The following is a 55,947-nucleotide window of genomic DNA, read 5'->3' on the forward strand; positions in this document are numbered from 1 at the left end:
ATTTCTGCTTCTGCGTCGGATCGTAGACCGCTTCGGCGGGCGCAGCGGCAGGTTCGTTCGAGGGAACAGACGACTCGGCAAGCGTAGACATGAGACACCTTCACGACCGGCGCGCGCGGCGTCCCGGTCTGAGACAAAAAAGGCATTTTACCCTCCGCCACCAGGATCCGCCCCGAATGGCCATACGGAGGGCGGGCGCAGCGGTCTGGGTTATCGTCACGCCTGACGAATTTCCCCCCTGCCCGCCATGTCTTCCCTGCCTGTCCCCCGCCCCGTCGCCCTGATCGCCCCCCGGCTGGATGCGGCCCCCGCCGCCCGCGCCATCCAGGCCTGCGCCGACCGGCTGGCGCCCGCCGGCTACTACCTGGCCGCCGGTCCCTGGCACGACCCCTCCCTGCTGCCCCGGCTGGCGCTGCTGCGCCCGGCTGCCGCCCTGGTGGTGGGTCCGCTGGACGATCCGCAGTTGCGGGTCGCCCTGGCCGCGCTGGAGGTACCCGTGGTGGAAACCTGGAGCCTGTCGGACACGCCGCTGGACAGCGCCGTGACCGTCGACAATGCCGAGGCCGGCCGCCAGGCCGCCCGCCATTTCGCCGACAAGCGCTTTGCGCAGGTGGCCTGCATCAGCACCGACAACCCCTGGGAACGCGCCCGGCGCGAGGGCTTCATCGGCACCGCCGCCGCATTGGGGCTGAGCCAGGTCGCCGATATCGTGCAACCCGAAGCCCAGCACATGAACGACGGCCGCATGGCCTTCCTGCGCCTGCTGGCGACCAATACGATCTTCGACGCCGTGTTCTGCACGTCCGACCTGCTGGCTGCGGCCGCGGTCTCGGAAGCCCACAACCGCGACCTGCACGTGCCGCAGGATCTGGCGGTGCTGGGCTTTACCGACGACGGCAGCGCGCCGCAATGGGTGCAGGGGCTGACGACGCTGGGCATGGATGCGGCAGAACTGGGCCGCCGCGCGGGCCAGCTGTTGCTGGACCGCCTGGACGGCGAGCAGCCCGCCGGCACGCGGATAACGATGGAGGTGGGGTTCGAGACGCGCTTGAGCACCTAGGACGCGTCTCCGGCACCAGGCGCCACGCGGCCATCCGCAGCGGCCGCAAGCGTATCGCCCGGTCAGGCGCCGGTTTCGTACAGGGGCGGAAAGCCGCTGTCGCGCAGCATGGCGTCGGCCTCGCGCAAAAAGGCCGGCGTGGCGGTTTCGGGCACGCGCACCAGCCACTGCACCGCGTCGTCCTTGCGGCCGCGCAGCAGCAGCATGCGGCCCAGATGGAACATGCCGCGGAAGTCGCCGCCTTCGGCGCAGCGCTGGTAGCAGTCAAACGCGCGCTCCAGGTCTTGCGGCACGACGTCGCCGGCTTCATAGAAGCGGCCCACGACGCCGATGGATTTCACATGGCCGCCCTGCGCCGCTTGCTGGTACAGGGCCAGCGCCGCGGCGCGGTTCTGCACCACGCCGCCGCGGCCGCTCTTGAGCATGTGGGCATAGTTGTACATGCCCCAGTCCAGGCCGCGATCGGCGGCCAGCCGGAACCAGTACGCCGCCACGGTATCGTCCGGCGCCACGCCCCAGCCATTCTCGTAGCAGCGGCCCACCATGTTGATGGCCATCAGGCTGTCGCCATTGGCGGCGCGCTTGAACCAGGCCAGCGCTTCGGCCTGATCCTGCGGCATGCCGATGCCGTCCAGCAGCATCTGGCCAAAAATGGTCTGCGCCTCGGCCAGGCCCATGCCGGCCGCGGTTTGTATCCAGGCCGCGTACGCCTCGACCGGTCCGGCGCGCAGTTGCGCCAATTGCTCGGGCGAGGTCGCGGCCACGTCGGCCGGGGTGAAGCTGAATGTCATGCAGGGGTCCTTGCCTGGCGCCAGGCGCGGGCCAGATTGCGCGCCAGCGTGTCGCCGACGTCGGTGGGGTCTTGCCGCACGCCGCAGGCCGCCATGTCGACGGTGCGCAGCCCCGCGTAACCACAGGGGTTGATGCCCAGGAACGGCGCCAGGTCCATGGCGACATTGAGCGACACGCCATGATAGGCGCGGCCGTTGCGGATCTTGATGCCCAGCGCCGCGATCTTGGCCAGGTCGCCCCCGCCCGGCGCGGGCACGTAGACGCCCGGCGCCCCCGGCTTGCGGCACGCGCCGGCCACGCCCATTTCTTCGAGCGTGTCGATGACGGCAGCCTCGAGCAAGGCGACGTATTCCTTGACGTACATGTCGACGCGGCGCAGGTCGAACAGCGCGTAGGCCATGACCTGGCCGGGTCCGTGGTAGGTCACCTGGCCGCCGCGATCGCAGTGGACGATGGGGATGGCGCCAGGGTTCAGGACGTGCTCGGGCAGGCCCGCCTGCCCCAGCGTGTACACCGGCGCATGCTCGCACAGCCAGATTTCATCGGGCGTCTCGGCCGACCGCTGGTCGGTGTACGCCTGCATGTCCCGCCAGACGGACAGGTAGTCCGCCGGCCGCGCGAGCCACTTGATCACGGCAGCCTTCTTGCCTTACAGGACAATCGACACCATGGGATGGCCGTGCAGCGCCTGGTACAGGCCGTCGAGCTGCTCGCGCGAGGTGGCGCGCACCGTGAAGGTCAGGCCCATGTAGTTACCGCCCTTGCTAGGCCGCATTTCGACCGTGGCGGCATCAAAGCCCGGGTCAAAGCGCAGCACGACTTCGGTCAGCGTCTGCGCAAAATCGGGGTGCTGCTTGCCCATGACCTTGATGGGAAAGTCGCTGGGGTACTCGATGAGGGAGTCTTCGGGCGGAATATGCATGATGGATGGCCTGGAGCGTCAATTCATCTATATGGGGGCAGGCATCGCCCAGGCAAGGCCCGCCCGTCAGGGCGGGCGACGCGGGGGGCTGGCAACAGCGCCCCCCGCAGGGCCGGCTTAGAGCGCGGCGATGCGGGCATCATAACCCGCGCGCAATTGCTCAAAAACGGGGCCGGGCTTGCCCGAACCCACCGGCCGGCCGTCCAGCGAGACGATCGCCAGGACTTCCTTGGTCGCCGAGGACAGCATCAGTTCGTCCGCCTGAGCGACTTCGTCCTGGGTGATGCGGCGCGCTTCGAAGGCGATGCCGGCTTCGGTCGCCAGCTCGCCCATCAGGCCGTAGCGGATGCCTTCCAGGATGAGGTTGTTCTTGGGCGGCGCCAGCAGCTTGCCGCCGGACACGACCCAGATGTTGGTGGACGAACCTTCGGTGAGAAAGCCGTCGCGGAACTGCAGCACTTCGTCGACATGGGCGTCCACAGCCTGCTGCTTGGCCAGCACGTTGCCCAGCAACGACACGGACTTGATCTCGCAGTGCAGCCAGCGTTCGTCGGGAATGCTGATGGCGGACAGGCCTTGCGTGCGGGCCGCGGCCGACGGCGGCGCCCACGCCGACACCATGCCGAAGACGGTCGGCGTGACCGGCTGGGCCGGGAACTGGTGGTCGCGCTTGGCAACGCCGCGCGTAACCTGCAGGTAAACGATGCAGGTTTCCAGGTTGGAGCGCGCCAGCAGCTGTTCGATCAGGTCGATCCAGCCGGCGCGGTCGAACGGCTGGGCGATGCGCAAGGCCGCCAGGCTGCGGTCAAGACGGTCCAGGTGCTCGGCCATGCGGAACGCATTGCCGCGATAGACCGGCACGACTTCGTAGATGCCGTCGCCGAAAATGAAGCCGCGGTCCAGGACAGAGATCTTGGCCTCGTCCACGCGCAGAAACTCGCCATTGAGAAACACCTGGCTTTCGCCCGGTACGCCCGGAATCATGAGCCGCTCCTGAGAATCAAATGGATAGGGACGGGCCACCCGGCCCGCCCCTTGGGATAAAGCTTACACCCGCGGCCGCGCCCGTGGCGCGCCCGCTTACTGGAACCAGCGCTTGACGGTATCGGCCATGCGGCCGAAGAAGCCCGCGCGTTCGACGGCGTCCTGCACCACCAGCGGTTCGGTGCGCAGCACCTTGCCATCCAGCGTGAATTGCAGCGTGCCGACCTGTTGGCCCTTGGCCAGCGGGGCGATCAGCGGGTCCGTGCGCTGCGCCACCGGCTTCAGGTCGCCGGCCTTGCCGCGCGGCACCGCCACCGACACCGGGTTGGGCGGGCCCAGCTTGACGTTGTCGGCCGTGCCTTCCCAGACGCGGGCGTCGATGCCAGGCTGGCTCTTGTCGAAGAGCTTGACCGTGTCGAAGTTCTGGAAGCTCCAGTTCAGGAGCTTCAGGCTTTCTTCGGCGCGCGTGGCTTCACTGTCGGTACCCACCACCACGACCAGGATGCGGCGGTCGCCGCGCACTGCGGTCGACACCAGGCAGTAGCCGGCGGAATCGGTATGGCCGGTCTTCATGCCGTCGACCGACGGGTCGGCCCACAGCAGGCGGTTGCGGTTGGGCTGGGTGATCTTGTTGTAGGTGAAGCTCTTCTGCTTGTAGTAGTGGAAGAACTCGGCGTGGTCGGTGATCAGGTGCGCCGACAGCGTGGCCAGGTCGCGCGTGGACGTCATGTGCTGCGGGTCAGGCAGGCCCGTGGCGTTCATGAAGTGGGTATTGCGCATGCCCAGGCGTTCGGCTTCCTGGTTCATGAGAGAGGCAAAGGCGGACTCGCTGCCGCCAACCGCTTCGGCCAGCGCGACGGACGCGTCGTTGCCCGACTGCACGATCATGCCCTGGTTCAGTTCGTCGACCGTGACCGGCTTGCGCGGCTCGATGAACATGCGCGAGCCGCCGGTACGCCAGGCATGCTCGGACACGGGCACGGTCTGCTCCAGCGTCAGGCGTTTTTCTTCCAGCGCGTTGAACACGACGTAGGCCGTCATGATCTTGGTCAGTGAGGCCGGCTCGACCTTCATGTCCGGGTTGGAGGCCGCCAGAGTCTGGCCGCTGTTCACGTCGACCACGATCCAGGCCTTGGCCGCGATGGTGGGCGCCGGCACCGCCGACACATCGCCCACCGGCACTACCCCCGAGGCCGTCGGCGCGGGTGCCGTGGCGCCGGCGGCCGCGGGTGCCGCGGCGGGCGCCTGCTGAGCCCAGGCCGGCAGCGACGCCGCAAGCATCGCCGACAACACCGCGCCGGCCAACGCGCGACGGGCAAAGACAACGGGGGATTGAGCGGAGTAAGGCAAATTCTTCATCGGCAACGTGGGTCCAGGAAAGACGCCCGCTGGCGCGGGGCAAGTGGCTGACAATTATAGGCAGTCGATAGGACCCATCCGCCCCGGGATGGGTTCCTTGGTCATTTAAAACATGCAACCTGATGCAACTCGCCGCGCGTCGCGGCGCGCGGCTCAGTCCAGCGCAACCTTCAGGCGCGCCTGCACCAATTGGCGCAGCACCAGCAGCTTGCCATGGAAGAAGTGCGACGCGCCGGGGATCACCACCACGGGAATCGAGCGCGGCCGGGCCCAGTCCATGGCTTCGGACAAGGGCACGACTTCGTCCTCTTCGCCATGCACCATCAGCGTATCGTCAGGAACCTGGACCTCATGCGACTGGAAGCGGTTCACCGCCGGCCCCATCAGCATCAGGGCGCTGGGCAGTACGGCTTCGCCCTGCTCCGCCAGCGCGGCATAGGTCTGCGCGGCCACGGCGGTGCCGAAGGAAAAGCCGGCCAGCACCCAGGGCGCGGCAGCCAGTTCCGGATGGCGTTCGCGCATCTGCGCCACCACCGCCAGCATGTCCTGGGTTTCGCCCACGGACTTGTCGAACACGCCTTCCGACAAGCCGACGCCGCGGAAGTTGGGGCGCACCGCCACCAGCCCGTGCTGCACGCAAGCGCGCGACAGCGTGGTCACGACTTTGTTTTCGCGGGCGCCGCCTTGCAGCGGGTGCGGATGCAGCACCAGGGCCCAGCCCCGCGGCGTGCCGTCGGGCCAATCCACCGCGCAATCGATGCGGCCGGCGGCTCCGGTGAAGGCGTGGGTTTCAGTGCTTGCGGGCATAGGGGGTACTCGTGCTGCGTGAAAAAGGGAATGTTAACCGGCGGGGCATCAGCGGGCTGGCCGCGCCGCGGCCTTCGGATTGCTGGCCAGCCACTGCGCCAACTGGTCTGCGGCGTCATCGGTCGCCTGGCGCAAGGCGGCCACGCCGCCGGCGGCGTCCTGTGTCGGTGCCGGGGCCTGGGTTGCGATACGGACCTGACCGGCCACGTCGCGGCCATTGAGCAGCACCGCCTGCAGCAGCACGCGGCCCTCGCTGGCCGAACCGTCGGGCGTGAACACCTGCTCGAACTGCGACAGATAGACCTGCAACTGCGGCGTCTGCCCGCTGGCCCGCTCGGCCAGCACCGGCCCCTGGCGCGACAGGCGTTCGATCAGGCGCTGCCGCACCAGATCGGACGGCGATGACGACCAACGGTAAGTGGCGTAGGCCTTGGGCGCGGCGCTGTCGCCCACCCGCCAGACGATGCCGGTATCGGACAGCGCCGGCACGGCCGAGAACACCAGCGCGATGGGTTCACGCGCCGGCAACTGCGGCGTGGGGCGGGCATCCAGCCCCAGGTCGAAGACGGCGGGCGGCGCGCCGACGCGGCCTACCCCGCAGCCAGCGAGCGCCAAAGTCAGGATCAGAACTGCGCTGCGCATCTTCATTTCGGCTGTCTCCCAAATCCGGCGAACCCGGCCTCGCCGGGCCCGGGCGCAACCGGCGCCGGCCCGAACAACAACGATTGCGGCGAGTTGTCGACGCGCCGCAGGGTAAAGGTGGCGCCGCGCGCGGCTGCGCTGACGTTGGCGGCCATGCTGGCGACGGCAGGCAACGTCTCGCTGTCCAGGCGCGAGGCGGCAAAAGCGATGTCATTCAGGCTGCGCGTGGCCGTGGCCAGCGGGCCGTCGGGCGCGTTCAGGCGCGCCAGCGACTGCCGCGCCTGCTGGGCCAGGTCGGCCACCTCGCGCGCCGCACGGTCGGCCTGGCGCGACGTGCTGCCCAGCGAATCCATCAGCGGACCCAGCTTGGCCAGGGTCGGGCTCAGGTCGCGGGTGGCGTCCTTGAGCGACTGGGTGATGTCGGCGGCGTTCTGCAAACTGGCGGTCAGCGCCTGCACGTTCTGCTGGCTCAGCAACCGACGCAACTGCTCGGTCGCATCTTCCACATTGGAAATCAGGCGGCCGCCGCGTTGCTCGATGCGGTCCAGGAAGCCGGGGCGCAGCGGAATCGCGGCGGGATTGGCGTCGCTGGAGGCCAGCCGCTTGAACGAACTGCCGTCATCGCGCAGCTCCACATTGGCCATGCCGGTCACGCCCTGCACGCCCAGCTCTGCCCAGGTCGATTCGGTGATGGGCGTGTTGGGCGCCACGCCGATGCGGATCCGCACCTGCCCGGGCTTGTCGGGGTTCAGCGCCAGCGACTGCACCTTGCCCACCGGCACGCCCTGGTAACGGACGGTCGATTGGGGGTTCAGGCCGCTGACGGCAGTGGCCGACACGATTTCATAGGTTTGCAGTTTGGTCCGGTCGCGGCCGATCCAGACGGCCACCAGCGCAGCGGCGGCCAGGAGGACCAGCGTGAAGATGCCCGCCATGAGCGCGTGACTACGGTTTTCCATGATGCGTTCCCTTCGGCGCCATGTCCCCAAGCGCGCGCAGACCGCGTTCGCCCAGGAAGAATGTGTGAATGAACGGGTGATCGACCTTCAGTACTTCCGGCACCGTGTCGCATACGATCACCCGCTTGTCCGCCAGCACGGCCACACGGGTGGCCAACGCGAGCAGCGTGTCCAGATCGTGCGTCACCATGACAACGGTAAATCCCAACTGCCGGTGCAGACTGCGCACCAGGTCCACGAATTCGTCCGAACGCAGCGGGTCCAGGCCCGCCGTGGGCTCGTCCAGGAACACCAGTTCCGGGTCGAGCGACAACGCGCGCGCCAACGCCACGCGCTTGACCATGCCGCCGGACAGGTCCGATGGCCGCTTGCCGGCGTCCTGCGCCGTCAGGCCCACCATCGCCAGCCGGCACATCACAACGTCGTGCACCAGGTCTTCGGGCACCGTGCGCAGTTCGCGCAGCGGCAGCGCCACGTTGTCGAACACTGACAGCGCCGAAAACAGCGCACCGGCCTGGAACAGCATGCCCCAGCGGTACGACAGGCGGCGCCGCTCGGCGGTCGTCAGCTCGGACAAGGTATTGCCCAGCACCTGGATCGTGCCTGCGGCCGGCTGGTCCAGTCCGATGATCTGGCGCAGCAGCACCGTCTTGCCCGTGCCCGAGCCGCCCACCAGCACCAGGATCTCGCCGGGAAACACCGTCAGGTCCAGGTTGTCGTGCACGACGTGGTCGCCGAAGGCCGTGCGCAGGCCCCGCACGGTAATGACCGGCGCAACCGTGACATGCTCTTCGGTGAACAGGCGATGTTGTTCGGCGCCGGCCATCAGATACCCACCGAACTGAAAATCACCGCGTACAACGCGTCCAGCAGGATCACGCCGGTGATGGACGTAACGACCGAGGTCGTGGTGCCGCGCCCCAGGCTTTCCGTGTTGGGCTGGATGCGCAAGCCGAAATGGCAGGCGATCAGCGCGATCAGCATGCCGAAGGTCACGCCCTTCAGGATGCCGATCCAGTAATTGGTCAGGGAAATCGCGTCGGGCAAGGATTGCAGGAACCACTGCGCCGACACGCCCAGCTGCACCTGCGCGGCCAGCATGCCGCCCAGAATGGCCATGGCGTCGGTCCAGAGCACCAGCAACGGCATGGTGACCGCCAGCGCCACCACCCGCGGCAGGATCAGCCGCTGGCCGTGCGAAATGCCCATCACCAGCATCGCGTCCAGTTCCTGCGTGACCCGCATGACGCCGATCTGCGCGGTGATGGCCGACCCCGACCGCCCCGCCACCAGAATGGCAGCCAGCACCGGCCCGAGCTCGCGCACGATGGACACGCCCAACAACCTGACAATGAAGCGGTCCGCGCCGATCATCTGCAACTGCTGCGCCGACAGATACGACAGCACCACGCCGATCAGGAACCCCACCAGCGCCGTGATGCCCAGCGCCTGCGCCCCCGTGCGGTAGATCTGAGCCGAGATCTCGCGCCAAGGGCCCCGAGAAGGCCGACGCAGCATGCCGAAGAAATCCAGCACCAGCTGCCCCAGCATCACCAACAGGGCGCGGCCATTCTCGGCCGCCTGCAACACCGCGTCGCCCACGGACCGGACCCAGCCCCACGAGGCCTCGGGGCGCGGCGGCGCCTGGCGCTCGCCCTTGTTCAGCGCCAGGGCATTGAACACGTCCTGCTGCCCGGCCGACCAGCGCACCCGTTCGGGCAGCTTTTCGCCCCAGGCCTGCCAGATCAGCAGGGCGCCGATGGTGTCCAGCCGGCTGATGCAGTGCAGGTCCCAGCGCGCGTCCTCGCTGACGGCCTTGGCCATCGCAGCGCGGCGCCGTTCGACCTCGCCGGGCTCGGCCAGCGCCAGAACGCTCCAGTCGCCCCCCACATGGCACACGCCCGCTTCCTGGCGGAAGGGCGCAGCGGCGGACGCGGATGGGGAAGAATGCGGCATGAAGACAGGATACCGATGCAAAATGTATCGACAATCATATACGCTGAGGCCGAAACGCCGCGAACCCGGCCCGCGCGTGCCCTACAATCGCCGCCATGTCCGCTCAAGTCTGCCCCATCGACCTGCCCGCGCCAGACGACCTGGCCCGGATGCTGGGTTCGCGCCTGCCCGCCTTCCAAGACATTGCCTGGACCGCCAGCACCGGCTCGACCAACGCCGACCTGCTGGCGCGCGCCCGCAGCGGCGCGGCCGCCGGCAAACCCTGGCTGCTGGGCACCCACCTGCAGGCAACGGGCCGTGGCCGTGCCGGCCGCCCCTGGCAGAACCGGGTGGGTGCGGCGCTGATGTTCTCGTGCGCCTTCGACGTGCACCTGCCGGCCGCCCAACTGCCCGCCCTGTCGCCGCTGGCCGGCCTGGCCGCCTGCGAGGCGCTGCGCGCCGTGGCCGGCCCCGACGCCGACGGCCTCTGCATGAAATGGCCCAACGACGTGCAATGGCGCGACGCCAAGCTGGCCGGCGTGCTGGTCGAGACCACCCGCAACCCGGGCGGCCGCGAAACCGGCTATACCGTCGTCATCGGCATGGGCGTGAACCTGGTCGACGCTGACGCCCTGTCGCAGGCGCTGGGCCGCCAGGTGGCCGACTGGACCCAGGTCACCCAACACGCGCCCGGCCACCCCGCCACCGCCGCAGACCTGGTCTGCGCCGCGGCCACCGCCTGGCACGAGGCCGTGCAGATGCTGGAACGCGAGGGCTTTGGCGCCTTCGCGCAACGTTTCGGCCAGGTCGATGCGCTGGCCGGCCGCGCGGTCAATGTGCTCGACAAGGGCGACGTCATCCTCAGCGGCACGGCCTGTGGCGTCGACAGCCAGGGCCGCCTGCTGGTGCAGACGCCCCAGGGCGCCACGCCGATATCGGTCGGCGAAATCTCGATCAGGCAGCAGGCATGATCATCCTCATCGACTCCGGCAACAGCCGCCTGAAAGTGGGTTGGCTGGACCCTTCCAGCCCCGACATGCCGCGCGAGCCCGCCGCCGTCGCCTTCGACGGCCTTGACCTGGACGCGCTGGACCGCTGGCTGACCGCCCTGCCCCAGCAGCCGACGCGCGCGCTGGGCGTGAACGTCGCGGGCGCCGAACGCGGCGCCGCCATTGCGGCCATCCTGCAGCGCCGCGGCTGTGCGGTCACCTGGGCCACCTCACAGGCCACCACCCTGGGGCTGGTCAATCGCTACAAGACACCGCAACAACTGGGCGCGGACCGCTGGGCGTCGTTGCTGGGCGTGCTGTCGCGCCTGCCGGGGGCCCATCCGCCGTTCCTGCTGGCCAGTTTCGGCACCGCCACCACCATCGACACAGTGGGGCCCGATAACGTCTTTGCCGGCGGCCTGATCCTGCCCGGACCCGCCATGATGCGCAATGCGCTGGCCCACGGCACGGCCAACCTGCCGATCGCCGAGGGCCAGGTCGTGGCCTATCCCACCGATACGCACGAAGCCATCGCCTCGGGCATCGCCGCCGCCCAGGCCGGCGCCGTGGTGCGCCAATGGCTGGCCGGCCGCCAGCGTTACGGCCAGACGCCGCAGATCTTCGCGGCCGGCGGCGGCTGGCCGGAAGTGCACCAGGAAATCGAACGCCTGCTGGCGGATGCCGGCGGCGCGTTCGGCGCCGCGCCCGTGCCTGTCTACCTCAACCACCCCGTCCTGGACGGGCTGGCCGCCATGGCGCGCGCCACCCCGGCACCGGACGCCTGACACGAGGCCGCCGCATGCGAGTGCTCTTCATCCTGATCCTGTTGGCGAATCTGTGGGTGCTGGCGCTGGGCCAGGGTTGGCTGGGCACGCGACCGGCGGACGAAGGCCGTGATCCGCGCCGTTTCAGCCAGGAATTGAATCCTGGCGCCGTCACGCTGGTGTCCAGAACCGCCCGTTAAGGCTTCGCGGCGGCTTGCACGCCAAGCTACCGGCCAGGACGCCACGCAGGCGCCTGCGCCGTGCCTTCATCAATCCAGCCAGGGCGCCAATGCGGCCATCGTCCGGACCGTGGCGCCCGAATGGCTGGCAAACCAAGCCTGCGCCGCCTGGCCAGCCGCCTGCCGCCTGGACGGATCGGCCACCAACGCCAAGGCGGCCGCCACTGCCTGTGCCGGATCGGGCTGGCGCTGTGCAGCACCCGCCTCGATGGCATCGCTGGCAGCCTGCTGAAAATTGAACGTATGCGGCCCCACGATGACCGGCACACCTGCCGCGCACGCTTCGATCAGGTTCTGTCCGCCCAGCGGCGCAAAACTGCCGGCCACCACGGCCACGTCCGAGGCCGCATAATAAAAGGCCATCTCGCCCAGCGTATCGCCCAGCAGCACGGTCGTGTCCGCGCCAGGATCCTGTCCGGACGAGCGCCTGACATAAGGCACGCCCGCCTGCTCCAACATCGCTGCAGCCTCGTCGAACCGCTGGGGATGACGGGGAATCAGCAAGAACAAGGGCCCGCCAGCCGTCGCCGACTGGCGCTTGATCGCGTCGATGAACGGCGCGTCCTCGCCTTCGCGAGTACTGGCCAAGGCGACCACGGGCCGGCCCAAGCGGGCGCGCCACGCCCGGCCCTCCTGAACCTGCTGGTCAGGCAAGGCCAGATCGAATTTCAAATTGCCTGACACGCTCGGATTGCGCACGCCAGCCTGGGCCAACCGGTCGGCGTCCTGCGTGGTCTGGGCCAGCACCAGATCCAGCCCCTGCAGCGCTTCGCGCATGACGCTGCCCAGACGACGGGCCTGGCGCAGCGAAGATTCCGAGTAGCGCGCGCTTACCAGCGCCATGGGCAAGCGGGCACGCCGGGCAGCCGCCAACAGATTGGGCCAGATTTCGCGTTCTATCAGCAGACCGCAGCGGGGGGTGTTGGCCGCCAGAAAGCGCCGTGTGGCGCCGGGAAAATCGTAGGGCAGCCAGACCTGGCGAAGCTGTCCGCGTGCGATCGCGTCAGTAAACAGCCGCGCGCCTTCGGCGCGGCCCGTGGCAGTGATGTGGGTCAGCAACACGGGCAGGCCGCGGTCCAGCAGCGCTTGCAGCAGCGGCTGGGCGGCACGCGTCTCGCCCAGGCTCACGGCATGCACCCAGACGGGAGCGGGCGCCGTCGCGTCCGCCACGGCAGCGGAATGATGCGCGGCGTTCCGGCCAAAGCGTTCGGGTGAAAAAATCTGCCATTCGCCGCCTGCCCGCTTGGCCCGGCGGGCCATCCACAGCCAGACCAGGGGCGCCAGCGCCCGCAACGCCAGGGTGTAGACGCCGCGGTTCATGTCAGTGCGCCGCCAGGGCCTGCTCCACCGACGCCATGACAGCCTCGCGCGAAGGCGAAGCGCCGCGATCGCCCAGGCTGGCCGTGTAATTGGAACCGACCAAGGGCGTGCGCACCGGCGTGGACGCGCGATAGATGCCGATCGTGGGGCGGCCCAGGGCCGCCGACAGGTGCGTCAGGCCACTGTCCAACCCCACCATCAGGCGGGATCCCGCCAACAGTCGGGCCACCGAACTCAGGTCCATGCGTGGCATGACTTCGACATCTTCCATGCCGGCCACCAACAACCGGGCACGTTCGGCTTCCTGTTCGTTGCCGGCCAGCAATTTGAGCGAGCACCCCGCGTCCAGAAGGCGGCGGAACACGGCCCGCCAGTCGTCTTCGGGCCAGAGTTTGTCGTCACGGCTGGCCGACGGCATGATCACGGCATAGCCGCGGTCCGCGTCTACATGATGCAGCCGGGGCAGTTCCATGGCATTGAGCCCTTCACTTGGCACGTCGTGCACCGGATCCGCCGCTTGCCCGGCTTGCCGAACAAAGGACTGCAAGCCGAAATCCGGCAAGCCGGCGTGCTGATACCCGAAAGTCAGCCCGGCCAACTTGCGCTGGCGGATGACGGCGGGCTGCCAGAATTCCACGCGGTGACGCACGTCGTAGAACAACGATGCCAAGGGTTCGCGCGCCGACCGCCAATCCAGCCCGTGACGCTTGCCACGCGCCTGGCGCACCAGCCAAGCCGACTTCAGCAACGCCTGCATATCCAGCACGATGTCGTACTGCGCCGAGCGCAGCCTCTCGCGCAGCGCGCGCCGCTCAGCCCGTACCTGAGCGGACCACCAGGCCTTGCGCCAACGACGGTGAGCCACCGTAATGACCTCATTCACCGCCGGATGCCAAGACGGAATCTCGGCGAACGCCTCTTCGACCACCCAGTCGATCTGCGCGTCAGGCACATGCCGGGCAATATCGGTGATTGCCGGCAGCATGTGGACGAGGTCGCCCAGCGAGGAAGTGCGTACGATAAGAATGCGGGTCGGCATCAAAAAGACGGAAATAGACGAAGCAGGAACGGGTAGTTCGCGAATTTACACCACATCGGGCGCGGCGGGACCGGCGGCCGCAGCTGCCGAGGAAGCGCTATTGGAGACCCGACGGATCAGCGCCATGAAAACAGGGGGCAGGACCCAGATCGGAAACGCGTAGCGTGCCTGGACTTCGAAAAATACGCCGTGCAGGACAATCAGGGCAACTGCAGGCAGTAGGGAAACCCCAAGCGCATATAAACCGAACGCTATAGATCGCTCCCGCGCCAATGCCACCGTCGACGCAAGCAAGTAGAGCAGGACTAGGCCCTGCAATATGCCGCCAATCCAGGCAGAAACCCGCGAAACCAGACGCGCCCGCTCCGTATAGGCCTGTTGCGCCGCATCGGATCTGAAGACATGGCTTTGCCGCGCTGCCTCATCGACCAGGGAAACATCCACGCCCATGCTGTCGGCCAGAATGCGATCCTGGCTATAGTTCCGGGAGCCCTGCAGCCATGAGCCAAACCAATCCCGAAAACTAATCAGACGGGAAACCTTGCAAGCATACAGCGCGGGCAGATGCAGCCACCCCACTTCGCGCTGGCGCTCCAGAATATAGGGGATCAACGGCTCGGATCGCCGCTCCAGCCCGAAACGCGCCCGACTTTCCGACCACTGCCCGCAGGTATCCTTGCCGTCGCCGATGTCATGACCGATGGACACCACGGCGCGCACCACACCAGGAGCATATTCGTTCGTGCGCGAATGGCTCAACAAGCCGCGCTCCAGCAGATTTGACGCAAGCAATGCGCAGCACACAAGCAAGGCTCCGAATCCCGCAGCCCGCAGACGGCCTGTCCAGCGATCAGCCGGCAGATCCGGCACGCGGATATCGCATTGGATTGCCATCAGCGCCGCGCCGCAGACAATCATCACCGGCGCATAGATCGGACGTAACGATGCACTCAGTCCCAGTGCCATCACAGCAGCCAAAACCGCCAGCCGCCGTGGGGGCAGCCCACCGGCCCTCAGCAAAAGGCGCATGCCGACGATAAAAGTACCGCACGCCATCAAATCCGTTGCCACCAAGGCCGACGCTGGCGCCGCCACCAAGATTGCCAGCACGGTCACTGCCGCGCCGATCCAGGAAACAAGGCCGATAGACGAGTTGCGCTTGCCACCCGCCGGCAACACAGCGAAGATCGCCAGGATGGCCACGAAGGTATTGAGCGCCGCCGCGCCCCAATAGGGCGCGATGTCCGCCGCTTTGACCGGCGCGAACAGCCAACCCACCACCCCGCCCTTGTGATACAGGTCAGGAGCGCCCGCAACCATCCAGTAGTACAGGAAATCGGACACGGGTTCGGGCCGAAATACCGCGGCGGTCAAGAAAAAGACGGCAACCGTCAATGCAGCCGCTGCTGTTCGACCGACACCCACCTGCGTAAAGCGCATATTCACCCTTTCACAACCAACCCGATAGGCGGCAACGCGGCATCAAGACATGATGCCGACGCAGGCCTGCGGCATAACGGCAATACCGTGAAGCGGCGCAATTTTACGGTATTTCTTGCTATCGTTATGAGCTCGTCACCGTCCGGCGCAGCGCCCTCCCAGCCCTCGCGGCTGCGTCCCGTATAACGCTACTTACCCTGCTGAACCATGAAAATCCTCACCGTATTCGGTACTCGCCCCGAAGCTATCAAAATGGCGCCGCTGGTCCACGCCCTTGCTCGCAATCCGGCGATCGAATCCAAGGTGTGTGTAACCGCCCAGCATCGTGAAATGCTGGACCAAGTGCTGGCGCTGTTCGAGATCAAGCCGGATTTCGACCTGAATATCATGAAACCCGGTCAGGACATGACCGCCGTCACTACCGGCATCCTCTCCGGCATGCAAGACGTGCTGCAGGAGTTTCGGCCTGATTACGTGCTGGTGCATGGCGACACGGCGACGACGTTTGCAGCGACGCTTGCCGCCTATTATCAGAAGATTCCCGTCGGCCACGTGGAAGCAGGCCTGCGCACCGGAGATATTTACTCCCCCTGGCCGGAAGAAGCCAACCGCAAGCTGACCGGCGCATTGGCGCAGCTACATTTCGCACCTACCGACACGTCAAAAGCTAATCTCTTGCGGGAAGGCGTGCCAGAAAACAGCATCATCGTGACCGGCAACACGGTCATTGACGCGTTGCTGGCCGTTACGCACAAGATCGACATCGACGACGCATTGCGCCAGCAACTGCAAGCCGGCTTCCCTTATTTGCAGGCGAATCGGCGCGTGATCCTGATAACAGGGCATCGCCGCGAGAGCTTCGGCGCGGGCTTTGAACGCATCTGCGAAAGCATCGCCGCGGCAGCGACAGAATTCCCGAATGAAGATTTCGTCTATCCCGTACACCTCAATCCCAACGTGCGGGAACCGGTGAAACGGCTGCTCAGCCATCTCAAGAACGTCTATCTCGTGGAGCCGCTCGATTATCTGCCGTTCGTCTATTTGATGACCCGGTCCCACATCATTCTGACGGACTCCGGTGGCATCCAGGAGGAAGCGCCGTCATTGGGCAAGCCAGTGCTGGTGATGCGCGACACGACTGAACGCCCCGAAGCGGTCTCCGCCGGCACGGTGCGCCTCGTGGGCACCGATGTGGCACAGATCACGGGCCAGCTCAGGCTGCTGCTCTCGGACGTCAGCCAATATCAGAAGATGAGCTTCTCGCACAATCCCTACGGCGATGGGAAATCCAGCGAACGCATCGTCGATACGCTGCTCCAGCGCCGCTGACCGTACCCAACTGCAACGGCGAGATCGCTTCAACCGTCCAAATCGATCTCGCCGTCCGCCGAGCTATTTCTCGTAGCCGCTCGGATTCTTTTGTTGCCAGTTCCAGCCGTCCCGGCACATGTCTTCAATAGTGTGCTGGGCTCGCCAGTTGAGCACCAGGTTCGCGGCAGAAACGTCCGCCCAGGCCTCGGCGCTATCGCCGCTGCGGCGAGCGCGTACCTCATAGGGAACCGCGACTCCGTTCGCAGTTTCAAAGGCGTCTATCAACTCCAGCACGGATGTGCCGCGCCCCGTCCCCAGGTTGAACGGATGAAAACCCTGGATATCGTTGTCGCACAACCAGTCGATCGCCTTGACGTGACCTGTGGCCAGATCCGAGACGTGGATGTAATCTCTTACGCCGCTGCCGTCGACGGTCGAGTAGTCCGTACCAAACACCGGCAGCACCGGCAGGCTGCCAATGGCCGTACGCGTGATGTATGGAAAGAGGTTGTTGGGAATGCCTGCCGGGTGGTCCCCGATCCGGCCACTGTGGTGGGCTCCGATCGGATTGAAATAGCGCAACGCGATCGCCGAGAAGTCGCGATCCGCATGGCAGAAATCCTGTAGGATCTGCTCAACCATCGCCTTGGTCTGGCCATAGGGGTTGGACGGCCCGATGGCATGCTGCTCCGTATAGGGCAACGTCGTCTCCGGTCGATAGACCGTGGCCGACGAGCTGAATACGATGCGCTTGACGCCTGCCGTTCTCATGGCTTCGAGCAAGCTGAGCGTACCGGTCACATTGACGTCGTAGTATTTGAGCGGCAGGCTTACCGACTCGCCGACCGCCTTCAATGCGGCCAAGTGCAACACGCAGGAAACCGGTACCTCGTGCGCAGCGCAGTCCGCGAAAAGACGCTTGAGCATCTCCGTGTCGCGGACGTCGCCTTGCACGAAGGGAACCTTGATCCCGGTTATTTCCTCAACGCGGGCCAGTGCCTGCGGGGAACTGTTCGAGAAATCATCGAGCACAAGAATCCTGTGCCCGGCCTCGAGCAGGCACACCAAGGTGTGCACCCCGATATAGCCCGCCCCGCCCGTTACGAATATTGTTGTCTGCATTTCCAGATCCCGCGCCGCAACTCCTGCACCGTGCCGTTCAGGCACTGGCCAGCTTGCGCAAACGGCGCTTCGAAAACTGATAAGCCCTCAAGGGCAAGCCCAGCAGCTTCTCGATTCCACGGTCCACACTGTGCACGCGCGGAACCAGCTCCCAGAACCAGACGATAGGGTAATAGCGGAACATGCGCGCGATCGAGATCTTGGTCTGCACGCGGCGGTTGAACGATTCCTTGATGATGCCGGACTTGATCCAATCACCGTTGAAATGCTTGTCGACCACGCCGAGGATCTCCTGCAGCGCCTTGATACGGCTATAGCCTTGCAAGGTCTGCACCTTGCCGATCCAGGCAGCGCAATGACGGGCTACGTACCACATCAACTGAGTACGATTGTTTTCGAACTCGCCCTTCTTCTTATAGAAGGCCAGCATGTCTTCGAGGACCGGAACGATGTTCAAGATTCGCTTGTCGGTCTGCTTCATCGACTGGGTGGGCCGCGTGATGTCGTAGTTGTAGAGTTCTTTGTCTACGTAATAAATCTTCTTGGCAACCAGGTAGCTCTTGGGCACGAAATTCGCATCCGCGAAAATCACCCCAGCCAGCAGGCGAACATCCGGATCCGCGAAAATCGAACGGTGGTACAAGCGGCCGCAAGGCGTCGCCCAATTCTTGTATAGCTGGTCGCGATCATCACGGTTCAGTTCCCGCTCGCCTTCGAATGGCAACGGTTTGAACGGTGCCGTGCTGCCGGTATAGCAGTACAGCAAATTCCCGATCAACAGGTCGGCGCCCGTTTCACGGGCCTTGTTGTACATGAACTCTAGGGAATCGGAATCCAGAAAGTCATCGCCATCGACAATGGCAATGTATTCACCGGTGGCCCGTTCGATGCCGTAGTTGCAGGCAGCGCCATGCCCTCCATTGGGCTTGATGAAGGACTTGAAGATGTCCGGCCGGCGCGCGACATAGTCGTCGATGATCAGCTGGCTGTCATCGGTGCCGCCATCATTGACGACCAGGACTTCGACGTTGTCCAGAGTCTGCTTCTCGAGCGAGCTCAGGCATCGCTCGATATAGAACTCCAGGTTATAGACTGGAACGACGACGCTGACTTTCGGGTTCATTTCGCTTCATCGCCCTTGAATTCTTGGTCGAACACGTCCAGTGCCCGCTCGATGATGTTGTTCATATCGTAGTAGCGATATTCCGCGAGACGTCCGACCAGCATCAACTGCGCATACTGGCCCGCCAGTTCGGAGTATTTGCCGTAAAGCGCGGCGTTGCTGTCCTTGGGAATGGGATAGTACGGAATGCTCTGCGCGGGGACCAGGCGGTCATAGGCCTGCGGATACTCTTTCATGATGGTGGTCTTCTTGGGCGACCGTGCCATCAGATGCTTGTACTCCGTAATACGCGTGTAGAGCTGCGTATTCGGATAGTTCACCGTTGCACAAGGCTGGTAGAAGTCCACATCGTGCGTTTCCAGATCGAAGCGCAACGAACGATAAGGCAGTTCGCCGAACTTGTAGCCAAAGAGTTCGTCAATGGGGCCGGTGTAGATCACGCCGCCTGCAAAGGGCTGGCCCATGAACAGGATCTTGCCCGTATCCGGCTCGAACGACAGGATGTCTTTCGCCTTGGTGTCGAGTCGCACGTCGATGAGAGGATTGGCCAGCATCCGTTCGAACATCTTGGTGTAGCCTTCCTTCGGCAAGGCCTGATGTTGCTCCTGGAAATAGCGGTCGTCGTACGAAATATGCACCGGCACACGGGCAGTGATGGTCTCGAAATCGAGATTCTCGGGCTTGTCGCCCCACTGCTTGGTGGTGTAGTTCAGATAGACATTCTCGAAGACGAATTCGCCGAACTCACGAATCCGGGCGTCCGAATGCTTGCGCAGCACGGAAACCGGCACTTTCACGTCCATACCGAACTCGGCCACAAGCAATGCCTTCAATTCATCAGCTTTCTCGGGCAGCAGACGCTCGAGCGACGTCAGGTTGAACGGCACAGGCACCAGTTGGTCCTGCACGTCCGCCAGCACCCGGTGCTGATAGGGATGCCAATCCGTGAATTGAGAGATGTACTGCAACACGCGCGGGCTGTTGGTACGGAACAGGTGCGGGCCGTACTTATGGACCAGCACACCGTGCTCATCCTCATAATCGTACATATTGCCCGCAATATGATCCCGCTGCTCGATCAGCAGAATCCTCTTTTTATTCTGCGATGCCAGGCGCTCTGCCAATATCGAACCAGCAAAACCCGCCCCAACAATAATGAAATCGTATGCGTTCATAATATTCTAACCTTTCACGATCGACCTGATTGCGTCTTCCATCTTCGGCGCAATGGTATTAATAGAATAATCAGCGTAGACGCTGAAGTCGGGATTCACCTTCCCGTCGAGATATCGCTTCATGACGTACGCGATGCGATCGACCCGGAGATCGGCGATCAGATTTCGGCTGCGAGACAAGATCTCCGCAGTCGGACCCGCCGCCATCGTTACCGCCGCAATGGGCTTGCCGGCTCCCATATAGTCGGCAAGTTTGCCCGGAAAGAACGGATTGCATTTTATGCCATCCTGTTCTTCATTGAACATCCCGTCAATAAGTAACAAAACGTCAGACTGTTGCATCAACGTTAAGCTGTCCACATAAGAAACTGCGGATTCGAAACGCACATGTTCGCGATAACGCATATTCATGTGGACATGCAGGTCATGCGGGTATGGCGAGGCGCCATAAAACCGCACTTCGAATTTGTTTTTATATTCCGGATATATTTCCAGCAGACGATCAACCGCTTGCAGCACGGGCTCGGCCGTACGTTTTACGTGGTAGAGCGTACCCAGGTGCGAGAACACAAAGCGTCCGCCTTCGTCCCTCGGCTTTCCCTGGTACATCTGCGGATCGAAACAATGAGGGATTACGACCGCCTTGCTGGCATATTGCGCCAGCTCACCCGTGAACATCAGATCCCGCTGGTATTCGTTATTCAGCAGAATCAAGTCTGCATTACGCAAAGTATCCTGTTCGATCTGGGTATCTTCTTTTACCAGAGGATAGCCATGCATGTGCGCAATATACGGATTGCGTGCAAACAGGTCACCGAAGTACGCAATCCAGGGAATGTCCGGGTGATTTTTCCGGATACGCGCCGCCGCTTCGTGACTGATCAGTTCATTCGAATGGGAAATAATGAAATCGAATTTTCGGTCAGATTTTTCAAAAATCTTGACCACTTCGTTGCAGAACTTCTCCCGAGCCGATACCGTACGCGGATTCCTGTGATCCGCGTTGATCTCTACCCGTTCGATATGCGCTGCTCCGGCGTAACGCATGAGCCGATCATCCCTGTTATCGCGCGCGACCTGAGCCACTAAATAATCAATATTAGTGTTCCTGATGCGCTTATAGAAATCGATATCCGCAGACCCGATATAGGGCGCGAAAAACCAGGATACGGCAAAGCCGTTGAGCTTGTTCATAATATCTTCCAGAGCGTGCGTCCGGTTATAAAATCTTCGACAGCCAAAATCAAATATCTACCGCCGAGCGGATCGCCGACGGTTGTTGGGCCTCAATTTCCGGACAATTTCTTGAGGCTCCTCGACACGCGCCTCAAGGGGCCGGTCAAGCGCCAGGAATTGCTATTTTTGATCTTCGCCAATTCGCTTGCCAGCTCGTTGACCTGACGTTGCATTTCGATCGTTTGCTCGATTTTCGCTTGCTGCTGCAACTGTTGCTCCATCAGCGCCTTGATCGTTTCTATCCGATCCGTCAACCGTTCCGCCAATCGTTCGTTCTCGGCAAGCAACGCCTTCAACCTCTGGGGCACCGAGGTTGCGCCAATCGTCTGCGTGTCCGAGCCCAGAAATCCATCGGCCAGCGCCAGCTTGCGGGATTGGGCCCAGCCTTTGTGTGCGTATACGAGAATGACCTGGTCGCCATGCCAGTAGGTCGGCTCCATGGGACGGCAATCAACGGCCGCCGAATGCACCAGCACCCAATCGGGATGCGGAACCAAGGGTATGTTCTCGGCCGTGAACGTGAAGAAGTGTTCGGATATGCGATCCAGCTCGCGGTACGGCAGCGTCAGCACCACACAGTGCTCGGCATGCTGGAACAGATTCACCAATACCTTGAACGGCTCGGTAAAGTGCTCCAGCGTATTCGACGAAAACACCATGTCGAACTTCTCCTGGCGCCCCTGACCCTCAATCCAGTCTTGTGCTTCGAAACGCAGGGCCGGATAGGCTACCCGCGCCTTTGCCACTGCCGATTCGGCAAAATCGATACCTGTCACCCGTTCGCGGATAAAAGCGTTGGCGATGACATCCGTGCCATCACCCTGCGCACACCCCCAGTCGCACACCGACCAGTTTTCGTGATTGGCCGTCGAGCGCAGCCAGGCCGGCATTTGCTCCAACGCCACCCTGGCAAAAAAACGCGACTGCTCTTTGCCCAGGTTGGACTCCCAGTCTTTGTCGAACCGGCCATTCCAGTATTCCTGGCTATTGATATCCGTAGCACTCACGCGGCATCTCCACCAAACGTAATCGCGACATCAGGACGAAAAAGACCCATGAGTTTCTTTGAAGAAATGACTGAAAAGTAGTGCGTTCCCTCGAAATATTCGAAGTAGGACGCGCCCGCGGAATTAGCATCCTCAAGGGCAGCAACGAGGAGGAACTTTCCCGGGGTCAGGTAGTTCACGAAGCTGAACTCGACATGCACAAGGGAATTGTCATGTGACACGCGCAACGGACCATTTTCCTGCGTACTCGCAACCAGCAGGTCCACGCCCTTCTCGTTCTTGATGGAGAAAGCCACGCCGACGCTGCCAAGGTCTACGCCAGCCGGCCGCCGGAACACGATTTTCACGCAAAGGCTCTCGCCCCAATCAAAGATGTCCTTGCGTTGACCAGCAGCAGCATGCACGGCGGCGTGAGTGATCAACCCGGTCTGCGTGCCCCAATGAGATGCCGGCTTTTCATCCAAATGCATGGCTAGCGGCATGCCGGCCATCTCGTCTTCGGACGCGGCCTGCCGCACCTCAGACGCGAGCGCCTGCGCGGGAGGCTCCGAACCGTTTTCATCTTGATAGATGAACTCCGCGTACTTGCTGGTGACGTGAGACACCTCTCCCGCCATGCGCAGGCTGCCCTTGTCGAGCCACACTGCCCGTTGACAAAGCGTTCGTACGGAACCCACGTCATGGCTGACAAACAGCACTGCCGCGCCGGCATTCTGGATGTCCTTGATGCGCCGCATGCACTTGTACTGAAAACGCGCATCGCCCACCGCAAGGGCCTCGTCGACGATCAACAGGTCCGGCGTGGCGTTGATGGCCACTGCGAACGCCAACCGCACATACATGCCGCTGGAATAGACCTTCACAGGCTGGTCGATGAAGCTGCCGATGTCTGCAAACGCGGCGATATCGTCGAAACGTTCGTCCGTTTCTCGCCGCGTCAGACCCAGGATCGAGGCATTCAGGTAGACGTTTTCCCGGCCCGTGAATTCCGGGTTGAAGCCCGCCCCCAACTCCAGCAACGCCGCGATACGGCCATTGGTCACGATTTCCCCCGACGTGGGGGTCAACGTCCCGCAAATCATCTGCAGCAAAGTGGACTTGCCCGAACCGTTACGCCCGATGATACCGACGGTCTCGCCGCGCTGGACATCGAACGAGAGGTCACGCAGCGCCCAGAATTCCCGGTAATACTGGCGCCGACCAAACGAACCCATCTGCAACAAGCGATCACGCGGCTTGTCGTACAGATGAAAACACTTGCTGAGATTGCGAACTGAAATCGCCAGGGAATCAGAGGACATCAGCAAACCCCTTCCTGGTGCGTTGGAACCATGCGTATCCCAGGACCGCGATCAAGCATGCGGCAACGGTGTATAGCGACCAGACCCGCCAATCGATCCCGATGCCCCAGAAGAGGACATTGCGAGCTTGCTCGACCACGGCAGTCAGTGGACTCAAATGGAGAAACGCCCGATAGCGTTCGGGCAGCGAGGTCGCCGAGTAGAAAATGGGCGACATGAACATCAGCACTGTCGTGACGATGCCAATGAATTGCGAAACGTCACGCAAGTACACCCCCAGCGCGGACAGGAACCAACTGACGCCCAGCACCAGTATCACGAGAGGCAGCACGACTACCGGAAACAGCAGAATCGTCGCATGCGGTACGCCGTAAAAGACCAGGTAGAACGCAATCCATACCGCCAGGCTGATAAGCAGGTGAAATAACGCCGAACCCAATGCGACACAAGGCAGAATTTCCAAGGGGAAAACCACCTTTTTCACATAGTTGACGTTGGACAGAATCAGCGAAGGTGACCGGTTGATGCACTCGGCGAAAAAGTTGAACAGCATCAAACCTGCGAACAGCACCAGCGCGAATTCCGTCTTCGATTCAGTCCCGCCTGGCCAGCGTGCCTTGAACACCACGCTGAACACGAACGTGTATACCAGCAGCATGAACACCGGATTGAAAAAAGACCATAGCAGCCCGAAAGCCGAGCCACGATAACGGCCCACGACTTCACGCCGGACCAAATCGCTGATCAGAGTGCGGTACCTGAAAAGGGTCTTGAACAACGAGATAGGCGAGGTAGGATGCCTGTGCGAACTGCTCACGATATTTTAAAATCCATTTTTATATCCGACTATCCAACCGGGACAGATAGCGTTTGCGAAGTGCATTAAAAACATAAAACACAAAATAATAAGCACTACGCAGCAACGAAAGCTTCAAGACATTTCGATATATTTTCCACTGCCACCGCATCGCTTTGCCTTTATTCGATGACAGTGAATTCTTTACGACGCGGTAATACGCCAACGGCGTGCCCGGCAATGCGGCATGAATTTCGCCGGCCATTTTAACCGCACGCAGCCAGAACACATAGTCCTCATGGCCTCCCGACTCGAAGCGCAGTTCAGGCAGTCTGTCCTTGCGGTATATGCCGGTCAGGTGCCCGATGAAATTCGATTTCAGCATGTCGCCGTAGCACAAGGATTTCGGTACTGCCACGGTTGCCAAGGGCCTTCCGTCTTCAGTTATCCGCACATAGCTTCCGTAGCTGATAGTGGCGCCCTTCTCCAGCAGCGCCACTTGGGCGGCAAGCTTCTGCGGCAACCACACATCATCGCTGTCGAGAAACGCTATGTATTTCCCGAGAGCGGCTTCGATTGCTCGATTGCGTGTTTGCGCGACCCCAAGATTTTGTGGATTTTTTATATATCGAATCCGTTCATCTTGATAATCCAGCACGTACTTTCCAGTATCATCACTGGAACAATCATCCACTACGAGCAACTCCCAATCCTTGAAAGTCTGCCCAAGGACGGAATCGATCGCGATTTTTATATAACGCTGTGCATTATAAGCAGGCATCACGATGGACACCGAGGGAGTCGCGGACGAGTGCGTCATCCATTACTCTCCAGTAGTTTTTTCACGCGCCTGACATACTCACCCCTATAAAACTTGTTGTAATAGGAAGAGTATCTTTGCCGCCATAGCAGATGTGCTTGCGCAGCAGTCTGCCGGACATCGCCCGGCTTCAGTTCATCCAGCCAGACGGCGATTGCAGCCGCGCCCTCGGCAATCGCCCACCCGCTTCCCAGCTTGCCAACCTTCGAGCCCGGCGGGGTACCGATGGTGGTGAGCATACCGCGCCCCAACATCAGATGTTCATAGTATTTGTTAGGCGAGGCGTACAAGTGATTCGGGACTGTCAGGTAGTACATTCCAACCAGGACGTCCATACCACCCATCAGCGTGAGGCCTTCGGTGCTGGACATGGCGCCGTGGAAGTGGACATTGGAAAATTCGGCGGCAGCAGCGACAAAAGTGCCTTCCAAGCCCCCATACCCCGCCACATGCAGCTCCACGTCGCGCCGGCCGCCGCACACGCGAAGCAGGTCTTCCAAGCCTCGGTTGCGCGGTTCGAGCACGCCGAAGTACCCAATCTTCCAGGGCGGCCCCACCTCTCGCAGCGGTTGCTCGCAATCGGACCCGCCTGGCACGTTCTCCAGCACCAGTACGTTAGGCAACCCCTCGGCCAGAGCGTGCTGTACATAGCGCTCCTCACTGACGATCAACGTCAGGTCGGCGGTTTCTGCAATACGCGTTTCCAGCGCATCCAGCAACCGGCCGGCCACGCCTGACAGATTGCGTACCGCTGAATATTTGTCGTAGATATCGAAGACCAGGTGCTTGCGAGCGACCGCGCAAAACAGCCAGGCAGCGAACGCGGAATCAAGGTCAATGGCGTGAACGATCCGTACCTCGCGCCGCGAGCGCCACAATTGCAGGAAGACAAAGACGTTCCAACGCAGCAAGGCCGCGGCATTGCGCCAGCCTCCACCGAGTTTGGCCCTGAGCGAAAACAGCGTCTGCCCCTGCCCCCCGGCTCGCGCAGAGCCGTCCTTGTTCCAGCCGATGAAATGCCAGGGCAAACCCGCATCCGCCAGTGCAGCGAAATACTTGCCCAACCTTGCATCGAAATCGGCTACGTACGATCGCACGAAGAAAATCATTTCTCCTTGATTCCCCGGCGTACGATCTTTGCCCGCTTCTTGATGACCATCCACTTGGGCATGCGGAACAGCACCAACCTGCGGTACAGGATGATGTAGGTGGTCGAAAATGCCGCGACAAAAAACATCAGCAGATATTCGTTCTGCCAGAACAGCACGGCAGGAATGACGGCGAACGAGGTCAATAACCACAGATATGGCGAAGTCATCGCATTGCGTTGGATTTTATGGCGCACGTCGCTGGAACCGACTGCCCAACGCACCAGACGCTTGTAGATGAGCATATGCAGGTGTACACCGTCCGGCATGCCAGGGGATTGACCGCGCAGGAATCTCTTCCGATATATCGAGAACAGCGTCTCGAATACCGGGTAGATGCACAACAACAGCGGGAACCATGCGGATACGTTCGGATGCCGCGCCAGCATCAGCACTGAAATAGCGCCAATCATGAAGCCAATGAAATACGCGCCGCCATCACCCAGGAAAATGAGCCCGCGCGGGTAATTCCAAACCAGGAATCCCACGATCGCGCCGATCATGCCCACCGCAGCAATCAGAAGCAAGCGGTCGCCAAGATAATATGAGACGTACGCGAATCCGGCGAAAATCATTGCACTGATCACTGCCGCCAAGCCGTTATACCCATCAATGATATTGATCGCATTTGCTGCCCCGGCAATTGCAATCATGGTGCAGACTAGGGAGATCGCGCCAAACTGTAGCAACCAGTCGACCCCGATAATATCCAGCCTAGTCAGGGTGGCACCGCAGAAATAAAACGCCGCGGCGCCGGAAATCATGGCAAGGCCCAATCGGACCAATACTCGAACCCGCTTGGTCACGTCTTCGGCCAGCCCTCCCAGGAAAGCCGGCATCGCAACCGCCAACAAGGTAGCCAGTTCCCCGCCTTGCCCGGGCTCGCGCAATGCGGCCACCACCCCAATACCGAACATGGCAACTACAATGGATACACCGCCGACCCGGGGTACCGGGCGGACATGATATTTTTGAACGCTGGTTATATCGTGGTCGGCCGTATACTTGCCATGCAACGAATTGAACCGGACGAGCAGTAGCGTGATGGCAAGCGATATAAGGAACGCGACTAAAACATAAAGCATGGGATACACCAGCAGTAAAGTGGCGCGATTTTATGCGTAAACCCTCCCCGGCTGCGGCGTGGTGCATGACCGCATTCAGGCCAGGGGCTGCTTACATCGATACAAGCCACAAGACAATGAGCAACGAACTTGAACGCGGCCTGTCGGCCAGCCAAGGCTGATTGCCTTGCATCGCTTTCCTGTTCAACCGGCTATAGTAGCTTAAGGGCCGCGCCACGCCGCACCCCTTTCGCCCTGGAACTGACGCCTTGTTCCCCGACCGTTGCAGCCGCGCCGCATAGTGTGCCCGCGCCATGCCAGACGCGACAATGTCGCCCGCCGAACGGCTCGCTCCCCCCCAATTTTCAGCAAATAGCAAAACCGCGCTTCTTGTTGCGTATTGCAAAAAATAATCAATATCAATAACGCATGGTGGCCTTCTACGCGTAGTTAATGGCTTGCACGGGTGCGACAGCGCAGCGATACGGACTAGCCAAATATTGCGATCGGAGCAAGAATGGGCCATAACGCTTCCAAAAAGGAGACAGCCATGCGCATTGCAGATGCCCAGTGGATTCCTTCAACCCAGCACCAGACGTGGGATGCGTTGACCGATCCCTCCGTGCTGCAGCGGTGCATCCCCGGCTGCGTCGAAGTGGTCCAGCGCAGCCCCACCGAATATGGGGTCACGCTGCGAGCCAAGATCGCAGGCCTGGACACCGACTACGAAGGTGAGATCCTGCTCTCGGATGTGGATTCCCCCAACAGTTGCACCCTGGTGTTCGAAGGCAAGGGTCGCGCCGCATGCCTGGCCATCGGTACCGCCCAGGTCAATCTGTCGACGAAAGACCAGGGTACGAGGGTCGCCTACACCGTGGCCGGCATGACTGGCGGCAAGTTGGCGGAGTGCGGCGAAGGCCTGATCCTCAAGGCCGGTGAAAAGATCATCGCGAAGTTCTTCACCGCGTTTATCGACTACATGGCTGGCCAACCCCGCTTGGCCCCGCCGCCGCCGCCGCCCGAACCCGAACCTCGCGGCCTGTCCAATTCGCGCTGGTCCTGGGCGCTGGTCGTGCTGGTGGTTGCCGTATTCTGGAGCTATCACGCGTTCTATAAGTAGAACCCCGTAGGGCCGGTGATATCCTTGGCGGCATGACCGCGCCACCACCACCGCCACCCGCCACGGAACCCGCCCACTCCCGCCACGACCTTCTGATGGGCATGGCCGGAGTGGCTGCCACCGTCGTGCTGGCGGCCTTCGATTCCACCATCATCAGCACCACGCTGCCGCGCGTGGCCGAGGCCCTGGACGGCATGGCGCTTTATGCCTGGGTCGGTACGGGCTACCTGCTGGCGACGGCGGCATCCATCATGATCTTCGGCCGCCTGGGCGACCTGTTCGGCCGCAAGCCGTTGATGCTTGTGTCGGTGCTGATCATCGCACTCGGCTCCATCGCCTGTGGCTTGTCGCAGACCATGGGCCAGTTGATTCTTTTTCGAACACTGCAAGGCATTGGCGGCGGCATGATGATCGCCACCGCCTTCGCGGCTCCGGCCGATCTGTTCCCGGATGCCAAGCAGCGCGTGAAATGGATGGCGCTGGTCTCCGCCGCTTTCGCCATGGCCAGCGGTATCGGCCCTGTACTGGGCGGCGCAGCCACTCAAGCGCTGGGCTGGCGGGCCGCCTTCTTCATTTCACCCATCGCCGCCGCAGTCGCCCTGTTCCTTCTGGCCAAGTACTTTCCTCGCATCAAACCGGTACACACCGGCGAACGCCGCATCGACTGGATCGGCGCCGTATTGCTGGTGTTGGCCGTAGGGGCGCCATTGGCAGCGTTGGAATTAGGCTTCGCCAAAGGCGAACATGCACACCCGATGATGGGCTTGGCCTTGGCCGTCGTCGGTATCGCCGCCATCTTCCTGCTCATTCCGATAGAACGCCGCGTCGCGTCACCGATATTCCCGCTGCGCGTGCTGGCTGGCCGCGAACCGCAGTTGCTGAACCTGGCGGCAATGACGGTAGGCGCCGTCATGTTCGTGCTGATCTTCTACAGCCCGTTGTTGCTGCAGCAGGTACTGGGCTACACGCCCAGCGAAGCCGGCTTGCTGCTGACGCCGCTGGTCGCGGCCATCTCGGTAGGCAGCATCATCAACGGTCGACTGTTTCCCCGTCAGGCAGAGCCCCAGCGCCTGATGGTGTTTGGCGCCGGCCTGCTGGCTGCAGGTACCCTCATGGTCCTGCTGATTTCTCCTGGGACCTCGGCCTGGTGGATTCTTGCGGCGTTTTTCGTCAATGGTTGCGCACTTGGCTTTCTACTGCCCAATCTGACGCTGTTCATGCAAATGTTGAGTGAACGGCGCGACGTCGGCGTCGCTTCCGCCTTGGTGCAGACTACCCGTGCCATCGGCAGCGCGCTAGGCACCGCCGTGGTGGGCATCCTGATTTCGCACGGCACGATACTAAACGGAGTGCGCACCGGGCTTGTCCTGTGTATCGTCCTGTGCCTGACCTGTGCCGTACTCGCGCATCGGGTCAAGATGAAGAATCTGGCGACCAGCCGGAACCAAGCCTGACTCAGGACTCACCATGCGCCGTCGTGATTTGCTGGACCTTTTGCTCCTGGCCGCCGTCTGGGGCGGCTCCTTTCTGTTCATGCGGCTGGCCGTGGGCGAATTCGGTCCGGTAGCGCTGATCGAACTGCGCGTTGGCTTGGCGGCCTTGTTCCTGCTTCCAGCCGCGTTGTGGCGCGGCAAACTGCCCATCATCGCCCGACATTGGAAAGCCATCCTGGTAGTCGGCACGTTGAATGCCGCGTTGCCATTTCTGTTGTATGCCTATGCCGCCCAGTCGCTGGGCGCTGGATTCCTGTCGGTCGCCAATGCGGTGACGCCGGTCTGGGGCGCCGTGGTTGGCTGGCTCTGGCTGAAGGACCGGCTGCCCTGGTCGCGTTCATTGGGTCTGACGATCGGCCTGTTGGGTATCGTGGTCTTGGTCTGGGACAAACTCAATTTCCAGGCCGGAGGAACCGGCCCCGCTGTATTGGCAGCGGTTTCCGCACCCGTGTTCTATGGCATCGCCGCCAACTGGACCAAGCGTTTTCTGACCGGCGTGGACGCCTTATCCAACGCCACCGGCAGCATGCTCGCCGCCACGTTGGTGCTGCTGCCGTTGGCGCTGGCCACATGGCCGGAAGCGCCGGTGTCGGCCCGGGCCTGGGGCGCGACGATCCTGCTGGCTGTCGTCTGCACCGGCGCTGCCTACATCGTCTTCTTCCGCCTGATTGCCAATGTGGGCCCGACAGGCGCCGTGAGCGTTACGTTCCTGGTGCCCGTCTTCGGCGTCGTATGGGGCGCCTGGTTCCTGGATGAAGCCATTACCGTATCGATTCTGACCGGCGCGGGCATTATCCTGGTAGGCACCGCCCTGGCCTTGGGCCTGGTTGGCGGCAAGCGCCGCGCAAGCGCCGCCTAACCGATTCGAACCTTGGGCGCCTGGCTCAGCGGCAACCCGCGTTGATCCGCCGCCGACAATAACGGTATGCCGGCAAGCGGCCAAGCCACCGCCAGTTCGGGATCATCCCACCGCACGCACTGCTGAGACCCGGCCTGGTAATAGGCCGTGGTCTTGTACGACACGACGGCCCGCTCGGACATCACCAGGAAGCCATGGGCGAACCCTTCCGGTATCCAAAGCTGCAGATGGTTGTCACTGGAAAGCCGCTGCGCGGCCCACTGGCCGAACGTGGGCGAATCCTGGCGCATATCCACGGCGACGTCGTAGATCTCGCCTTCGGTCACGTGCAGCAATTTTCCCTGGGGCTCCAAAGTCTGGTAGTGCAGGCCACGGAGCACGTGGCGATGGGACTCGGACTGGTTATCCTGCACAAAACGCAGCTCGCGCCCTACCGCGGCATCCAGCACCGATTGCCGATAGGTTTCGAGAAAGCAGCCGCGTGCGTCCCGGTGCACCTCGGGTTGGATCAGCAGGACATCGGGCAAGGACTGGGGCGTGATGATCATCAGAAGGGCAAACGCTTGAGCAGGCTCATCAAATAATCACCGTAGCCGCTTTTCTGCAGCGGCCCCGCCAGGGCCTCAAGTTGCCCGGCGGTAATCCATTGCTTGCGGTATGCGATTTCTTCGGGACAGGCGACTTTCAGACCCTGCCGGCGTTCGAGCGTGGCGATGAACTGGCTGGCCTCGAGCAAGCTGTCATGGGTACCGGTGTCAAGCCAGGCATGGCCACGGCCCATGATCTCGACGTTCAGGCGCCCCTGTTCCAGATAGGCCTGATTCAAATCGGTGATTTCGAGTTCGTTGCGAGCCGACGGACGGATTGTCCGCGCCAATTCCACCACCTGGTTGTCATAGAAATAGAGGCCGGTGACCGCGTAGCTGGACTGCGGCATCGCGGGCTTCTCTTCAATCCGCAGCGCTCGGCCGCCCGCATCGAACTCGACCACGCCATAACGCTGGGGATCCTGCACGTGGTAGGCGAACACAGTAGCGCCACTCTGTCTCGCGTCAGCCTGCACCAGCAGTTGCGGCAAATCGTGGCCATAGAAAAGGTTATCGCCAAGGATCAACGCACAGGGCGCCTCGCCGATGAAGTCCGAGCCGATCAGGAAGGCCTGTGCCAAGCCGTCTGGCGATGGCTGCACGGCATATTGCAGATTCAGGCCCCAGCGCTTGCCATCGCCCAGCAGCTGGGCGAAGCGCGGCGCGTCTTCGGGGGTGGCTATCACCAGGATGTCGCGTATGTCCGCCAGCATCAATGTGCTGAGCGGGTAGTAGATCATCGGCTTGTCATAGACCGGCATCAACTGCTTGCTGACAGCCAGCGTGGCCGGATGCAAACGCGTGCCGGATCCACCGGCCAGAATGATGCCCTTGCGCGGAATAGGTGACGTCATGGCAAGGACGCCCTTTGGCGGTAGGCGCCCGACACGATATCCATCACCCATTGCGGGTTGTCCAGATACCAGCCCAAGGTCTTCTCCAGGCCAGACTGGAACGTCAGCGTCGGCCGCCACCCCAGTTCATGCTGGATATGGCTCGTATCAATGGCGTAACGGCGGTCGTGCCCCGGCCGATCCGCCACCATCGTGATCTGTGTCTTGTACGAGGCCCCGTCCGCCCGGGGCCTAAGCTGGTCAAGCTGCCTGCATACGGCCAGGACCACCTCGAGATTGGTGCACTCGCTGTCGCCGCCCAGGTTATAAGTCTCGCCGGCCCGACCGCGCTCAAGCACGCGGCGCAGGCCGCTGCAATGATCGGCCACGTACAGCCAGTCACGCACATGCAGACCATCGCCATAGACAGGTATTGGCCTGCCAGCCAGCGCGTTATGGATTGCCACCGGAATCAGCTTCTCGGGAAACTGCCGCGGCCCGAAATTATTGGAGCAATGCGTCGTCAGCACCGGCAAGCCATGCGTCATGCCGCAAGCCCGCACCAGATGGTCGCTGGCGGCCTTGCTGGCGGAATACGGATTATTGGGCTGAAAGGCGCTGGTTTCGGTGAAGGCCGGCGCATCCGGCGCCAACGAACCGTAAACCTCGTCGGTCGATACATGCAGGAAGCGAAAGTCGTCGCGGGCCTGGCCCGCCAAGCCTGCCCAGTAGGTGCGGGCCGCTTCGAGCAGGCCGAACGTGCCACAGATATTGCTCTGGATGAAATTGCCAGCGCCGGCGATGGAACGGTCGACATGGGATTCCGCGGCGAAGTGCAGAATTGCCCGCGGCTGGTGCGCCTGCAACAGCGCCGCCACCAGAGCCGTATCGGCGACGTCGCCCACCACCAGCTGATGGCGCGCATCGCCTTTCAGGGTCGCCAGATTGGCGGGGTTACCGGCATAGGTCAGCTTGTCCAGATTGACCACGGGTTCATCGCTCTGTGCCAGCCAATCCAGCACAAAGTTGGAACCGATGAATCCGGCGCCGCCGGTGACGAGAATGCTCATTGCGTAATGCCCGAAAGAAGGCCCGGCCTTCCAGCCTTGCAGTTTACCGCCGTGGCCGCGGTTCAGTACTTGTCCGACGTGCCCGTCAACGCCACGCCGATCCGCAGCAAGGTATAGGATGCCGCATCCACCCAGCGCCGTATCCAGCCGCGACGCTGGTATTCCAGCGGCCGGATGAAACGTCCGCCTTGCTGGATGGCCGCCTCCAGCCGCTCTTGCAGGTCCCACGAGAATGGTTGGTCGTCCACCACCACATTGGCCTCGCGCGCCAGCAGCAGGCTGAAAGGGTCCAGGTTGGACGAGCCGACGGTGGACACGTTGTCGATGACGGCCACCTTGGCATGCAGGTAGCTGGGCATGTATTCGTAGATCTCGATGCCATCGCGCAGCAGTTGGTCGTACAGCGAACGCGTGGCGTGGTACTGCATGCGGTATTCGACCTTGCCTTGCAGCAACAGGCGCACGCGCACGCCGCGCGCAGCGGCCTTGGCCAGGGCACGGCGAAACTGGCGGCCCGGGAAGAAATAGGCGTTGGCGATGAGGATGTCGCGGCGCGCCTGCGTGATGCCGTACAGATAGGCGCGCTCGAAGGTCTGGCGAAAACGCAGGTTGTCGCGCAGCACCAGCGCCGCGCGCAGCTCGCCGCAGGCCGCCACCGGCGCATGGCTGGGCTTGGTCAGCCGCATGCGGCTCCAGTCGCGTGGATGGCGCCGCAGGCGGGCCCAGTTAAGCCGCACCCACAGCAGGTCCTGCGCGTAGGCGGCGTCAGTGACCACCGGCCCCTGCACCTGTACCGCGAAATCGAAGCGTGGCGCTGAAATGCCGTCGGTCGGGTCCAGGTCGTCGTAGTCGTCGATGATGTTGATCCCGCCGATGAAGGCGATGTTGCCATCGACGACGGTGACCTTGCGATGCAAGCGCCGCAAGCGGCTGCGCGACGGGATGAACTTGGCGAACCAGCGCGGTTCGGGGCGGAAGATGCGGCATTGCGCACCCGCGCCGGTCAGGCGTTCACGCACGGCGTCGACGGTGTCGGCGCTGCCAAAGCCGTCCAGCACCACCCGCACCTTCACGCCGCGCGCGGCCGCGGCCATCAGGCAGTCCAGCACCTTCAGGCCGGTGCGGTCCAGCATGAAAATGTAGGTTTCCAGGTGCACGCTGACCTGGGCCTCGTCGATCGCCTTGCACAGCGCGGGAAAAAAATCGGTCCCGTTCTGCAACAAGCGGATCTGGTTGCCGTCGGTCCACTCCAACTTGACCTGCTCGGCCTTCACGGAAGTTCCAGCTCGGCCAGCAAGGGGGAATGATCGGACAGCCGCGCCCATTCGCGGCCGCGCAGCACGCGCGCGCTGCGCACGGCAAAGCCGCGCTGATAGATGCGATCCAGGCGGAACCACGGAAAGACGGCCGGAAACGTGCGCGGCGGCGGCAACAGCAGCCGCGAGCTGCCGTCCATGCCCAGCTGGTTGGTGCGTTCCATGACGGACACGCCGCCGTTGGGCAGGCCGCGCAAGGCATTGCTCAGGCGTTTGACCGAGTCGCGCAGGCGCGGCAATTCGCCGCCATGGCTGCGCGGCGCGTGCGAGAACACTTCGTACAGCCCCAGCTGCTGCACGAACAGCGGCGCGAGCCGGTCGCCCCAATCGTTGAAATCACCCGCGATCAGGATGGGCTCGCCGTCCGGCACCATGCGCCGGATGCGCTCGGTCAGCGCCAGGATCTGGCGGCTGCGGCTGCCGGCAAACAGGCCCAGGTGCACCACGAAGCAATGCACGGCACGGCCATCCAGTTCAATGCGCGCATGCAAAAGGCCGCGCTGCTCCAGCCGGTGGTCGGAGATGTCCTGGTTTTCGTGGTCAAGAATGGGAAAACGCGACAACAGCGCATTGCCATGATCGGTTTCGTGGCGAACGGCATTGCGGCCATAGGCCACGTCCAGTTTCAGGGCGGCGGCCAAGGACTCGTGCTGGGCGTCCAGCAACGATTTCTGTTCGTTGCGACCCTGGACCTCCTGCAGGAAGACCAGGTCGGGACGCAGGCCATACAGGCCCAGGCGCAATTCATTCAGGGAATCGCGCCGGCCCAGCGCCGAACGGCCCTTGTGGATGTTGTAGCTGACGACACGGATGAGCGACATAAAAGCGATGGCGCCTTTGAAAGCAGAGGAACCACAAGCCAAGCCCTGAAGCAGCCCGGCAAGCACCGCCACAAAGCGGCGTTTGCCAGATTACTCCAATTCCGCACCCACAAGCCGCAACAAAAAGCTGCTCACCACCAGCCCAGTCGCCGCAAGCCAGGGGCCACAAGAACGCAGCACGACGCAAGCAATCGCCGCCCCACAAGCCAGGCCGCCGAGGATCCGGCTCCGCCGGTCCCGTGAGGCGCCCCCCTGGGGGGGAGGCGCCTCCGGCGCCTCGGGGGGGGGATTACTTCTGTTCGACGTTGCGCAGACGGATGTGCAGTTCGCGCAGCTGCTTCTCGTCGACTTCCGAAGGCGCTTGCGTCAGCAGGTCTTGCGCACGCTGCGTCTTCGGGAAGGCGATCACGTCGCGAATCGATTCGGCGCCGGTCATCATCGTGACGATGCGGTCCAGGCCGAAGGCGATGCCGCCGTGCGGAGGCGCGCCGTATTGCAGCGCGTCCAGCAGGTAGCCGAACTTTTCGCGAGCTTCCTCGGCGCCGATCTTGAGCGCGCGGAACACCTTGCTCTGCACTTCTTCGCGGTGGATACGCACCGAGCCGCCGCCGATTTCCCAGCCGTTCAGGACCATGTCGTAGGCCTTGGCGAACGCCTTGCTGGGATCGGTTTCCAGGAAGTCTTCGTGACCATCCTTGGGGCTGGTGAACGGGTGGTGGGCAGCGGTATAGCGGCCGTCTTCCTCGTCGTATTCGAACATCGGGAAATCAACCACCCACAGCGGCTGCCAGCCGGCCGTGAACAGGCCCGACTTCTTGCCGAATTCGCTGTGGCCGATCTTCACGCGCAGCGCGCCGATGGCGTCGTTGACGACCTTTTCGCGGTCGGCGCCAAAGAAGATGATGTCGCCGTCTTGCGCGCCGGTGCGCTTGACCAGTTCGGCCAGGGCAGCGTCGTGCAGGTTCTTGACGATGGGCGATTGCAGGCCGTCGCGGCCCTTGGCCACTTCGTTGACCTTGATGTAGGCCAGGCCCTTGGCGCCGTAGATGCCGACGAACTGGGTGTAGGCGTCGATCTCGCTACGCGACATTTCGGCGCCACCGGGCACGCGCAGGGCGACCACGCGGCTGCCGGGCGCCGTGGCGGCGGCGGCGAACACCTTGAAGTCGACGTCGCGCATGACATCAGTGATGTCGGTGAACTCGAGCTGCACGCGCAGGTCCGGCTTGTCGGAGCCGTAGCGGCGCATGGCTTCGGTCCACGTCATGATCGGGAACGGCTGGGCCAGGTCGACGCCCTGCACCACCTTGAAGACGTGGCGGATCAGGTTTTCGAAGATCTCGCGGATCTCGAATTCGTTCAGGAACGACGTTTCGCAGTCGATCTGGGTGAATTCGGGCTGGCGATCGGCGCGCAGGTCTTCATCGCGGAAACACTTGGTGATCTGGTAGTAGCGGTCAAAGCCCGACACCATCAGCATCTGCTTGAACAGCTGGGGCGATTGCGGCAGCGCGAAGAAGTGGCCGGCGTTCACACGCGAGGGCACCAGGTAGTCGCGCGCGCCTTCGGGCGTGCTCTTGGCCAGCATCGGGGTTTCGATGTCGATGAAGCCCAGCTGGTCCAGGAACTTGCGCGTTTCGATCGACACGCGGTAGCGCAGCATCAGGTTGCGCTGCATCTGCGGGCGGCGCAGGTCCAGCACGCGGTGCGTCAGGCGGGTGGTTTCCGACAGGTTGTCGTCGTCCAGCTGGAACGGCGGGGTGACCGACGCGTTCAGGATCTCGACTTCCTTGCACAGCACTTCGATTTCGCCCGAGGCCAGCTCGGCGTTGGCCGTGCCGGCCGGACGCTCGCGCACCAGGCCGGTGACGCGGACGCAGAATTCGTTGCGCAGGCGCTCGGCGGTGGCGAAGGCGGCGTTATCCGGATCGAACACGATCTGCGCCAGGCCCGCGCGGTCGCGCAAGTCGATGAAGATGACCCCGCCGTGGTCGCGGCGGCGGTTCACCCAGCCATACAGGGTGACGGTCTGGCCGAGATGGTCGCGGCAAACCTGGCCGGTGTAGCAGGTACGCATCGGGATAACTCCGTTGTGTGCTTGGTTGTAGCGTAAGGGTTACGAATCGGCGCCTGGCGCGTTCTGCGCACCGGGTGCCGGAGAGAGCGGCGCCGGCCGGACGCCCGGCGCAACCGCCGGGCCCGGGGCGACGACGCCCATGGAAACGATGTACTTCAAGGCCGCGTCCACGCTCATCTGCAGGTCCACCGTGTCGGCACGGGGCACCATCAGGAAAAAGCCGGACGTGGGATTCGGCGTGGTCGGCACGTACACGCTGATGTGGTCGCCAGGAAGCTGGTCGGCCACTTCACCGCTGGGCGTGCCGGTCACGAATGCGATGGTCCAGCTGCCCACGCGCGGGTACTGCACCAGCACCGCGCGGCGGAACGCCTGGCCATTGGGGGCAAGCACGGTATCGCTGACCTGCTTGACCGAGTTGTAGATCGAACGCACCAGGGGAATGCGGCCCAGCAGGTTTTCCCACTGGTCCACCATGGTGCGGCCGATCAGGTTGGCCGCGAAAATGCCCGTCAACAGCACCACCACGATGACCAGGACGAAGCGGAAGCCGGGAATGTCGACGCCGAACAGCGATTCGGACGACAGAAAGCCAGGCACGAACCCTTCGAGGGTCGCGACCAGCAGCCCCAGCACCCACACCGTGATGACCAGGGGAACCCAGATCAACAGGCCGGTGATGAAGTACTTTTTGATGACGCGCATTCGCATCGCGCGCGGTCTCAGGAAGCGGAAGCCGAGCCGGCGGCAGGCGCGGGGGCAGCCGCCGGTGCCGGCGTGCTGGCGGCGGGCGCCGGACTGGCGCCCGGGGCGGCATTGTCGGATGACGCCGCCGGCGCTGCAGCGCCGGTGGCCTGGTTGCCGCCGCTACCGTTACGAAAATCGGTGACGTACCAGCCGGACCCCTTGAGCTGGAATCCAGCCGCGGTCACCTGCTTGGAAAACGTACTTTGGCCGCATTCGGGGCAAACCGAAAGCGGCGCGTCGGAAATCTTCTGCAAGACGTCTTTGGCATGGCCGCAGGCGCTGCACTTATAAGCGTAGATGGGCATCGAGGGCTCCCAGGCGCGGGCCCGGCGGTTCAATAACCGTCGGCCGGACGGTGCGGAACCAGGTTCGCCGGCGAGCCCTTCAGGGAAGGACACGGGGCCGGAACTGGCGCCGGACCGGACAACGGGCGGGCAAGGCCGGAAAAATACGGGAAAGTCTTGAATTTTAGCGGTTTTTCATGAAGGGCCGGCGGCAACCTCGCGACGGGGCCCCTCGGGCCGTCGCCGGGCCGTCGCCCCCGCCCCGTCAGACGGGCAGCAGGAACATCAGGGCAGCCACCAGCGTGGGCCCCAGGGCGGACAAAAACAGCCGCCCGGACGAGATGCTGCCGTCGGGGAAATGGTTCTTGAGAATGGCAAACCCTGCCGGGTTGGGCGCGTTGGCAATGACGGTCAGGCCGCCCCCTGTCACCGCCCCCGCCACCAGCATGTAGCGCCAGGCCTCGCCCGTGCCTTCCACCAATGAACCCAGGTAAGTCAGCGCGGCGTTGTCGGTCACCGCCGTCAGGGCCGTGGCGCCCCAGAACAGCACGAAAGGCTCCAACCCGCCCAGAAGGTCCTGCAGCCACCATTTCTGCAGGCCGCCCAGCACCACCAGCCCGGCCAGGAAGAAACCCACCATCAGGCCTTCCTTGATCAACAGGCGGTTCTGGTGGCGCTTGTAGGCTTCGGCAAAGCCGATGAACATCATCAACAGGCCCAGGAAAATGGCGGGATGGTGCGCGGTCAGCACAACCGCCACCAGGAACACCAGGTGGATCAGCATCACCAGGGCCGGCACGGGCGCACGCTTGTCGTGGCCTTCGGCCCCATCCACGCCGGCACCGGTGCCCACCGATCGTTCCAGCAAGGCCTTGCGGCACACAAAAGTCAGGATGCCGGCGTTCAGGCAGACTGCCACCGCCGCCCGCCAGCCAAAGTGCTGCACCATGTAGGCCGAATCCCAACCGAAGGTGGAGGCCACCATCAGCACCGGCGGCGCCGCGTACGAGGTCAGCACCCCGCCGATGGACACGTTGACGAACAGCACGCCCAGGGTCAGGTACTTGAAGCCGGCCCGCCCGCTGGTACGGAAATAGGCGTCGCGCAGCAGAATCGCCGCCAGCGTCATGGCCGCGGGTTCGGTAATGAACGACCCACCCAGCGGCACCAGCGACATCACCACGAAGAACGTCGCCAGCTCGCGCGGCAGGGGCACCGCGCGCGCGGCCAGGCGCACCAGCAACCCCACCAGTTCCAGGATCGGCCGGCTGGCCGCCACCACCATGATGGCGAACACGAACAGCGGTTCGGTGAAGTTGCGCGTATCCATGTAGCCGATGGCTTCGGATGGCCCCGACAGGGCCGCCATCGCCACGATCAGCGCAAACGCCCAGACGCCGAAGACGGCTTCCACTTCCGACAGCAGATGCCAGAAGCCTGCATGCGGCCCGCCCCGATGAGCCAGGCGGGCAAACACGGGCACGGAAAAGGTGTGAAGCACCGCCACGACGAACAACACGGTGGCCAGGACTTCGATGGGCTGGGGCATTGAAAGCGCTTCCGGAACAAGGATTCAGGCCGTGCGGACACGGCCCCCGCGGGGCTCGGCGGGCAAGCGTCGCAATATAGCGCAGCGGCTTTACCGCCTTCTACAGTGACAACCCGGGCTTGCGCACGTCGATGGACCCGCGCGCGGGCAGCCGAACGCCGCCGCGCGGCCTCAGGCGATCGGCGCGGGCGGTTCGGCGCCGGCCTGCGCCGCCTTCATTTCCATCAACAGGCTGTGCAGCATTTCCGTGGACAGACCGTGCAGCACCAGCCGGTAGCCGGCGCGCAGCGTCGACATCGGCACCAGCGGATGGCTGTTGTTCACCAGGATCAGGTGCTGCGGCGCGCCCAGCAGCTTAGCCGCGTAGATGCCGATCGTTTCGTCCAGCTGCAGCGAATTGGCCGCGCGCCAGAAGTCGTTGTCGGTCAGCATCAGCTGGTACAGCGGCGTGAACAGCTCGATCGCGCTTTGCAGGTCCAGGAAATTCAGCTTGCCTTGCGGCATGTCTTCCAGCCGCAGGTCGGGATCGCGGATCATCGAGAAATCGACTTGCTCCGGCGCATGCATCTCGACGCCGGCATCGCGCAGCGCCTGGTTCAGCCGGATCACGAAGTTGAACAGGTTCAGGTCGTGCTTGACGAACAGTTCGTCCTTCAGGTCGTCGATCTCCATCGGCTCCAGCGGCGTGGTGGTGATGCGCACCGGCGAATTGGCCGCGATGAACGACAGGGCCTGCGCGCCCAGGTGAAAGTGGCGCAGGATGAGCCAGTTGGCCTCGGGCGACACGAAACGCTTCAGGCCCCACGCCAGGATGCGATGCAGCAGCCGCGAATGCGACCAGCGGCGCGGCAGGAAGGTCTTCACGACCTGGATGAGAATGATGAATGCGCGCGCCAGCGGCCGCAGGAACGGCAGCAGGTACTGGCGCGAGGCGCAGCTGGAATCCGTCAGCCAGGCTTTCTTGACCTTGTCCGGCAACGGCGTGCTGCGGTCCAGGTACAGGGCCAGCCAGGGGCTGGGATCGGCGGGATCGTGCGCCTTGGCCAGGAAATCCGGTTCCTTGTTCATGCCGCGCCATCCTCCATCACGTGATGAAACTGCATCAGGTACAGCGCCGCCGTGCGACGCGCGGTGTCGACGATACGCTGCTCGGCGCGGCCATCTTCATCGCAGTCCAGCGCCAGTTCCACGGCTGTCAGCCAACGCGCCAGGTGGTTTTCATCGTTGTGGCCATGGTATTCCAGGAAGCGGAACGCGTCGGGCGGCAGCTTCAGGCTGGCCTTGAGCAGCGGCAGCAGCGCCGGCACGATGCGCTGGCCGGTGCCTTCGATGATGTAGATGGCGCCCAACAGGCCGATCGGGTCGCGCGTAGCGGCCAGGCTGTGCAGATAGGCGTTCAGCGCTTCGCCGCCGGGGTTGCGGCGCAACAGGTCGATGTTGTCGATCGTGCCGCCGGCCGTGCGGTAGTCCTGGAAGAGAATCTGGAAATCGTTCTGCTCTTCGCCGGCATGCATGTCGATCAACGCGGCCAGCGGCTGGTACTGCTCAGTCAGCGATGCCGCGCCTTCGCGCATCCACTTGCTGCCCTCGCGCACCTGCGGAATCCAGTTCTCCATCCAGTTCAGGTAGTCGGCGGTCTGGAACTGGCGGTTGCGCAGCCGGCGCACTACCGGCGTGCGCCAGACGCGCGAACGGTAGTCATGCCAGATGGCCGCCAGCTCGGTCAGCAACTGGCCCAGGCCTTGCGGCGCCATGTCCGGATCATGCGGCGGCGCGATGGCGTCGGCATCGGCGCTATGCGCGTCTTCGCGTGCGGCGGCGGCCGGTACCGCGCCAGTCGATACCGGCACGGCGGCGCCCTGCACCGCCTCGGCTTCCAGCAGCATGTAGGCGGCCATGAACCGGCCCGACTCGGGGATGTAGCAGAATATCTGCTCGCCCGGTTTGACCTCGCGCGTTTCCAGGAATTCGGCCAGCATGATCAGGATCGATGCTGCACCGGTATTGCCGCGCCAGGCCAGGTTGCTGAACCAGCGCTCGCGCGGAATCACCAGGCCGGCCTTCTCCATCAGGTCCTCGACCACCGGAATGAATTTCTCGGACGAGTAGTGGCACAGGAAGTGATCCACCTGGTCCGGGTCCAGCCAGCCGTCGCGCACCAGCTTGGCGTATTCGTGGATGCCGATGTCGAACAGGTGCGGCAGCAGCCGGATGTCCTGGCGCAGCGACAGCGCGCCGTCGGCCTCGGCTTCGTTCCAGGACGGATAGTCCAGGTGGCCCTTCTGCCGATCCGCCGACAGGCCCAGCTGCATGCAGACCGGATAATCGCCCGAGAACGAGCGCTGGTGCACCCACTTCAGGCGCAGCCGCACACCGCTGGATGCGCCCGGCAATGGCTGGCCGCCATGGCCCAGTAGCACGGCGCCCGCGCCGTCCGACAGCATCCAGCGCAGGAAGTGCGCATCGAAATCCGCGTCATAGCCACGCGCCGCGAAGCGCGAGCGCTTGAACATGCGCGACGGCAATTCGGCCGCCACCGCCAGCGCGCGGGCATGGCCGCCCATCTCGACGCCCTGCGCCGCCGTCTGAATCGCCGACACGCCCGCCGCGCAGATGCCGTGCACCGACAGGGTTTCCATCGGATGCGCCGCCAATTCGCCCTGGATCATGTTGGCAAACCCGGGCATCAGCGCGTCACCGCCCGACGAGCCGCTGGTCAAGAGCGACACGTCCGCCAGGTCGCTGTCGTTGCGCCGCAGGCAATCGCGGATCGCGTTGGCCGCCAGCTGCGCATTGGTGAACACCGTGGCGCCTTCGGGATCGATCGCGTAATAGCGCTGCTTGATGCCGTTCTCGGCCAGGATGCGGCTCTTGATGCGGCTGGACATGCGGTTCAGCGGCGCGATGTAGCTGTCCATGGCCTCGTTGGACACGGGTTCGCCCGGCATGAAATAGCCGGCACTCTCCAGGTAGACACGATTGAACGCGATAGGCATGGCGGGTCTCTAGTGGCAGGTATGGGTAGGCGGCGTTAGCGCACGTGCTCGGGCGCCATGCACGAGCGGGTACGGAAACGCGGCAGGAAGGTGCCCAGCACGAACACGCGGAACATATAGGGCGTCAGGCCGCCCTCGTTCAGCGCGGGCGTCACGCGGGCCCGGTAATGGTCGCGGTGCAAATGGGTCAGTTCCGACCAGTGCGCGCGCGGATGTTCATGGTGCGCCGTATGCAGTCCGATGTTGAACAGCAGCGGATTGACCAGCCCTTCGAAGTTGCGGGCATAGTTCAGGCCGGCCACCGCCCGCGGGCCGCCGTCGGCGTGCGCGTGCTGCAGATAGTTGGTGGCCAGCAGCCAATGCAGGCCATGCAGTTGCGGAATGATGACGAACACCAGCGCCTTGACCGGGTTCACGGCCAGCAGCCCGCCCCACAGGCCCAGCCACGCGCCGTATTGGCACATGCAGTAGCGCCAGGCGCCCGGCCAATGCCGGCGCAACCGGCCCAGCCAGGCGAAAAACAACGGATACAGCACCCACACGGCCTGCGCCGGGTGGATCAGGTAGCCCCACAGGTGATTGGTGTCGCCGCCGAACCGGTAGGTGCGCGCCGCGTCCAGGGCGCCGTGCTTGTAGCGGTGATGGTTGGCCACGTGCGCCGGGTAGAACACGAACGTGGGGTGCCCCTGCAGCAGCGTGATCCAGAAATCGGTGGCGCGATTGGTCCAGCGCCCCCGCCACATGCGGATGTGCGTATGGTTATGGTGGATCACGCCAATGCCCAGCGTCAGGAACAGCATCAGCGCGTACAGCGGCCACCAGAAGCCGTACAGCCACTGCCACGCCGCCAGCGCGGGCAGCGCGGCCAGGTAAGCCAGGCTCTGCCAATCGCGACGGTTACGCAGCGAGGGCAGCCGGCGCGGCTGGCTAAGCGCGTCCGCCAAGCGATTCTCGCTTACGGAAAGCATCCAGCTGGGGCGTGGCCGCCTCGGCTTGCAGCCGGGTGCGGAACAGGCGATCCATGAAAGTGAACTGGAACCCGAAATTGCCGTGGTAGCAGGCGTGGTGCAGATGGTGCCGGCGGCTCGCGGCAAACCAGTGCGAATACGACACGTTGGGGAAGAAGTCGTAATTGGCGTGGCCGATGCAATTGAAGAACAGGCTGAACAGCGGCACCGACGCCAGCGACCAGAAGCTGAAATCGTGCAGCACCATCGGCAGCATGATCACGTTGCCCAGCATCAGCGCCTCGATGGGGTGAAAGCTGTAGGTGGAAAACGGCGTGGTCACGACCGACCGGTGATGCGGCAGGTGAAAGCGGCGCAGCAACTTGGTGTGCAGCAACCGGTGGTTGATCCAGAAGTGCACGTCGTTCCACGCCACCAGCACCAGGATTTCCAGCGTGATCTTCTGCCAGCTGGCGTCCGGGTCCAGATGCGCCCAACCCAGTTGCAACAGGCCCCACGGAAAGATCATGCCGGTGCCGAACAGCAGGATCGACAGGCCGGACTGGGCAAACTCGCGCCGCAATTGCCCCGGCGCCAGCGGCCGGGGGTCCAGCGGCCGGCCGATGCCCAGCGCCGGCAGGATGTGCTGGGTCAGCAGCCAGGTCGCCGCGCCGAATACCAGATAGATGCCACCGAAGAACAGCAGGCCTGCCAGCATGACCTGCCAGGCGGACAACGCAACGAAAGCTTGGGCCATGAACGTTTTGTTTCACCCCGGAGAATGGCCGCATCATAAGCAATCCGCCAGGATCAAGGTGAGACATTTATTACAAAATGAATCCGAGTCCCGACGGGTAAGCCGACGATCGGCCCAAGCCTTCGCCCAGGCGCCTTTTACTGGCAGGGAAACTGCCGGTTCAGGCCTGCCACGGCGGCGTCCATGCGCAACGCCAGGGCCGCGCTGGCGCTCGGCATCGGCTGGCGCAATTCGTCCGTCAACAAGCCCTGGCGACCCAACTGGGCCTTCACCGGGCCGGGATTGGGCTCGGCGAACGTCAGCTGGATGATGGGCACCAGCGCCTGGAACAGACGCCGCGCCAGGTCCAGCTGCTGCGCCCGCACCGCCTGGTACATGGCCACGAACAGGTCGGGACGAATGTGCGCGGCCGCGGCGATCATGCCGGCGCCCCCCAGGCACAGCAGCGCTAGCGATTGCAGGTCTTCGCCCGCCAACACGTTCATGTTGCCATCGGCGATCAGCGCCAGCGTCTTGTCCAGCGAACCGCCGCAGTCCTTGATGGCGGCGATGTTCGGATGCGCCGCCAAGGCCAGTAACGTCGCGGTCTCGAGCGATGTGCCGGTTCGGTAGGGAATGTCGTACAGCACCAGGGGAAAGCGCGAGGCATCGGCCAGGCAGCGGAAATAGGCGGCGGCGCCGTCCTGGCCAGGACGCACGTAGTACGGCGCGGGCGCCAGGATGCCGGCCAGCGGCCGGGTGCCAAAGGCCGACAGGCGCTGCAGCACGTGACCCTGGTGGTTGCCCGCCAAGCCCATCACCACGGGCAGGCGGCCGGCCTCGGTCAGCACCGCGTCCAGCACGGCCAGTTGTTCGGCGTCATCCAGCGCGGCGGCTTCGCCTGTGCTGCCGCAGACGACCAGGCCATCCACCCCGGCGGCCACGAAATGGCGCACCAGGCGGCGCAGGGCTCCGCCGTCGACGGCGCCGCCGGAAAACGGCGTCACCAGGGGAACCCAGACGCCTTGGAAGAGAGATTGACGAGTTTGCATGAACACTCCTTCGGTGTAAGCGGACCGTGGTTGGACCGTACAGAAGTGCTCGGGATACTAGGGGGTGCGCGCGAAGGCGCCATGGCGCCGCCGAGAGGCCGCTGTTCCGTCGCCCATCTGACGGAACAGCATGCTCCGGTCAGATGAGCGGCTGTTTTTTGGATTTCAGGCCGGCGCAAACCGTCGCCACGCCCAGGGCGCGGAACAGGTAAGCGGATTGGTTCGCCTGAAGAATCATGAATGGAATAAAGGGGAAAAATCGGCCGCAGCCGGCCGATGCGCAAATCTACCGGGCCGCCGCGGGCCTGTCAACGCAGGCTGGCCAGGAACGCCTCGCAGAGCGCTTCCATGCCACGCCGGTCGTCCTCGTCGAAGCGGTCAGGAATGGGGCTGTCGACATCCCACACACCGATAAGCTGGCCCTGATGGACCAGCGGCACCACGATTTCCGAGCGCGAGGCCGCGTCGCAGGCGATATGGCCGGGAAACGCGTGCACGTCGGGCACCAGTTGCGTCTGGCGCTGGCTGGCGGCGGCGCCGCACACGCCGCGGTTCAGCGCAATACGCACGCAGGCCGGCTTGCCCTGGAACGGGCCCAGCACCAATTCCGTCCCATCAAAGAAGTAAAAGCCCACCCAGTTCAGGTCGGGCAAGGCCTGGTAGGCCAACGCGCTGAGGTTGGCGGCATTGGCGATGCGGTCGTGCTCGCCGTCGAGCAGGGCGTGGGCCTGCTTGGCCAGTTCGACGTACAGCGCGGCCTTGGATTCGGCGGCAATCGGGGCGGCTTCAAACATGTTTATAAATGTAACTGTACAGGCGATTATCAATGCAAGTGATTTTAGGGGCTTGCCGCGATAAAGGGGCCGGCTCGCCTCGCTGTGGGACAATAGTTTACGCAGTAACGTCTTTCTGCACCGTTGCCGTTACCCCCGCCACCCCCCTTCTTGATTAAGAAGCAAGCCATGGACAAGCCTTTCGAACCTGCGTTTTCCTTCTCGGAACGCGCTCAGCAACTCACCAGTTCCGCCATCCGCGAGATCCTCAAGGTCACCGAGCGGCCCGAAGTCATTTCGTTCGCAGGCGGTCTGCCGGCGCCCGGCGGCTTCCCGGTAGAAGTGGTACGAGCGGCATTCGACAAAGTCCTGGCCACCAATGGCCGCGCGGCCCTGCAATACGGCCCCACCGAAGGTTTTGCGCCGCTGCGCCAATGGGTGGCCGATGATCTGAACCGCGCCGGCGCCAACGTCGCCGCCGACCAGATCCTGATCGTTTCCGGCTCGCAGCAGGCGCTGGACCTGCTCGGCAAGGTCCTGATCGACAAAGACAGCAAGGTGCTGGTCGAAGACCCCAGCTACCTGGGCGCCCTGCAATCGTTCAGCCTGTACCAGCCCAAGTTCGTGCCGGTGCCCACCGACGAAGGCGGCCTGATCCCCGACGCCATCACTCCTGAACTGGCCGAGGGCGCACGCTTCCTGTACGCGCTGCCCAACTTCCAGAACCCCACCGGCCGCACGCTCAGCCTCGCGCGCCGCATCGCGCTGGTCAAGCGCGCCGCCGAGCTGAACCTGACCATCATCGAAGACGACCCCTACGGCGAACTGCGTTACGCAGGCGACCCGCAGCCGGGCCTGATCGCGCTGGCCGCCGAATACGGCGCCAACGTCGTGCGCCTGGGCACGTTCTCCAAGGTGCTGGCCCCCGGCCTGCGCCTGGGCTACATCGCCGCCGCCCGCCCGCTGATCAACAAGCTGGTGCAGGCCAAGCAAGCCACCGACCTGCACACGCCCACGCTGACCCAGATGGCCGTGTACGAAATCGTCAAGGACGGCTTCCTGGAAGAGCACCTGCCCAACGTGCGCGAAATCTACCGCGCCCAAGGCAGCTGCATGCTTGAAGCCATTCAGCGCGAATTCCCCGCCACCGTCACCTGGACCAAGCCCGAAGGCGGCATGTTCATCTGGCTGACGCTGCCCGAGCACATCGACAGCACCAAGCTGCTCGAAAAGGCCATTGCCCAGAACGTGGCGTTCGTGCCCGGCGCGCCGTTCTACAGCGGCGCCGGCCGCGCCAACACGCTGCGCCTCAGTTTCGCCACCGTGCCCGAAGACAAGATCCGCACCGGCATCGCCATCCTGGGCAAGCTGCTCAAGGAATACACGGCCTGAAAACCCGGCCCTGACCACCCTTGACGGCACCGCGGCCGGGCACCATGCCCGGCCGTTGTTTTATGCTGTCGGCTTTCCTCCCATTTCTTTCGCCGTGACAGTGAGCGCCCCGCAACAACCTCCCGTCGACCTCAGCGACATCGTCTTCACCGACTGGGTCGAACGCTGGCTGCCCAGATCGTGGCGGCCCTACGCCCGCCTGTGCCGGCTCGACCGCCCCATCGGCACCTGGCTGACGCTGCTGCCCTGTATCGCGGCACTGATCCAGACGGCAGGCGGCCTGCCCGACCTGCAACGCCTGATCGTCTTCTCGCTGGGCGCATTGCTGATGCGCGGCATCGGCTGCACCGTCAACGACATGTGCGACCGCAATTTCGACAAGCATGTGGAACGCACCCGCTTTCGTCCGCTGACCAGCGGCCAGCTGACGATGCGCAACGCCGTGTGGTTCTTGATCGGCCAGCTGCTGGTCTGCGGTTCGCTGCTGTTCTTCCTGAACGACATGAGCCGCTGGCTGGCCGTGGCCGTGCTGCCCTTCGTCTTCATCTACCCCCTGTGCAAGCGGGTCACCTACTGGCCACAAGTGGTGTTGGGCATCTGCTTTAACTGGGGCATGCTGATGGCCTGGTCGGACACGCAGAACCATGTGCCCCTGGCCGCCGTGGCCATGTGGCTGGGCGCGGTGCTGTGGCAAGTGGGCTACGACAGCATCTACGCGTACGTCGACGTGCGCGACGACCGCAGCCTGGGCCTGCATTCCACCGCCATGCGCTTCGGCGACCAGGGCAAGCTCTGGATCGGCGGCTTCTACCTGGCCACTGTTGTGCTGTGGGCGTGGGGCGGCTACGCCATCGGCTTGTCGTGGGCCTATTACGTGGGTATCGCCGCCATTGCCGTGCACCTGGCGTGGCAGTTGAAGGTCTTCGACATCCAGCGTCCCGACCGCAATTTCATGCTGTTCCGCGCCAACCTGTGGCTGGGCGCGCTGCTGGTCGCAGCGGCCCTGGCGGGTACGCTGATCCGTTGATGCCGCGCATTGCGGGCCATGGCCGCTTGGGCGATGATGGCAGTTCCGACACGCCTTACGGAGACACTGCATGCCCGCTTTGACCAAAACCCTGATGGCCCTGGCTTCGGCTTGCGCGCTGCTCGGCGCCTTGCCCGCGCAGGCCGCGACCGACTGCTCGGCGCAACGCGGCTGCGCCGCCAAGTTCTGCCAGATCGAAAACGACATCGCCGCGGCGAAGGCCGACAACAACACCCGCAAGGTGGCCGGCCTGCAAAAAGCGTTGGCAGAAGCGAAGGCCCACTGCACCGACAGCCGCCTGCAGGCTCAGCGCGAAGCCGATGTGCGCGACAAGCAGAACAAGGTCTCCGAACGCGAAGCCGAGCTCAAGGCCGCCCGCGCCAAGGGCAAGCAAGACAAGATCGACAAGGCCCAGCGCAAGCTGGACGAAGCCCGTGCCGAGTACGACGCCGCTCTGGCTGACCTGAACCGCTGATCCTCCCCTGCCAGCCCCGGAACCCTTCCGGGGCTGCGCGCCGCTTTACCCCCTCCCCTTGATTCGCCGCCCCTTGGCCCCTGCCCGGGCGGACCACCACCTATTGCGTCATCAAATGGAAATATCGCCACCTATGGTGCCATTTGAGAAGTTCCCGACCGATTAGTACGCATTTTGGAAAGATGTTTTCAGGTAATAAGGGTTTATCCCAGGGTTGTTTAGGCACAGAATGCATCTCATCGGGACACAGCAAGCGAACCCCCAGCAATCAGGCCAGAGGTTCGGATCCCAAGCTCAAGACATATGGAGGTCTGCTATGAAAACCCTTGCTACCGCTTTGATGCTGTCCATGTCCGTTCTGGCTGCCGCTGGCGCCCAAGCCGCTGAAGCCGACCAAGGCCCGTCGCGTGCCCAGGTTCAAGCCGAACTGCAACAAGCCAAGGTTTCCGGCCAGTACACCTTCGGCGAAGAAGGCTACCCCGCCGCCATCGCCCAGAAGTCCAGCCTGACCGCGCAACAAGTGCAAGAGCAACTGGCCCAAGCCAAGAACGCCGGTGAAGTGACCTTCGGCAACATGGACTACCCGCCCGTTGCCCACGCTGCCGCCACGTCGCTGACCCGCGCCCAAGTGCAAACCGAACTGGCCCAAGCCAAGACGGAAGGCCTGGTCACCTTCGGCAACATGGACTACCCCCCCATGGGCAGCTGATTGCACGGCCTGGTCTCCAGGCCCGGCAATCGCCCCGCAAAGCCCTTCGGCCCTGGCCGAGGGGCTTTTCTTTTGACGAATCGACATCTAATTAAGTCATAACGACATTAGTTAAAGCCGTTACGACGCTTTGATATCTACAAATCGACAACGCTCGCGCATAGCATGAGGCCAACCCTTCCCCCTCTCTGTGCAGGAGCGCATCATGTCCCCCTCTACCAAGCCCGTCCTCTTGTTGGGTGCCGGAAAAATCGGCTTCGCCATCGCCCTGATGCTCGAGCGCAGCGGCGACTATTCGGTCTTGGTTGCCGACCAGGACCCCGCGCGCCTGCGCGCCGTGGCCGAACTGGGCTGCGAAACGCGCCAGATTTCCGATGACGCCTCGATCGCGGCCTGCCTGGAGGGCCGTTACGCGGTGGTCAACGCGTTGCCGTTCCATCGCGCCATCGCGGTGGCGGGACTGTGCGCGAAAGCTGGCGTCCATTACTTCGACCTGACCGAAGACGTGGCCAGCACCCATGCCATCCAGGCGCTGGCCGCCGACAGCGGCAGCGTGCTGATGCCGCAGTGCGGTCTGGCGCCCGGCTTCATCGGTATCGTCGGCAATGCACTGGCGCGCCGCTTCGACACGTTGCTGGATCTGCGCATGCGCGTGGGCGCGCTGCCGCGCTATCCGTCCAACAGCCTGCGCTACAACCTGACGTGGAGCACCGAAGGGCTGATCAACGAATACTGCAACCCGTGCGAAGCCATCGTCGACGGCCAATTGACCAGAGTGCCTGCGCTGGAAGGCTATGAGACCTTTGCGCTGGACGGCGTCGAATACGAAGCCTTCAATACCTCGGGTGGGCTGGGCACGCTGCCCGCCACGCTGCTGGGCCGCGCCCGCAACGTGGACTACAAGTCGGTGCGCTATCCGGGCCACTGCAACCTGATGAAGCTCTTGCTCAATGACCTGCGCCTGCGCGACCGCCGCGATCTGCTCAAGGACATCTTCGAAACCGCCATCCCCACCACCGAACAGGATGTGATCGTCATCCAGGCGCAAGCGTCAGGCCACCGTCACGGCCGGCTGGAAGAAGAGTCCTACCCGATCCGCGTCTTCGGCGCCGACGTCGACGGCCACCGCCTGAGCGCCATCCAGCTGTCGACCGCCGCCGGCATCTGCGCGGCGCTGGATCTGGTGGCGCTAGGCGTGCTGCCGCAAAAGGGCTTCGTCGGCCAGGAACAGATCGCGCTGGAAGCGCTGCTTGGCAACCGCTTTGGCCGCGTCTACGCAGGCAAGCCGCTGGCCCTGGCGGCCGCGATGACCGAAGACCGCTGACGCCAGCGCCGACCCGCGCGCTACGTCCAGCCTTCCAGGCGCAACGTGGCGCGCACCAGGCGCTGTTCTTCCTGCTCGATTTCGGCCAGGTTCTGCCGCACGCTGTCGACATGGTCCGCCGCGGCGCGGCGCGCCTGCTCGGGCTGGCGCCCGATCACCGCGTTGAACAGCTTGGCGTGCTGCTTATCGATCTGCCGTTTTTCCGGCTCGCGGTGGTACAGGTTGTTGACGCAGGCAAACACCGACCCCAGCATCAGGTCGTTCAGCGATTGCAGCGTGTGCACTAGCACCGGGTTGTGCGAGGCCTCGCAGATGGCCAGATGAAACGCGTGGTCCAGGTGTGCGTGCGTGGCCGTATCGGCATCGACCTGCGCGTGCACCATCTCGTCGTAGCGACGCCGGATCATGATGAAATCGGCCTCGGTGCCCCGCAATGCTGCCAACCGAGCCGAATCGGCTTCCAACAGCGAACGCACCTCGAGCAGGTCGTACAGCGTGCGCGGCTGCGAATTGAACAGGTGCATCAACGGGCCCGCGTCCACTTTGGAAATGCGCGCCACGAACGACCCTTTGCCCTGCGACGTGTGGATGATCTCGCGCGCGCGCAGCAGCTTGAGCCCCTCGCGCAGCGCCGTGCGCGACACACCCAGCTTTTCCGTCAGGCGCCGCTCGGACGGCAGCGCCTGGCCGGCCTTCAGGACGCCGTCCAGGATCAGGCGCTCGATGCGCTCGGCCACCTCGTCCGCCACCTGGCGGGGTTTCGCTTCGATTTCGGCGTGCATGCGTTCTCCGTACCAGTGGTATGACCAAGAGATCGTCCTAAAACGCCTGCCGGTTCATGCCAACTGTAAGTGGCTGATATAAAACCATAAAAAAACGATGTTTGCCTGGTATGGCTTGAATAAACTGGTATGACCAGCTGGTTTTGATATGGACTTTGGCGCAGGCGCGAACGATGATGTCACGACAGATTCGCCCGGCGCGCGCGCCGCCCAGACCTCCTTACCAGAGACTCGCATGACTCAACGCACCCAGCACCACGGCCTGCAAGTGGCGGCCAATCTCAGCCAGTTCATCGAAAAGGAAGCGTTGCCCGGCTCCGGCCTGGACGCCGACGCCTTCTGGAAGGGGTTCTCGGCCCTGGTGCACGACCTGGCCCCCAAGAACCGCGCCCTGCTGGCCGAACGCGACCGCCTGCAGGCTGAACTCGACACCTGGCACCGCGCCCATCCGGGCCCCATCGCCGACCCGGCCGCCTACCGCAAGTTCCTGGAAGGCATCGGCTACCTGCTGCCGCAACCGGCCAGCGTGCGCGCCACCACCGACCACGTCGATACCGAAATCTCGCAGCAGGCCGGCCCGCAACTGGTGGTGCCGGTGTCGAACTCGCGCTACGCCTTGAACGCCGCCAACGCGCGCTGGGGCAGCCTGTACGACGCGCTCTACGGCACCGACGCCATCCCTGCCACGCCTGGCGACACCGGCAAGGGCTACAACCCCGAACGCGGCGCCGCCGTCATCGCCCGCGCCCGCAGCTTCCTCGATACCGCTGCACCGCTGGCGCAAGGCTCGCACGCCGACGCCCGCGGCTACACGGTCAAGAACGGCCAGCTCAGCGTCGCGCTCGCAAACGGCGCCACCACGCTCAAGGCGCCGTCCCAGTTCGTGGGCTACCAAGGCAATGCCGACGCCCCCACGGCCGTGCTGCTCAAGAACAACGGCCTGCATTTCGAAATCCAGGTCGACCGCAGCCACGCCATCGGCGCCACCGATACCGCCGGCGTCAAGGACGTGCTGGTCGAAGCCGCGCTGACCACCATCATGGATTGCGAAGACTCGGTCGCGGCTGTCGACGCCGACGACAAGGTCCACATCTACCGCAACTGGCTCGGCCTGATGAAGGGCGACCTGACCGAAGCCGTCACCAAGGCCGGCAAGACCTTCACCCGCAAGCTCAACGCTGACCGCCAATACACCGGCGCCAACGGCGCCCCGCTGAGTCTGCACGGCCGCTCGCTGATGTTCGTGCGCAACGTCGGCCACCTCATGACCAACCCGGCCGTGCTCGACCGCGATGGGCAGGAAATTCCCGAAGGCATCCTGGACGCCGTGGTCACCAGCCTGGCCGCCCTGCACGACCGCGAACGCAAGCTCAATTCGCGCACGGGTTCGGTCTACATCGTCAAACCCAAGATGCATGGCCCGGCCGAAGCCGCGTTCGCCAGCGAATTGTTCGACCGCGTCGAAGACCTGCTCGGCGTGCCGCGCAACACCCTGAAAATGGGCATCATGGACGAAGAGCGCCGCACCAGCATCAACCTGAAGGCCTGCATCCAGGCCGCGGCTGCGCGCGTGGCGTTCATCAATACGGGCTTTCTGGACCGCACCGGCGACGAAATGCACTCCAGCATGGAAGCCGGCCCCATGCTGCGCAAGGGCGACATGAAGTCCACCGCCTGGATCACCGCCTACGAACGCAACAACGTGCTGGTCGGCCTGGATGCCGGCCTGCGCGGCCGCGCCCAGATCGGCAAGGGCATGTGGGCCATGCCCGACCTGATGGCCGCCATGCTCGAACAGAAGATTGCCCACCCCAAGGCCGGCGCCAACACCGCCTGGGTGCCCTCGCCCACCGCCGCCACGCTGCATGCGCTGCACTACCACCAGGTGGATGTGCAGGCCGTGCAACAGGAACTCGAACGCACCAAGCTCGACAGCGTGCGCGACGATCTGCTGGCCGGCCTCTTGACGGTGCCCGTCGGCGACCGCTCGAAGTGGTCCGCCGCCGACATCCAGCAAGAACTCGACAACAACGTCCAGGGCATCCTGGGCTACGTGGTCCGCTGGATCGACCAGGGCGTCGGCTGCTCCAAGGTGCCTGACATCCACAACGTCGGCCTCATGGAAGACCGCGCCACGCTGCGCATTTCCAGCCAGCACATCGCCAACTGGCTGCGCCACGGCGTGACGAACCGCGACCAGGTCATGGAAACCTTCAAGCGCATGGCCAAGGTGGTTGATGGCCAGAACGCCGGCGACCCCCAGTACCTGCCCATGGCCGGCAACTTCGACGGCTCGCTGGCATTCAAGGCCGCGTGCGCGCTGGTGTTCGAAGGCCTGACCCAGCCCAACGGCTACACCGAGCCTTTGCTGCACAAGTTCCGCCTGGAATTCAAGGCCACCCAAGCCTGATCATTCCGCCCGAACCCGCATGACCCCGCCGGGCCGCGCAAGCGGCCCGGCTTTTCTTTGCCTGCCCCTGCCAGCAGCGGCGGCAAATAAATCTCCCCATTTCGCACGATCGTGCTAAATTTCGGGCATGACTGCCCTGACTGAAAAAAGCGAGCTGACTTTCGCGGCCATTGTGGACGCGGCCCTGGACATGGCCGCCGCCCAAGGGCTGGAGAGCCTGTCGCTAGGCCAGGTCGCCAAGCGGCTGGGGATCAGCAAGAGCGGCGTGTTCTCCAGGGTGGGGTCGCGCGAAGCGCTACAGCAAGCCGTGCTGGACGAATACGACCGCCGCTTCGTAGCCGCCGTGTTCACCCCCGCCATGGCACAACCCCGCGGCTTGCCGCGTCTGAATGCGCTGGTGGCCCACTGGATCGAACGCGCCTGCAATGTCGAGCTGCTGACCGGCTGTATCTATGTCGCGGGCGCCTTTGAGTACGACGACGTCGACACGCCCTTGCGCTCGGTGGTCGAAGAACATCTGCGCGGCTGGCGCGCCGCGATGGTCCGCACGGTGCAGCAGGCACTGGAAGCCGGCCACCTGCGTCCGGACACGGATCCCGAGCAGTTGGTGTTCGAGGTCTACAGCCTGATGATCGGACTGATGCACGACGCCCGTTTCTTGCGGGACCCCAAGGCGCACGAGCGGGTGCGCGCCGCCTACGAGCGTCTGATTTCCACGTATCGCAGCTTCAAGTACATCGAATAATCCCCACGCGCCGGCGCGAGCCGGCATTTCTTGCAGCCAATTTCGCACGATCGTGCGAATTTAATGAAAAATGGAGCGGGTCATGGTTTTCTACATCGCAGCAGCAGTCGGGGTGGCGGCGCTGGTACGCATCTGGTTCCTGTGGCGCACCTTGCTGCGGCAATTGCCGGACTGCGCCCATCACCTCGTGCTGTTCTAGCATGTCCTGCCTGGCGGGATGGCTCCACCCCAAGAGGGCAAACGCAATGAACTCGCCCGGCGCGGGCATCCCGGTCTATATTCCGTATTCATTCCCCGCCCCCGCCCCCATGTCGCGCTCTGTTCATCTACTGATCATCGATCCGCAGAACGATTTCTGCGATCTGCCGAAGGGTTACCTGCCCGCCGATCCCCTGACCGGCCAGGCCATCGCGCCCGCCTTGCCAGTGCCCGGCGCGCATGCCGACATGCAGCGGCTGGCGCGATTCAT

56 protein-coding genes (2 of these 56 cut by a window edge) are annotated in these 55,947 nt (G+C 63.7%); 16 read left to right on the plus strand and 40 right to left on the minus strand.

Features of this window, described 5'->3' with window-relative positions; genetic code table 11:
- On the minus strand, nt 1-91 hold the beginning of the coding sequence (gene lipA, locus U858_RS0105840) for a lipoyl synthase (protein WP_025136247.1). Its footprint begins 917 nt before the window's first position; only the first 91 of its 1,008 coding nucleotides appear in the window; its start codon is at nt 89-91; its stop codon lies off the left edge, out of view.
- A gap of 156 nt (nt 92-247) precedes the next feature.
- Between lipA and U858_RS0105845 the strand changes: the two genes are divergently transcribed.
- Nucleotides 248-1,060 carry a substrate-binding domain-containing protein gene (locus U858_RS0105845; RefSeq protein WP_025136248.1) on the plus strand — a complete coding sequence of 271 codons (813 nt, stop codon included), beginning with the start codon at nt 248-250 and terminating at the stop codon, nt 1,058-1,060.
- A 62-nt stretch (nt 1,061-1,122) separates the two neighbouring features.
- Here the strand turns inward: U858_RS0105845 and U858_RS0105850 are convergent, their stop codons facing one another.
- The 10 genes from U858_RS0105850 to U858_RS0105895 form a co-directional block, all read right to left on the minus strand.
- Nucleotides 1,123-1,851: a tetratricopeptide repeat protein gene (locus U858_RS0105850; protein WP_025136249.1), complete on the minus strand. Its 729-nt coding sequence runs from the start codon at nt 1,849-1,851 to the stop codon at nt 1,123-1,125.
- Nucleotides 1,848-2,486: a lipoyl(octanoyl) transferase LipB gene (gene lipB / locus U858_RS0105855; protein WP_025136250.1), complete on the minus strand. Its 639-nt coding sequence runs from the start codon at nt 2,484-2,486 to the stop codon at nt 1,848-1,850. Before lipB ends, U858_RS0105850 begins: the two co-directional genes overlap by 4 nt.
- Before the next feature lie 15 nt (nt 2,487-2,501).
- Nucleotides 2,502-2,774: a YbeD family protein gene (locus U858_RS0105860; protein ID WP_025136251.1), complete on the minus strand. Its 273-nt coding sequence runs from the start codon at nt 2,772-2,774 to the stop codon at nt 2,502-2,504.
- Between the two features lie 117 nt (nt 2,775-2,891).
- Complete coding sequence (locus tag U858_RS0105865; protein ID WP_025136252.1) at nt 2,892-3,758, minus strand: D-amino acid aminotransferase; 867 nt, start codon at nt 3,756-3,758, stop codon at nt 2,892-2,894.
- A gap of 96 nt (nt 3,759-3,854) precedes the next feature.
- The gene (locus tag U858_RS0105870) at nt 3,855-5,117 is read right to left on the minus strand and encodes a D-alanyl-D-alanine carboxypeptidase family protein (RefSeq protein ID WP_025136253.1); all 1,263 of its coding nucleotides are present in this window, start codon (nt 5,115-5,117) and stop codon (nt 3,855-3,857) included.
- A 153-nt stretch (nt 5,118-5,270) separates the two neighbouring features.
- The gene (locus tag U858_RS0105875; protein WP_025136254.1) at nt 5,271-5,924 is read right to left on the minus strand and encodes an alpha/beta hydrolase; all 654 of its coding nucleotides are present in this window, start codon (nt 5,922-5,924) and stop codon (nt 5,271-5,273) included.
- 48 nt (nt 5,925-5,972) lie between these two features.
- On the minus strand, nt 5,973-6,572 hold the full coding sequence (locus tag U858_RS0105880) for an ABC-type transport auxiliary lipoprotein family protein (RefSeq protein WP_025136255.1): 600 nt from the start codon (nt 6,570-6,572) through the stop codon (nt 5,973-5,975).
- A complete protein-coding gene (locus U858_RS0105885) occupies nt 6,569-7,525 on the minus strand; it encodes an MlaD family protein (protein WP_025136256.1) in 957 nt (318 codons plus the stop codon). Before U858_RS0105885 ends, U858_RS0105880 begins: the two co-directional genes overlap by 4 nt.
- Nucleotides 7,512-8,351, minus strand: coding sequence for an ABC transporter ATP-binding protein (locus U858_RS0105890; protein WP_025136257.1), 840 nt, complete (start codon nt 8,349-8,351; stop codon nt 7,512-7,514). Before U858_RS0105890 ends, U858_RS0105885 begins: the two co-directional genes overlap by 14 nt.
- Nucleotides 8,351-9,481, minus strand: a complete 1,131-nt coding sequence (locus U858_RS0105895; RefSeq protein WP_025136258.1) for an ABC transporter permease — start codon at nt 9,479-9,481, stop codon at nt 8,351-8,353. The genes U858_RS0105890 and U858_RS0105895 overlap by 1 nt, the downstream gene beginning before the upstream one ends.
- 95 nt (nt 9,482-9,576) lie before the next feature.
- Here U858_RS0105895 and U858_RS0105900 point away from each other — a divergent pair, with 95 nt between their 5' ends.
- The 3 genes from U858_RS0105900 to U858_RS35885 are packed head-to-tail and all read left to right on the plus strand — an operon-like array spanning nt 9,577 to nt 11,413.
- Nucleotides 9,577-10,431 (plus strand): biotin--[acetyl-CoA-carboxylase] ligase, encoded by an 855-nt coding sequence (locus U858_RS0105900; RefSeq protein WP_025136259.1) that lies wholly within the window; start codon nt 9,577-9,579, stop codon nt 10,429-10,431.
- Nucleotides 10,428-11,234, plus strand: a complete 807-nt coding sequence (locus U858_RS0105905) for a type III pantothenate kinase (protein WP_025136260.1) — start codon at nt 10,428-10,430, stop codon at nt 11,232-11,234. Before U858_RS0105900 ends, U858_RS0105905 begins: the two co-directional genes overlap by 4 nt.
- A gap of 14 nt (nt 11,235-11,248) precedes the next feature.
- Complete coding sequence (locus tag U858_RS35885; protein WP_198529701.1) at nt 11,249-11,413, plus strand: hypothetical protein; 165 nt, start codon at nt 11,249-11,251, stop codon at nt 11,411-11,413.
- Nucleotides 11,414-11,482: 69 nt separating this feature from the next.
- Here U858_RS35885 and U858_RS0105915 read toward each other — a convergent pair whose 3' ends face one another.
- Genes U858_RS0105915 through U858_RS0105925 form a run of 3 tightly spaced genes read right to left on the minus strand, consistent with a single transcriptional unit; the run spans nt 11,483 to nt 15,206 of the window.
- Complete coding sequence (locus U858_RS0105915) at nt 11,483-12,772, minus strand: 3-deoxy-D-manno-octulosonic acid transferase (RefSeq protein ID WP_025136261.1); 1,290 nt, start codon at nt 12,770-12,772, stop codon at nt 11,483-11,485.
- 1 nt (nt 12,773) lies between these two features.
- The gene (waaC, locus tag U858_RS0105920) at nt 12,774-13,811 is read right to left on the minus strand and encodes a lipopolysaccharide heptosyltransferase I (protein WP_042884475.1); all 1,038 of its coding nucleotides are present in this window, start codon (nt 13,809-13,811) and stop codon (nt 12,774-12,776) included.
- Between the two features lie 45 nt (nt 13,812-13,856).
- Complete coding sequence (locus U858_RS0105925) at nt 13,857-15,206, minus strand: hypothetical protein (RefSeq protein ID WP_025136263.1); 1,350 nt, start codon at nt 15,204-15,206, stop codon at nt 13,857-13,859.
- A 252-nt stretch (nt 15,207-15,458) separates the two neighbouring features.
- On the opposite strand from U858_RS0105925, the gene wecB reads away from it, so the two are divergent.
- On the plus strand, nt 15,459-16,580 hold the full coding sequence (gene wecB, locus U858_RS0105930; RefSeq protein WP_025136264.1) for a non-hydrolyzing UDP-N-acetylglucosamine 2-epimerase: 1,122 nt from the start codon (nt 15,459-15,461) through the stop codon (nt 16,578-16,580).
- Nucleotides 16,581-16,643: 63 nt separating this feature from the next.
- Here the strand turns inward: wecB and galE are convergent, their stop codons facing one another.
- The 10 genes from galE to U858_RS0105980 form a co-directional block, all read right to left on the minus strand.
- Nucleotides 16,644-17,684, minus strand: coding sequence for a UDP-glucose 4-epimerase GalE (gene galE, locus U858_RS0105935; protein WP_029953569.1), 1,041 nt, complete (start codon nt 17,682-17,684; stop codon nt 16,644-16,646).
- Nucleotides 17,685-17,721: 37 nt separating this feature from the next.
- A complete protein-coding gene (locus U858_RS0105940; protein WP_025136266.1) occupies nt 17,722-18,807 on the minus strand; it encodes a glycosyltransferase family A protein in 1,086 nt (361 codons plus the stop codon).
- Complete coding sequence (gene glf, locus U858_RS0105945) at nt 18,804-19,982, minus strand: UDP-galactopyranose mutase (protein WP_029953570.1); 1,179 nt, start codon at nt 19,980-19,982, stop codon at nt 18,804-18,806. Before glf ends, U858_RS0105940 begins: the two co-directional genes overlap by 4 nt.
- Before the next feature lie 6 nt (nt 19,983-19,988).
- Nucleotides 19,989-21,176: a hypothetical protein gene (locus U858_RS0105950; RefSeq protein ID WP_025136268.1), complete on the minus strand. Its 1,188-nt coding sequence runs from the start codon at nt 21,174-21,176 to the stop codon at nt 19,989-19,991.
- Nucleotides 21,177-21,268: 92 nt separating this feature from the next.
- The gene (locus U858_RS34205) at nt 21,269-22,225 is read right to left on the minus strand and encodes a trans-aconitate 2-methyltransferase (protein ID WP_025136269.1); all 957 of its coding nucleotides are present in this window, start codon (nt 22,223-22,225) and stop codon (nt 21,269-21,271) included.
- Complete coding sequence (locus tag U858_RS0105960; RefSeq protein ID WP_025136270.1) at nt 22,222-23,526, minus strand: ABC transporter ATP-binding protein; 1,305 nt, start codon at nt 23,524-23,526, stop codon at nt 22,222-22,224. The genes U858_RS34205 and U858_RS0105960 overlap by 4 nt, the downstream gene beginning before the upstream one ends.
- Nucleotides 23,516-24,304, minus strand: coding sequence for an ABC transporter permease (locus U858_RS0105965; RefSeq protein WP_025136271.1), 789 nt, complete (start codon nt 24,302-24,304; stop codon nt 23,516-23,518). The genes U858_RS0105960 and U858_RS0105965 overlap by 11 nt, the downstream gene beginning before the upstream one ends.
- 58 nt (nt 24,305-24,362) lie before the next feature.
- Entirely contained in the window at nt 24,363-25,142 is a 780-nt protein-coding gene (locus tag U858_RS0105970) for a glycosyltransferase family 2 protein (RefSeq protein WP_051593531.1), read from the minus strand.
- A complete protein-coding gene (locus U858_RS0105975; protein ID WP_025136273.1) occupies nt 25,139-26,251 on the minus strand; it encodes a glycosyltransferase in 1,113 nt (370 codons plus the stop codon). The genes U858_RS0105970 and U858_RS0105975 overlap by 4 nt, the downstream gene beginning before the upstream one ends.
- The gene (locus U858_RS0105980) at nt 26,248-27,375 is read right to left on the minus strand and encodes a glycosyltransferase (protein WP_025136274.1); all 1,128 of its coding nucleotides are present in this window, start codon (nt 27,373-27,375) and stop codon (nt 26,248-26,250) included. The genes U858_RS0105975 and U858_RS0105980 overlap by 4 nt, the downstream gene beginning before the upstream one ends.
- Before the next feature lie 529 nt (nt 27,376-27,904).
- Here U858_RS0105980 and U858_RS0105985 point away from each other — a divergent pair.
- Genes U858_RS0105985 through U858_RS0105995 form a run of 3 tightly spaced genes read left to right on the plus strand, consistent with a single transcriptional unit; the run spans nt 27,905 to nt 30,826 of the window.
- Nucleotides 27,905-28,474 (plus strand): carbon monoxide dehydrogenase subunit G, encoded by a 570-nt coding sequence (locus U858_RS0105985; protein WP_025136275.1) that lies wholly within the window; start codon nt 27,905-27,907, stop codon nt 28,472-28,474.
- A 32-nt stretch (nt 28,475-28,506) separates the two neighbouring features.
- On the plus strand, nt 28,507-29,928 hold the full coding sequence (locus U858_RS0105990) for an MFS transporter (protein WP_025136276.1): 1,422 nt from the start codon (nt 28,507-28,509) through the stop codon (nt 29,926-29,928).
- 13 nt (nt 29,929-29,941) lie between these two features.
- The gene (locus U858_RS0105995) at nt 29,942-30,826 is read left to right on the plus strand and encodes a DMT family transporter (protein ID WP_025136277.1); all 885 of its coding nucleotides are present in this window, start codon (nt 29,942-29,944) and stop codon (nt 30,824-30,826) included.
- Here U858_RS0105995 and rfbC read toward each other — a convergent pair.
- From rfbC to U858_RS0106070, 15 genes are all read right to left on the minus strand, one after another.
- Nucleotides 30,823-31,374, minus strand: a complete 552-nt coding sequence (gene rfbC / locus U858_RS0106000) for a dTDP-4-dehydrorhamnose 3,5-epimerase (RefSeq protein WP_025136278.1) — start codon at nt 31,372-31,374, stop codon at nt 30,823-30,825. The genes U858_RS0105995 and rfbC overlap by 4 nt on opposite strands.
- A complete protein-coding gene (rfbA, locus tag U858_RS0106005) occupies nt 31,374-32,267 on the minus strand; it encodes a glucose-1-phosphate thymidylyltransferase RfbA (protein ID WP_025136279.1) in 894 nt (297 codons plus the stop codon). Before rfbA ends, rfbC begins: the two co-directional genes overlap by 1 nt.
- The gene (gene rfbB / locus U858_RS0106010; protein WP_025136280.1) at nt 32,264-33,316 is read right to left on the minus strand and encodes a dTDP-glucose 4,6-dehydratase; all 1,053 of its coding nucleotides are present in this window, start codon (nt 33,314-33,316) and stop codon (nt 32,264-32,266) included. Before rfbB ends, rfbA begins: the two co-directional genes overlap by 4 nt.
- A 62-nt stretch (nt 33,317-33,378) precedes the next feature.
- Nucleotides 33,379-34,590, minus strand: coding sequence for a cardiolipin synthase ClsB (clsB, locus tag U858_RS0106015; protein WP_025136281.1), 1,212 nt, complete (start codon nt 34,588-34,590; stop codon nt 33,379-33,381).
- Nucleotides 34,587-35,453, minus strand: coding sequence for an endonuclease/exonuclease/phosphatase family protein (locus U858_RS0106020; protein WP_025136282.1), 867 nt, complete (start codon nt 35,451-35,453; stop codon nt 34,587-34,589). Before U858_RS0106020 ends, clsB begins: the two co-directional genes overlap by 4 nt.
- Before the next feature lie 289 nt (nt 35,454-35,742).
- Nucleotides 35,743-37,530, minus strand: coding sequence for an aspartate--tRNA ligase (gene aspS, locus U858_RS0106025; protein WP_025136283.1), 1,788 nt, complete (start codon nt 37,528-37,530; stop codon nt 35,743-35,745).
- A 39-nt stretch (nt 37,531-37,569) separates the two neighbouring features.
- Entirely contained in the window at nt 37,570-38,235 is a 666-nt protein-coding gene (locus U858_RS0106030) for a DUF502 domain-containing protein (protein ID WP_025136284.1), read from the minus strand.
- Between the two features lie 17 nt (nt 38,236-38,252).
- Nucleotides 38,253-38,582: an FmdB family zinc ribbon protein gene (locus U858_RS0106035; protein ID WP_025136285.1), complete on the minus strand. Its 330-nt coding sequence runs from the start codon at nt 38,580-38,582 to the stop codon at nt 38,253-38,255.
- A gap of 244 nt (nt 38,583-38,826) precedes the next feature.
- Entirely contained in the window at nt 38,827-40,110 is a 1,284-nt protein-coding gene (locus U858_RS0106040; protein WP_025136286.1) for a putative Na+/H+ antiporter, read from the minus strand.
- A gap of 171 nt (nt 40,111-40,281) precedes the next feature.
- The gene (locus U858_RS0106045; protein WP_025136287.1) at nt 40,282-41,178 is read right to left on the minus strand and encodes a hypothetical protein; all 897 of its coding nucleotides are present in this window, start codon (nt 41,176-41,178) and stop codon (nt 40,282-40,284) included.
- On the minus strand, nt 41,175-43,106 hold the full coding sequence (locus tag U858_RS0106050; RefSeq protein ID WP_025136288.1) for a StlD/DarB family beta-ketosynthase: 1,932 nt from the start codon (nt 43,104-43,106) through the stop codon (nt 41,175-41,177). Before U858_RS0106050 ends, U858_RS0106045 begins: the two co-directional genes overlap by 4 nt.
- 35 nt (nt 43,107-43,141) lie before the next feature.
- Complete coding sequence (locus tag U858_RS0106055) at nt 43,142-44,074, minus strand: fatty acid desaturase (protein ID WP_369797639.1); 933 nt, start codon at nt 44,072-44,074, stop codon at nt 43,142-43,144.
- Nucleotides 44,034-44,810: a sterol desaturase family protein gene (locus tag U858_RS0106060; RefSeq protein ID WP_025136290.1), complete on the minus strand. Its 777-nt coding sequence runs from the start codon at nt 44,808-44,810 to the stop codon at nt 44,034-44,036. Before U858_RS0106060 ends, U858_RS0106055 begins: the two co-directional genes overlap by 41 nt.
- Nucleotides 44,811-44,947: 137 nt before the next feature.
- The gene (gene dapA / locus U858_RS0106065) at nt 44,948-45,841 is read right to left on the minus strand and encodes a 4-hydroxy-tetrahydrodipicolinate synthase (RefSeq protein WP_025136291.1); all 894 of its coding nucleotides are present in this window, start codon (nt 45,839-45,841) and stop codon (nt 44,948-44,950) included.
- Between the two features lie 308 nt (nt 45,842-46,149).
- Complete coding sequence (locus U858_RS0106070) at nt 46,150-46,635, minus strand: GAF domain-containing protein (RefSeq protein ID WP_025136292.1); 486 nt, start codon at nt 46,633-46,635, stop codon at nt 46,150-46,152.
- A gap of 168 nt (nt 46,636-46,803) precedes the next feature.
- Between U858_RS0106070 and U858_RS0106075 the strand changes: the two genes are divergently transcribed.
- From U858_RS0106075 to U858_RS0106095, 5 genes are all read left to right on the plus strand, one after another.
- Nucleotides 46,804-48,006, plus strand: a complete 1,203-nt coding sequence (locus U858_RS0106075) for a PLP-dependent aminotransferase family protein (RefSeq protein ID WP_025136293.1) — start codon at nt 46,804-46,806, stop codon at nt 48,004-48,006.
- 100 nt (nt 48,007-48,106) lie between these two features.
- The gene (gene ubiA / locus U858_RS0106080; protein WP_025136294.1) at nt 48,107-49,033 is read left to right on the plus strand and encodes a 4-hydroxybenzoate octaprenyltransferase; all 927 of its coding nucleotides are present in this window, start codon (nt 48,107-48,109) and stop codon (nt 49,031-49,033) included.
- A gap of 70 nt (nt 49,034-49,103) precedes the next feature.
- Nucleotides 49,104-49,508, plus strand: coding sequence for a DUF1090 domain-containing protein (locus tag U858_RS0106085; RefSeq protein ID WP_025136295.1), 405 nt, complete (start codon nt 49,104-49,106; stop codon nt 49,506-49,508).
- A 316-nt stretch (nt 49,509-49,824) separates the two neighbouring features.
- Entirely contained in the window at nt 49,825-50,217 is a 393-nt protein-coding gene (locus U858_RS0106090) for a DUF4148 domain-containing protein (RefSeq protein ID WP_025136296.1), read from the plus strand.
- A 205-nt stretch (nt 50,218-50,422) separates the two neighbouring features.
- A complete protein-coding gene (locus U858_RS0106095) occupies nt 50,423-51,541 on the plus strand; it encodes a saccharopine dehydrogenase family protein (protein WP_025136297.1) in 1,119 nt (372 codons plus the stop codon).
- Between the two features lie 20 nt (nt 51,542-51,561).
- On the opposite strand, the gene glcC is transcribed toward U858_RS0106095, so the two are convergent.
- Nucleotides 51,562-52,323, minus strand: coding sequence for a transcriptional regulator GlcC (gene glcC / locus U858_RS0106100; RefSeq protein WP_025136298.1), 762 nt, complete (start codon nt 52,321-52,323; stop codon nt 51,562-51,564).
- A 235-nt stretch (nt 52,324-52,558) separates the two neighbouring features.
- Between glcC and U858_RS0106105 the strand changes: the two genes are divergently transcribed.
- The 3 genes from U858_RS0106105 to U858_RS0106120 all read left to right on the plus strand — a co-directional run.
- Nucleotides 52,559-54,733 carry a malate synthase G gene (locus U858_RS0106105; protein ID WP_025136299.1) on the plus strand — a complete coding sequence of 725 codons (2,175 nt, stop codon included), beginning with the start codon at nt 52,559-52,561 and terminating at the stop codon, nt 54,731-54,733.
- Between the two features lie 127 nt (nt 54,734-54,860).
- Nucleotides 54,861-55,478 carry a TetR/AcrR family transcriptional regulator gene (locus tag U858_RS0106110; protein WP_025136300.1) on the plus strand — a complete coding sequence of 206 codons (618 nt, stop codon included), beginning with the start codon at nt 54,861-54,863 and terminating at the stop codon, nt 55,476-55,478.
- A 308-nt stretch (nt 55,479-55,786) separates the two neighbouring features.
- Nucleotides 55,787-55,947, plus strand: the 5' portion of a protein-coding gene (locus U858_RS0106120) for an isochorismatase family protein (protein ID WP_025136301.1). The gene runs 694 nt beyond the window's last position; 161 of the gene's 855 nt are visible here — the first part of the coding sequence; its start codon is at nt 55,787-55,789; the stop codon falls past the right edge of the window.

Source organism: Achromobacter sp. DH1f, assembly GCF_000633435.1.
In the GTDB taxonomy this organism is placed as follows: Bacteria; Pseudomonadota; Gammaproteobacteria; order Burkholderiales; family Burkholderiaceae_B; genus Achromobacter; species Achromobacter deleyi.

Excerpts from the sequence above, each read along its gene's own strand:
- U858_RS0105890 (WP_025136257.1), bottom strand. The coding sequence starts at position 8,351 with ATGGCCGGCGCCGAACAACATCGCCTGTTCACCGAAGAGCATGTCACG.
- galE (WP_029953569.1), bottom strand. The coding sequence starts at position 17,684 with ATGCAGACAACAATATTCGTAACGGGCGGGGCGGGCTATATCGGGGTG.
- U858_RS0105875 (WP_025136254.1), bottom strand. The coding sequence starts at position 5,924 with ATGCCCGCAAGCACTGAAACCCACGCCTTCACCGGAGCCGCCGGCCGC.
- glcC (WP_025136298.1), bottom strand. The coding sequence starts at position 52,323 with ATGCACGCCGAAATCGAAGCGAAACCCCGCCAGGTGGCGGACGAGGTG.
- U858_RS0106070 (WP_025136292.1), bottom strand. The coding sequence starts at position 46,635 with ATGTTTGAAGCCGCCCCGATTGCCGCCGAATCCAAGGCCGCGCTGTAC.
- U858_RS0106095 (WP_025136297.1), top strand. The coding sequence starts at position 50,423 with ATGTCCCCCTCTACCAAGCCCGTCCTCTTGTTGGGTGCCGGAAAAATC.
- U858_RS0105880 (WP_025136255.1), bottom strand. The coding sequence starts at position 6,572 with ATGAAGATGCGCAGCGCAGTTCTGATCCTGACTTTGGCGCTCGCTGGC.
- U858_RS0105885 (WP_025136256.1), bottom strand. The coding sequence starts at position 7,525 with ATGGAAAACCGTAGTCACGCGCTCATGGCGGGCATCTTCACGCTGGTC.
- U858_RS0106075 (WP_025136293.1), top strand. The coding sequence starts at position 46,804 with ATGGACAAGCCTTTCGAACCTGCGTTTTCCTTCTCGGAACGCGCTCAG.
- rfbC (WP_025136278.1), bottom strand. The coding sequence starts at position 31,374 with ATGATCATCACGCCCCAGTCCTTGCCCGATGTCCTGCTGATCCAACCC.
- U858_RS0105845 (WP_025136248.1), top strand. The coding sequence starts at position 248 with ATGTCTTCCCTGCCTGTCCCCCGCCCCGTCGCCCTGATCGCCCCCCGG.
- U858_RS0106045 (WP_025136287.1), bottom strand. The coding sequence starts at position 41,178 with ATGAACAAGGAACCGGATTTCCTGGCCAAGGCGCACGATCCCGCCGAT.
- U858_RS0105865 (WP_025136252.1), bottom strand. The coding sequence starts at position 3,758 with ATGATTCCGGGCGTACCGGGCGAAAGCCAGGTGTTTCTCAATGGCGAG.
- U858_RS0105980 (WP_025136274.1), bottom strand. The coding sequence starts at position 27,375 with ATGCTTTATGTTTTAGTCGCGTTCCTTATATCGCTTGCCATCACGCTA.
- U858_RS0106110 (WP_025136300.1), top strand. The coding sequence starts at position 54,861 with ATGACTGCCCTGACTGAAAAAAGCGAGCTGACTTTCGCGGCCATTGTG.
- U858_RS0105990 (WP_025136276.1), top strand. The coding sequence starts at position 28,507 with ATGACCGCGCCACCACCACCGCCACCCGCCACGGAACCCGCCCACTCC.
- glf (WP_029953570.1), bottom strand. The coding sequence starts at position 19,982 with ATGAACGCATACGATTTCATTATTGTTGGGGCGGGTTTTGCTGGTTCG.
- rfbB (WP_025136280.1), bottom strand. The coding sequence starts at position 33,316 with ATGAGCATTCTCGTCACCGGCGGCGCCGGATTCATCGGTTCCAACTTT.
- waaC (WP_042884475.1), bottom strand. The coding sequence starts at position 13,811 with ATGCCGACCCGCATTCTTATCGTACGCACTTCCTCGCTGGGCGACCTC.
- U858_RS0106085 (WP_025136295.1), top strand. The coding sequence starts at position 49,104 with ATGCCCGCTTTGACCAAAACCCTGATGGCCCTGGCTTCGGCTTGCGCG.
- U858_RS0105905 (WP_025136260.1), top strand. The coding sequence starts at position 10,428 with ATGATCATCCTCATCGACTCCGGCAACAGCCGCCTGAAAGTGGGTTGG.
- U858_RS0105960 (WP_025136270.1), bottom strand. The coding sequence starts at position 23,526 with ATGTCCTCTGATTCCCTGGCGATTTCAGTTCGCAATCTCAGCAAGTGT.
- U858_RS0105985 (WP_025136275.1), top strand. The coding sequence starts at position 27,905 with ATGCGCATTGCAGATGCCCAGTGGATTCCTTCAACCCAGCACCAGACG.
- U858_RS0105915 (WP_025136261.1), bottom strand. The coding sequence starts at position 12,772 with ATGAACCGCGGCGTCTACACCCTGGCGTTGCGGGCGCTGGCGCCCCTG.
- U858_RS0105995 (WP_025136277.1), top strand. The coding sequence starts at position 29,942 with ATGCGCCGTCGTGATTTGCTGGACCTTTTGCTCCTGGCCGCCGTCTGG.
- U858_RS0105940 (WP_025136266.1), bottom strand. The coding sequence starts at position 18,807 with ATGAACCCGAAAGTCAGCGTCGTCGTTCCAGTCTATAACCTGGAGTTC.
- U858_RS0106060 (WP_025136290.1), bottom strand. The coding sequence starts at position 44,810 with ATGGCCCAAGCTTTCGTTGCGTTGTCCGCCTGGCAGGTCATGCTGGCA.
- U858_RS0105950 (WP_025136268.1), bottom strand. The coding sequence starts at position 21,176 with ATGAACAAGCTCAACGGCTTTGCCGTATCCTGGTTTTTCGCGCCCTAT.
- U858_RS0105900 (WP_025136259.1), top strand. The coding sequence starts at position 9,577 with ATGTCCGCTCAAGTCTGCCCCATCGACCTGCCCGCGCCAGACGACCTG.
- U858_RS0105850 (WP_025136249.1), bottom strand. The coding sequence starts at position 1,851 with ATGACATTCAGCTTCACCCCGGCCGACGTGGCCGCGACCTCGCCCGAG.
- U858_RS0106035 (WP_025136285.1), bottom strand. The coding sequence starts at position 38,582 with ATGCCCATCTACGCTTATAAGTGCAGCGCCTGCGGCCATGCCAAAGAC.
- U858_RS35885 (WP_198529701.1), top strand. The coding sequence starts at position 11,249 with ATGCGAGTGCTCTTCATCCTGATCCTGTTGGCGAATCTGTGGGTGCTG.
- U858_RS0106020 (WP_025136282.1), bottom strand. The coding sequence starts at position 35,453 with ATGTCGCTCATCCGTGTCGTCAGCTACAACATCCACAAGGGCCGTTCG.
- U858_RS0106105 (WP_025136299.1), top strand. The coding sequence starts at position 52,559 with ATGACTCAACGCACCCAGCACCACGGCCTGCAAGTGGCGGCCAATCTC.
- U858_RS0106030 (WP_025136284.1), bottom strand. The coding sequence starts at position 38,235 with ATGCGCGTCATCAAAAAGTACTTCATCACCGGCCTGTTGATCTGGGTT.
- aspS (WP_025136283.1), bottom strand. The coding sequence starts at position 37,530 with ATGCGTACCTGCTACACCGGCCAGGTTTGCCGCGACCATCTCGGCCAG.
- U858_RS0105970 (WP_051593531.1), bottom strand. The coding sequence starts at position 25,142 with ATGACGCACTCGTCCGCGACTCCCTCGGTGTCCATCGTGATGCCTGCT.
- U858_RS0106055 (WP_369797639.1), bottom strand. The coding sequence starts at position 44,074 with ATGCTTTCCGTAAGCGAGAATCGCTTGGCGGACGCGCTTAGCCAGCCG.
- dapA (WP_025136291.1), bottom strand. The coding sequence starts at position 45,841 with ATGCAAACTCGTCAATCTCTCTTCCAAGGCGTCTGGGTTCCCCTGGTG.
- U858_RS0106050 (WP_025136288.1), bottom strand. The coding sequence starts at position 43,106 with ATGCCTATCGCGTTCAATCGTGTCTACCTGGAGAGTGCCGGCTATTTC.
- U858_RS0106090 (WP_025136296.1), top strand. The coding sequence starts at position 49,825 with ATGAAAACCCTTGCTACCGCTTTGATGCTGTCCATGTCCGTTCTGGCT.
- U858_RS0105975 (WP_025136273.1), bottom strand. The coding sequence starts at position 26,251 with ATGATTTTCTTCGTGCGATCGTACGTAGCCGATTTCGATGCAAGGTTG.
- U858_RS0106040 (WP_025136286.1), bottom strand. The coding sequence starts at position 40,110 with ATGCCCCAGCCCATCGAAGTCCTGGCCACCGTGTTGTTCGTCGTGGCG.
- U858_RS0105870 (WP_025136253.1), bottom strand. The coding sequence starts at position 5,117 with ATGAAGAATTTGCCTTACTCCGCTCAATCCCCCGTTGTCTTTGCCCGT.
- U858_RS0105895 (WP_025136258.1), bottom strand. The coding sequence starts at position 9,481 with ATGCCGCATTCTTCCCCATCCGCGTCCGCCGCTGCGCCCTTCCGCCAG.
- rfbA (WP_025136279.1), bottom strand. The coding sequence starts at position 32,267 with ATGACGTCACCTATTCCGCGCAAGGGCATCATTCTGGCCGGTGGATCC.
- U858_RS0105860 (WP_025136251.1), bottom strand. The coding sequence starts at position 2,774 with ATGCATATTCCGCCCGAAGACTCCCTCATCGAGTACCCCAGCGACTTT.
- wecB (WP_025136264.1), top strand. The coding sequence starts at position 15,459 with ATGAAAATCCTCACCGTATTCGGTACTCGCCCCGAAGCTATCAAAATG.